Genomic DNA, 55,800 nt, shown 5'->3' with positions numbered 1-55,800 from the left:
GGCGTGCCGGCCTCGACCACGATCGCGCTGACGCCCTTCGGACCCTCGCCGCCCGTGCGGACCATGGCGACATAGACGTCGGAGGTGCCTGCGCCGGAGATGAACGCCTTGGCCCCGTTCAGCACATAATAGTCGCCGTCGCGCACGGCCGTGGTCCGCAGCGCCGCCGCATCCGACCCTGATCCCGGTTCGGTCAGGCAGTAGCTGGCGATCTTGTCCATCCCGACCAGCGACGGCACGAACCGGCCGCGCAGATCGTCCGACCCGAAGCGATCGATCATCCAGGTCGCCATGTTGTGGATCGAGATGAAGGCCGCTGTCGCTACATCGCCGCGCGACAGCTCCTCGAAGATCACCGCCGCCTCGACCCGCCCCAGGGCCATGCCGCCGTACTCCTCGCTGGTGTATATGCCGCAAAAGCCCATTTCGGCCGCCTGTTTCATCACCTCGACGGGGAAATGCTTGTCCTCATCCCAGCGCGCCGAATGGGGCGCCAGTTCTGCCTCGGCGAAGGCGCGGGCGGCGTCCTGAATGGCGCGCTGATCGTCATTGAGAGCGAAATCCATGACGGCCTCAGCGCATCGTTGGAATGACGAACGAGCTGTCCGAATGCTCCAGCGCCGAGTCCGGCCAGCGGGCCGTCACTGTCTTGGTCTTGGTCCAGAAGCGGACGCCCTCCATGCCGTGCTGGTTGATGTCGCCAAAGGCCGAACGCTTCCAGCCGCCAAAGGTATGATAGGCGACCGGAACCGGGATCGGCACATTGATCCCGACCATGCCGACGTTGACGCGGGCGGCGAAGTCGCGCGCCGCGCGGCCGTTCTGGGTGAAGATGGCGACGCCGTTGCCGTACTGATGGTTCGACGGCAGGGCCAGCGCCTCCTCGAACGTCTCGGCGCGCACGATCTGCAGGACGGGGCCGAAGATTTCCTCCTGATAGGACGACATCTCGGGCTTCACATGGTCGAACAGCGACGGGCCGATGAAGTAGCCCTTCTCGTGCCCTTGCAGGCTGAAGTCGCGGCCATCGACGACCAGTTCGGCGCCTTCCTGCACGCCCTTCTCGATCCAGCCCGCGACACGCTCGCGATGCTGAGCCGTGACGACGGGGCCATAGTGGGCGCCCGCATCGGTCGAGACGCCGACCCGCATCGAGGGGATCTCGGCGACCATCCGCTCGCGCAGTTCGTCGGCTGTCTTCTTGCCGACCGGCACCACGACCGGCAGCGCCATGCAGCGTTCGCCCGCCGAGCCATAGGCCGCGCCGGACAGATCCTTGATCACCTGATCCATGTCGGCGTCGGGCAGGACGATGCCGTGGTTCTTGGCGCCGCCCATGGCCTGGACGCGCTTATGGTTGGCGGCGCCCGTCTGATAGACATAGTGGGCGATGTCGGACGAACCGACGAAGCTGACAGCGTGAATCAGCGGATGGGTCAGGATGGCGTCGACCGCTGTCTTGTCGCCGTGCACCACGTTCAGCACGCCATTCGGCGCCCCCGCTTCCAGCATCAGTTCGGCCAGACGCACCGGCACCGACGGATCGCGCTCGGAAGGCTTCAGCACGAAAGTATTGCCCACCGCGATGGCCACGCCGAACATCCACATCGGGATCATGGCCGGGAAGTTGAACGGGGTGATGCCCGCCACCACGCCCAGCGGCTGGCGCATTGAATAGACGTCGATGCCGGGGCCGGCGCCTTGGGTGTATTCGCCTTTCAGCGCGTGCGGGATGCCGCAGGCGAACTCGATCACTTCCAGGCCGCGCTGGATGTCGCCCTTGGAGTCGGCGATGACCTTGCCGTGCTCGCTGGACAGTAGTTCGGCCAGTTCGTCCATCCGCGCCTCGACCAGGCGTTTAAAGTCGAACATCACGCGGGCGCGGCGCTGGGGATTGGTCGAGGCCCAACCGTCAAAGGCGTTCTGCGCCGCCTGGACCGCACGATCGACCTCGCCCGTCGTCGCCAGTTGCACGCGAGCCTGCACATCCCCGGTGTTGGGATTGAACACGTCGCTGAATCGTCCGAACGCGCCGTCGAAAGCCGCACCGTCGATGAAGTGGCGAATGTCGCGCATGGCCTGGGTGTCCCTGTTGGTTCATTTGTTGCGGCTATGGCTATCACCCCTGCGCGCGGCTCGATAATGCAAAGTTGCAGGCGACATTCTGCGTTTTTGCAAGATGACTAGACGGCCATGTACGACTGGGACGATCTTCGCATCTTCATCGCTGCGGCGCGCGCAGGCTCGCTGGGCGGCGCGGCGCAGCGGTTGGGCGTCGACGCCGCCACGGTCGGGCGTCGGGTCGCCCGGCTGGAAAGCGCGCTGAAATCCACCCTGGTTGTCCGCTCGACCACCGGGCTTCAGCTGACCGCCGCCGGCGCCCAGCTGCTCGATATCGGTCTGGAGGCCGAAAGCGCGATGGAGGCCGCCGGCCGCGTGACCCAGCCCGACGCGCCCGCCGGTGTGGTGCGCGTCAGCGCGTCCGAGGGGTTTGGCGTCACGCTGATGGCCCCCGCCCTGCCCGCGTTGCGTCTGGCCCATCCGGGTCTAAGGATCGAACTGGCGGCCACCTCCGGCTTCTTGTCGCCGACGCGCCGAGAGGTCGACATGGCGATCACCTTGGCGGCGCCGCACGCCGCACGCCTGATCGTCGAGCCGCTGACGCCGTATCAGCTGGCCCTCTACGCCGCGCCCGATCACCTTCACCGCAACGGCGTTCCGAAGACCGTCGAAGACCTCAGCCGCTTCGACATCGTCGGCTATATCGACGATCTGATCTATGCACCGGAGTTGCGCTATCTTGACGAGGTCCAGCCGGGTCTCGCGCCCCACGTCGCCTCGTCTTCGATCCGGGCGCAGCGGGAGATCATCGCCGCCGGGGGCGGCGTCGGCGTCCTGCCGTGCTTCCTGGCCGAGGGTCTGGTGCGCGTGCTGCCGTCGATCCTGATCGAGCGTCGCTTCTGGCTGGCCACCCACCGCGACGTCCACGACACCGCGCGTCTGCGCACCGTGCGTTCGTGGCTGAAGACCCTGTGCCAGGAACAACAGTCCAGCTTGAGGCCATTCTGACTTCGGCAGAGAAATCGAAGTGTGGTGCGCCGCACACACCCACGCGTTTTTGAAAGTTCGGGGAACGGAGGTCTTGTTCAAATCTTAATAGAAGACGAACGAGGCCTGCCATGACACTGACCTTCAGCCTGACATTGATGACGGCCCTGCTGGGCGCCCCGACTGGACCGCTGCTCAAAGACGCGGCCCTTTACAATGCGCCTCAACGCGCCATCGAACTGGCCGTCGCGCCGAAGGCAGAGAGCACCGACCGTTTCAGCGTGCGGCTACGTTGCACCGCCTTGGCGTCGGGCCACGTCACCGACTGCGTCGTGCTGGAAGAAAGTCGTCCGGGCATGGGCTTTGGCGAAGCCGCCTTGGCCTTGATGAACGGCGCCGAAGTCACGCCGATCATGGATCGTGGCCGTGCTGTCGAAGCTCCCTTCGAACGCACCATCGACTTCACGCCGTAGGCCACAGCTCAGCCCGATTTGAAAAGTCCCCGGTTGCTCGCAGCCGGGGACTTTTCTTATTCGGCTATGTGTCGAGGACAATAGTGACTTCCCTCGCCCTTGCCGGGCGAGGGAAAAGCCGGCCTATCGCGCAGGCGCGATGCGCCACACCGTGTTCGACAGGTCGTCGGCGACGAACAGCACACGCTTGTTGCCATCGAACGCAACGCCGACGGGACGCCCACGCGCCTTGCCGTCCTTCAGGAAGCCTGTGGCGAAGTCGACGGGCTGACCCGCCGGACGGCCGGCGTTGAAGGGCACCCAGACGACCTTATAGCCGGACGGGTCCTGACGGTTCCAACTGCCGTGCATGCCGATGAAGGCGCCGTTGGCGAACGACCCGCCAAAGCCGCCATTGCGGGCGAAGTCCAACCCCAGGGCGGCGACGTGCGATCCCAAGGCGTAGTCCGGCCGGATGGCCTTGGCGACCATCTCGGGGTTCTGCGGCATCACGCGCGGATCCCGGTTCTGGCCCCAATAGCTGTAGGGCCAGCCGTAGAAGGCCCCGTCACGTACCTGGGTCAGATAGTCCGGGACCAGTTGCGGCCCCAGTTCGTCGCGCTCATTGACGACCGACCACAACAGATTGGTGGTCGGCTCGATGGCCAGGGCCGTTGGATTGCGAATGCCGGTCGCGATGGTGCGCCGCGCGCCGGTCGCCCGGTCGATTTCCCACACCGTAGCGCGCTCGTCTTCGACCGCCATGCCGCGCTCGCCGATATTGGAGTTCGAGCCAGTGCCGACATACAGCTTCGATCCGTCCGCGCTGGCGGTCAGGGACTTGGTCCAGTGGTGGTTAATGCGCGACGGCAGCTCCGTCACCCGCTCGGCGGGCGTGGCGATGCCGGTCTGGCCCGGCTGGAAGGCGAAGCGAACCAGCGCCCCCTGTTCGGCGACATAGAGATAGCCGTCGACATAGGCCAAGCCGTAAGGCGCATCGAGGTTATCTACCAGAACGGTCCGGAGTTCGGGCGTGCCGTCGTTGTTTGCGTCGCGCACCAGGGTGATGCGGTTGCCGCCTTTGATCTTGGTGTTGCCCTGCTTCTTGATGACGCCGGCGATCACATCCTTGGGCCGCATGGCGGGCGCATGGCCGCCGCGCCCCTCGGCGATCAGGACGTCGCCGTTAGGCAGGACCAGCATCTGACGCGGGATTTTGAGATCGGTGGCGAAGGCGCTGATCGTAAAGCCTTGCGGCACGGTCGGCGTCTCGCCGTTCCAGCCTGCCGGCGGGCTGATTTTCATCGGCGGCACCAGCGTCTCATTGACCTTCGGCAAGTCGGGCGTCGCACCGGTCTGATTCAGTTTCGGATCGCTGGCGTTACCGCACGATGCGACTGTCAAGGCCATGGCCAGGGTGGCGACGCTGGCGGCGAGCAGATTCTTGTTCATCGGACGCTCTCCCGCGCGGCATAGGCGGTCCAGCCGGCGACCAAGACCAGGATTGTGCAGAGGATGGACAGGATCAGACCGAAGGCTCCGACGGAGCTCCAAGCGTCCTGGCTGTGTTTAAAGGCGTTCAACAGCCCCAGCACCCAAGCCAGCGCAAGCGCGACCAGATGCACCGTCTTCCGACGTGAACGTCCGTGACGCAGACCGATGACGAAATCAAAGATTGAAAACAGGCCAGCGAGGCCGCCGAACACCAGCGCTCCGGTGATCAGCCAGGCCGAAAAGTTCGTCCACTGGACCTCGGCGGTCTTCAGATAGGCGATGTCGGTGAACAGGGCGAAGGTGAACAGCGCGATCGGGAACGCCAGCAATAGCCAATGCAACGGTCGAACGACCGCATCCTTCAGTCCATGGGTGCTCATGCCAGCCCTCTCCGTAAAGTCTGGCTTGGCTAACCGTCTGAACGGCAAATGGTTCACCGGCTTCACGTATCGGCGCCGCGTCATTTTCGCCCCAAGGGTCGATCAGACCGGTGCGAGAAGCACCAAGGTCTGAAACACGACGCCAATTCCGCCGAGCAGACCACCGGCGACCGCAAGCCGAAGACCAAAGGCGCGAGTCTCGTCCCTGGGCTTCATTCTCAGCCAGACGATGCAGCGCCAGCACAAGGCGGCGATCACCATCAGACAGATCAGGCTGAAGATCAGTCCCGCTCCGTTCCATGCGCCGGCATCACCGCGGGCCACGTCGCTGGCGCTGGACAGCAGATAAAGGCCCAGGAAATGGGCGGCCCAGATCAGGAGGCCGCCCAGCATCAGCAGCCAGAACCTCATGCGCCGACGCCCGGGAACAGGCGGATCAGAAGGGTCGTCGCCGCGCCCTGAACCGCCGTGAAGGCCACGAACAGGGCGACCACTTCGAACGTCGCCGGGGAGCGCGGCGACACCAGGCCGCAAAGCCAGCGCAGCAGGACGAACGGTCCCATCAACAACGAAATGCCGACGAAGGTCCCCTGCCAGGCCAACAGCGCATAGACGGTCGCGCCCTGGCTAGAGGCGTCGGGGCGCAGGCCCGAGTTCCACCAAGCCGAGGCCTCGGCCGCAAAGGCGCCGCCTGCCGCCAAGGCGGCGACCAGCATCAGGACGGCGGCGATGCCGGCGCTACGCGGCCGGTCCAGCTTCAGCGCGCCTTGCGACGCCCAGGCGCCGAGTCCGGCGGCCGCCAGCAGGCCCAGGGTCAAGGGCAGGGAGCCGATCTCGGGCGGCGCCTGCCACAGGTCCGGCCGCCGGCTCCACAGGAAGACGTAAGAGAAGCAGGCCATGATCGCGACCATGCCCGACACGATCAGGGTGATGACCATCGCCCACCAGCCGTGACTGCTGGGGCCGGACACATAGGTCGGCAGGCGCACGCCGCCGCCGACGTCAACCGTCGCGGGACCGCTGGGCCGATCCAGTCCCCAGCACCATTTGAGGATGCAGTAGACGGCCAGCACGCCGCTGACCAAGGAGGCGACATAGGCCTGGATCGTCAGGATCAAAAAGAAGCCGGCGGTGAAGATTGCGCCCCAGACATACCAACTGGACGGCCGGGGCATCCGCTGGAGATATTGAGGCTCGGCGTTGATCGGGCTGGTGATCATGGTCTCGCGCTCGCCGCGCGGGGCGCCGGGCAGGAAGTAGCGGCCGGCCTCGACATCGCGCGCCAGGTTCGGCTGGTCCCACACCGGATACAGGCTCTTGATCACCGGGACGGACCGCAGCGAGTATCGACCGGCGGGCAGCCACTCCAGCCCCGGCCCGCCAAAGACATTGCCCGCGTCCTTCTCTCCGAAGGGCCGGAAGTTGCGGATCATGTCGATCATCCACAGCACCACCGCCAGGCCGAACATGAAGGAGCCGACGGTCGAGATCATATTGGGCAGGTCCCAGCCCCGATCCGGCAGATAGGTATAGACCCGGCGCGGCATGCCCATCAGCCCGGTCAGATGCATGGGCATGAAGGTGACGTTGTGGCCGACGAACATCAGCCAAAAGATCCACTTACCCCACCGTTCGTTGAGCGGCCGGCTGCTGGACATCGGCGTCCAGTAGTAGATGGCGGCGAACAGCGGGAAGACCATCCCGCCGATCAGGACGTAATGCAGGTGCGCGACGATGAAATAGCTGTCGTGGGCCTGCCAGTCGAACGGCACCATGGCGACCATCACGCCGGTCAGCCCGCCCATGACGAAGATCACCAGCCCCCCGACCGCAAACAGGCCCGGCGTGTTGAACCGCATCTTGCCCGCCGCCAGTGTGGCGATCCAGGCGAAGACCTGCACCCCTGCCGGTACGCTGACGGCCATGGAGGCGGCGCTGAAATAGTTGATCGAGATCTGCGGCATGCCCGTGGTGAACATGTGGTGCGCCCAGACGCCGAAGCTGATGAAGCCGGTCGCCAGCATGGCCAGGACCACCAGCCGATAGCCGACAAGCTTGGTCTGGGCGACGGCCGGGATCAGGGTCGACATCGCCCCCGCCGCCGGCAGGAAGATGATGTAGACCTCGGGGTGGCCGAAGAACCAGAACAGGTGTTGCCACAGCATGGGGTCGCCGCCCTTAGCCGCATCGAAGAAGGGCCAGCCCAGCGCGCGTTCCAGCTCCAGCAGCAGGGTCGAAAGAATGATCGACGGAAAGGCGATGATGATCATGCAGGCGAAGATCAGCATGGCCCAGGCGAAGATCGGCAGCTTGTCCAACGTCATGCCCGGCGCGCGCGTCTTCAGCACCCCGACGATGATCTCGATGGCGCCGGCGATGGCCGAAATCTCGATGAAGCCGATGCCCAGGAGCCAGAAGTCGGCGTTGATGCCCGGCGAGTAAGTCGTCGACGTCAGCGGTGGATACATGAACCAGCCGCCATTCGGCGCCAGACCGAAGAACAGCGAGGCGAAGAAGCACAGCCCCCCGACCAGATAGGCCCAGAAGGCGTAGGCGCTCAGCCTCGGGAACGGCAGGTCGCGCGCCCCCAGCATCTGCGGCAGCAACAGTACGCCCAGCGCCTCGACCGCGGGCACCGCGAACAGGAACATCATCACCGTGCCGTGCATGGTGAATATCTGGTTGTAGGTCTCCTGCGCCAGGAAACCCGTCATCGGCAGGGCCAGTTGGGTCCGCATCAACAGCGCCAGCACGCCTGCCAGCACAAAGAACAGCATGGCCGCGCCGACGTAATAGACGCCGATGTAGTTGTTGTTGATCGCCGTGATCCACTCCCACGGCCGCCGCGGGCCGCACCAGACCTCGTCGAGCTGCTCCAGCTCGCCCTCGGGCCGGGCTTCGGTGGTGGGGAAGCGTTTGTAGAGTTCGGGATCGAACCCGGTTTCCGGACTCATTTCAGGCTTTCCAGATAGGCGGCGACGGCGCGCACGTCCTGGCCCGACAGGACGGCATAGGACGGCATCCGGTTGCCGGGCTTCAGGCTCTGGCTGTCCGAAATCCAGCCGGCCATCGTCCCCTGATTGTTAGGCAGGATGCCGGCTCCCAGCGTCTGGCGCGAGCCGACGTGGGTCAGGTCCGGTCCCGCCAGACCGTTCGCCTCGGTCCCGCGAATAGTGTGACAGGCGGCGCAGCCCGAGGCGGCGAAGACGTTGCGCCCCTGGTCGATCAAGGCGAGCGGCCCCTGGGCCGAGGGCACGACGGCGGCCGGCCGCGACTGACGCGCCAACCAGGCGACATAATCGTTCGGCGCATGGGCCACGACCACCAGCCCCATCAGGGCGTGAGGACCGCCGCAATATTCGGCGCATTGGCCGCCGTAGGTCCCAGGTGCGTCGGCTTGCAGGCGCATGAAGTTGCGGCGGCCGGGGATCATGTCGGTCTTTCCGCCCAGGCGCGGCACCCAGAAGCTGTGGATCACGTCAGCGCTTTCCAGCTCGAACACGACAGGCTGGCCGGCCGGGATGTGGACCTCGTTGGCGTCCTGCACGATCTCGCGCCCCTGACCATCCAGATAGGCGACGCGCCACCACCACATTTCGCCGGTGACGCGCACCCGCATTTCGCCGGGCTTGGGCGCATCGGCCACCCGCGCCGTGGTGGTCAGCCCATAGACCAGCAGCCCGGTCAGAACGACCACCGGGAAGACCAGTCCCGCAATCCAGATCAGGCGTTCGCCGCCGACCCGCCGCTTCCACTTGCGCGGCCCGAACAGGGCGATGCCGAGCGCCACCGCCACCACGACCATGACCACCGCCGCCATGACAAATAGCACCCAGGCGACGGTCTGGATCGGTCCAGCGAACGGTCCCGCCGGATCCAGCACGGGCGGCGGCCAGCCGGCGATTCCGGGAGGGGCGTCAGTCTTCATCGAGCGTGTACAGATAGGCCGCGACGTCGCGGGCTTGGTCTTGCGTCAGGGGCATGGGCGGCATGGCGGTTCCGGGGTCCATCGACGGCGCGTCGATCAGCCAGCGGATCAGGACATCGGGCTGGTTCGGCAAGCGTCCGGCGATCAGGGGGCGCGCGCCGAACCCCGCTAGGTTCGAGCCGGACCGGCCCTCGGGCCAGGCGACGCCGGGTATCCGGTGACAGGCCGCGCAACCGACTTCCTTGATCACCGCCAGTCCGGCGGCCGCATCGGCCTGAACCACCGGCCGGGGCAGGTCGGACTTGTCCACGCAGGCGCACAGGGCGAGCGCCAGCGCGCAGGCCGCCGCCCGTCGTCCCATCGCTTCGCCCGTCGTCCGAAAACCCATCCGCCCCCCAAAGCTTCGCCAGAGCAATCCTCTTGTCGGAAGGAGGTTCCCGACTGCGACATGGAGCCTCGGCGCATCGCCCCAAGGAACCTTCGCCATAAGCAGGTGTTGCAACGCCGTGCGCGCCTCCCTTTCCGTCCTTGTTCTGCTGACCGGCCTCGCCGCCTGCGACTCCACGCCTGGCCAGACGGATCGCACCTTCACGGCGAATGGTCAGGTTATCGCCATGAGCGGCGGCGCCGGCGGGGCGGCCAACGCCTGCTTCACCTGTCACGGCCTGGACGGCGGCGGGGACGGGGTCGCCGCCCCGCGCCTGGCGGGTTTGGACGCCGGCTATCTGCAGAAGCAGTTGGAAGACTATGCATCGGGCCTTCGTCCCGACGACGCCATGACCCGCATCGCCGAGGCCTTGGACCAGCAGGGCCGACGCGAGGTCGCCGCCTACTACGCCGCCCTGCCCGCGCCGCCGACGCAAACGCCCGCGTCGATGGCGCCTGCGCCCGCCATCTATCTGAACGGCGACCCTTCGCGCGGCATCGTCGCCTGCGCCTCATGTCACGGCGACCGGGGTCAAGGCTCGGGCCAAGGCGGCAACCCGCAGATCGCCGGTCAGCCCGCAGCCTATACGCTGGAACAGATCGACCGCTGGAAAGCAGGCAAACGCCGCAACGACCCGCGCGGCGTCATGGCCGCCGCCGTCAAATCGCTTTCGGACCCAGAAGCCCGCGCCATAGCGTCCTGGCTGTCGACGCAACCCGCTTCTCCAGCGCGCGCCAGCGCCGCTGCCACCGGGTCCGCTTCGGTCGAAGCAGCGGCACGACCGGCAGCATCGCGTGAAACACGTCGTCCCTATCGATCAGATGGTGCTTGAGCGCTGCGCCGGCGTGGATCGGGATCATCAGCAGCAGCGTGATGACCAGTCCCCAGTGCATCCATTCCGCCGCCGCCTCGATCGCCCATAGCTGGGTGTTCGACAGATCCTGCAGCGGCAGCAGCGGCCATTTGATGAAGCCCAACGTCTCCAGCTGACGCGTCCGATCCGTCGCCGAAACCATGGCCCAGCCCGACAGCGGCAGGCCGAACAGGCAGATGTAGAAGACATAGTGGGTCACATGGGCGGCCATGCTCTCCCAACCCGGCTTGTCCGCATCATTGATCAGGTCGGGCGCCAGCAGTCGCCATGACAGTCGGCCGATCACCAGGATCAGCATCAGCACGCCGATCGCAAAATGCAGGTGGTAGGCGGCCATCATGGCCCCGCCCACCGGCTGCCGCCCCATCCACCAGCCCCAGCCGAGCTGGAAGATCACCAGCCCCGCCATCACCCAATGAAAGCCGATGCCGACTGGCGAATAGCGGCCCTCGTCATGGTGACCCGCCGCCCATTCCAGCAGCTGCCTGAACAGTCTTTCGATCATGCCGGATGCGCCTCGGCGTCAGGGCCGATCATCCGCCCCAGCCGCCACAGGGCGGCGAACAGATACAGCGCCGCCGCCGGCGCCCACATGATCAGCCCGGCCGCCTGCTGATCCTCCAGCGGCGTCAGGCCCCAGGCCAGGGTCGAATAGGCATGGGGGGCGTAAACCGCCTGCCCCGCAAAGGTCAGCACCGCCCCAAGCAGCCCCATCGCCAGCATGGCCGCCAACAGGGCGATGACCGCCGCCGGCGCAGACGCCGACCGCGCCGCGCACCAGAACCAAACGGCGCTCGCCAGCAGACTGATCTGCATCACCCAATAGACCGCATCGCTCGACAGGGCGGCGCCATAAGCATCAGGCGCATGCCAAGCCCAGAACACCACCGCCTGCACCGCCGTCGCCAGAATCAGCGACCCATATCGTCTCATAGGCAGGGCCGCCGCCAGCAAGGGCGCGGCAACGCCGACCAACAGCACATGATGCACCGTCCGCGACGAGAACAGCGCCGAGCTAAGGGCGCACAGCGGGGAGACAAATCCAACGGCCAATACCGCGACGGCCGCCAGACCATAGCCGCGCCGCTGCCCTTCCAGCCGCCAAAGGACTACCCCCGTCGCTGCAGCCAGAACAACAAGCAGCATCGGATCCAGGTTCCAGCGCCACTCGCCCAAATCCGGCGCAGGTCCGCAGTAGGGCCGCCACATCCCAACTGACATCGTCGTCGGATCTTGCACCGCTAGTCCCCCCTTCTCAAGCTCAGCCTCCACAGCGGATGACAGTGCGTGCGGTTCCGAGCTTAAAGGTCTGGTGTGCCCAACGGCGATACGGTTCCCTATCCGTGCTCTTCATCCACAGGCTGGTGCGTGAAGCCCATTGCCCCGCTCAGCGATTTAGCGTCACGGCTGATTTCGACGTCGCTTTCGGCATAGGCGATCAGCAGGCGCGACAGGTCTTCAAGCGCGCTTTCGTGGATGCGTTCATAGCCGTGGCTGGCGTCAATGCCAAAGGTGACCAGGGCGGTCCGGATGTCGGCGCCGGCTTCCAAGGCCGAGGCCGAGTCCGAGCGATAGTATCGGAAGACGTCCTTCTGGTGCGGGATGTCGTGGTCGCGGGCCAGTTGAACCAGTTTGCGTGACAGGTGCCAGTCGAAGGGGCCTGTCTGGTCGGCCATGGCGATGGTGACGCCGAACTCCGAAGAGTTCTGACCAGGTGCGGTCGTGCCATTGTCGACCGTCACCATGGCGGCAACATCCGGAATCAGCACCGACGAGGCTCCCAGCCCGACCTCCTCGGCGATCGTGAACAGCCACCAGGTATCGACCGTCGGTTTGCGATCTTCGCGGATCATGCATTCCAGCGCAGCCAAAAGGGTGGCGACGCCCGCCTTGTCGTCCAGATGGCGCGAGACGACGAAGCCGGTATCGATGAACTCGGGCTGCGGGTCGATGGCGACGATGTCGCCGACATCCACGCCCAAGGCCAAGGTGTCTTCACGACCGTGGGTCACGGCGTCGATGCGCAGCTCGACCTGGGCCCAGTTTACCGGCTGGGTGTCCACCTCTTCGTTGAAGGTATGGCCGGACGCCTTCAACGGCAGGATGGTGCCACGATAGGCGCCGCCTTCGGAGAAGATCGTGGCCCGCGCGCCCTCGGCGAATCGCGACGACCAGTGACCGATCGCGACCAGTTCCAGCCGGCCGTTCGCCTTTACGTGTTTGACCTGGGCGCCCAGGGTGTCGACGTGGGCGACGATGGCGCGCGCCGGTTTTGGCGTACGGCCCGGCAGGCGGGCGCGAAGGGCGCCGCGGCGGGTCATTTCATAGTCGAGGCCCAGTCTCTGGAGTTCTCGGCACAAGAGCCAGACGGCCTCGTCCGTATAGCCGGTCGGGCTGGGCGTGTTCAGCAGGTCGGCCAGGCGGGCCTTCAGGTAGTCGAGGTCTATCGCGGGGCGGGCCAAGGGGCCTCCTTCAGGCTTCGGGTCGCGAAAATGTCCGCGCAGCGGCCGGTGCGGACAGTGGAAAGAGCAGATCCACGAAACGCTCGGCAGTCGGTTGGGGTTCGTGGTTGGCCAGGCCGGGTCGCTCATTGGCTTCGATGAAGGCGTAGTCGGGTTCGCGCGGCGACTTCACCATCAGGTCGATGCCGGTGACCGGAATGTCGATGGCGCGCGCGGCGGCGACGGCGGCGCGGATCAGGGCGGGATGCACCTCTTCCGTCACATCATGGATGGTGCCGCCCAGATGCAGGTTAGCCGCCTTGCGCACCAAGATCTCGGCCCCTTCCGCCGCCACGTCGTCGAGACGATAGCCGGCCTCGGCCAGGGTGCGTTCGGTCTCGGCGTCGATCGGGATGGTGGATTCCCCACCGGTGGCGGCGGCACGACGACGGCTTTGGTGTTCGACGAGGGCGCGCAAGGTCGAGCGGCCGTCGCCGAAGACGCGCGGCGGACGACGCAGGGCGCAGGCGACGACCTTGTAGTCGATCACCACCAGCCGAAGGTCCTCGCCCTGAACCTGTTCCTCGACCAGAACCTCGGAACAGATGCGGCGTGCCCGAACCAGAGCCGTCTGGACCTCGCTCATCGTCGTCAGGCCGACCGCGACGCCTTGCCCCTGTTCGCCGCGCGCCGGTTTGACGACCAGGGCGCCGAACTTGCTCAGCGCTGCATCGATGGCCGACGGGCTTTCGGGATCGATCCTCTCGGGAACGCGAACGCCGGCCGCCTCGACGATGCGTCGCGTCATCCGCTTGTCGTCGCAGATGCTGAGCGCGACGGCCGAGGTCAACTCCGACAGACTTTCGCGACACCGGACCGAGCGGCCGCCCCAGTTCAGGCGAAACAGCCCGCCCTCACCGTCGATGATCTCGGTATGGATGCCGCGCCGACGCGCCTCGTCGACGATGATCCGGGCATAGGGGTTCAGGTCGTGGTCGTCGGTCGGGCCGACGAACAAAGCCTCGTTTATCGGGTTCTTACGTTTGACCCCGAAGAAGGAGACGCGACGCAAACCCAGCTTTTCGTACAGGGCGATGGCCTGGTCGTTGTCGTGCATGACCGACAGGTCCATGTGCGCCAGACCTTGGGTTTTGAAGTGTTCGGCCAGGCGCCGAACCAGGGCCTCGCCGACGCCCGGCTGGGTCGCCTGGGGATCGACCGCCAAGCACCATAGCGAAGAGCCACATTCCGGATCCTGAAAGGCGCGGGCGTGGTTGACGCCCGTCACGGTGCCGATCACAGCCCCCATCACGGTGTCCTCGGCGACGAAATAGGTCAGGGTCCGGTCGTCCCGATGCGACCAGAAGAAGTCAGGCGGAACCGGCACCATCTTGCGCTTGGCGTAGATGTCGTTGACCGCCTGGGCGTCCATCTCCGACGTCAGGCGACGCACGGTGAAGCCTCGGGGCTGGCGTCGGCTGGTGCGATAGGTCGCCAGTTCCAGCCGATAGGTGTGCGACGGATCCAGGAACAATTCCTGCGGCGCCGAGGCGAGCAGGACGTGCGGATTGCGAACATAGAAGGCGATGTCGCGCCGGTCCGGCCCTTCGGCGCGCAGGGCCTCGACCAACGGCTCGGCCGTCTCGAAGGTCTGGGCGAACAGCAGTCGGCCCCAGCCGCAATCCAGCACGGCATCGGGGGTCGGTCCGTCCCCGGACTGCACCGGGGGCTTCAGGCCCTCGTGCCGCAGACGTTTCAACCGATGCGCCTTTGATCGCTCGGAGCGGATATCAGACGCCATGCTGCTGCATCCACATTTCCAGCACTGCGACCTGCCAGAGTTCGGAGCCGCGAAGGGGTGTGATGTGCTCGGTGGGATTGGCGAACAGGGTGTCCAGATAGCCCCGGTCGAACAGGCCGCGATCGCGCGCCGCCTGATTGGTCAGGGCCTCGCGCACCATCTCCAGATACGGACCCTGGATGTATTTCAGCGCGGGCACGGGGAAATAGCCCTTCTTGCGATCAATGACCTCGGAGGGGATCACCAGACGCGCCGCTTCTTTCAGCACGCCCTTGCCGCCTTGCGCCAGCTTGTGCTCGGGCGGGATGCGGCCCGCCAGTTCGACCAGTTCGTGATCCAGGAAGGGCACGCGCGCCTCCAGACCCCAGGCCATGGTCATGTTGTCGACCCGCTTCACCGGGTCGTCGACCAGCATCACCTGGCTGTCCAGACGCAGGGCTTGGTCGACCGGCGTCGCTGCGCGGCCTTGCGCGAAATGAGCCTCGACCAGGGCGCGGCTGACGTCGGTGTCGGCCATATAGGCGCCGTTCAGCTGGGTCTTCAGCGTGGTATGGCTGCGGTCGAAGAAGGCCTTGGCGTAGGTTTCGACCGGATCGGTCGCGCCCAGCATCGGCGGATACCAGTGATAACCGGCGAACACCTCGTCGGCGCCCTGGCCGGACTGCACCACCTTGATATGTTTCGAGACTTCCTGGCTCAGCAGGTAGAAGCCGACATTGTCGTAAGAGACCATCGGTTCCGACATGGCGCCGATAGTGCCCGGCAGGGCCTCCATCAGCCGCTGGTGAGGCACGAAGATCTGGTGATGCTTGGTGCCGTAATGTTTGGCGATCAGGTCGGAATAGACGAACTCGTCGCCCTTCTCGCCATTGGCCTCTTCGAAACCGACGGAGAAGGTCATCAGGTCCTTCTGACCCAGTTCGGCCAGCAGACCGACGATCAGGCTGGAGTCCACTCCACCCGACAGCAGCACGCCTACCGGCACGTCGGCGACCATGCGGCGCTTCACGGCTTCGCGCAGACTGTCCAGGACCCGATCGCGCCAATCTTCGGCCGTCAGGGCCGCGTCCTCAGCATGGCGGGTCATGTCGGGCTGCCAGTAGAGGCGGTCCTTGGCCTTCCCATCCGCCTCGATCACGCGGATGGTAGCCGGCGGGAACTTCTTGACGCCCTTCAGGATCGTGTGCGGCGGCGGCACGACCGCATGGAAGGTCATGTAGTGGTGCAGGCCGACGGGATCGATGGTCTTGTCCACGTCGCCCGCCGCCAGCAGGGCCGGCAAGGTCGAGGCGAATCGCAGACGCTTGCCCTGTTCGGTCAGATACAGCGGCTTGATGCCGAAACGATCCCGGGCGATCACGGTGCGGCCGGTGTCGCGCTCATGCAGCACAAAGGCGAACATGCCCTTGAATCGCTCGACGCAGGCTTCGCCCCACGCCTTCCAGGCCTTGATGATGACCTCGGTGTCGCCGTGCGAGAAGAAGCGGAACCCCATCCCCTGCAGCTCTTCGCGCAGTTCGGGATAGTTGTAGATGCAGCCGTTGAACGCCAGGGTCACGCCCAGGTCAGGGTCCACCATCGGCTGCTGAGCTTTCTCACTCAGGTCGATGATCTTCAAACGGCGGTGACCCAGCCCCACCGAGCCGCGCATAACAATGCCGGAGCCATCCGGTCCACGGGGCGAGAGCGCATCGGTCATGCGTTGAACGGCGCCGGCATCGGCCGGTCGTCCGTCGAAATTGATCTCGCCGCTAAGACCGCACATGGGTCCTCCTTGAATTGTGGAAGCAGCGGGTACAAATGGTTAGGACACGAAAGAGTTCAACCCGAATGGCGGATATTTCCCCTGAGCCAGGCCCTGAAGCGGCAGTTGACGCCACCGCATCTCTTGTCCGGTCAGTCCGTCGCGTCGCCCAGGCGATCGATGTTCGGTCTCGAGAAATTTCACGTCTGACCGGGCTGACGCTGCCGCAGCTCCTCGTGCTGCAATCCATCCGCGCATTGGGTGAAGTCAGCACCAGCGCGATATCGCGGGACGTTTCCATGTCGGCGCCGACCGTCGTCGCCGTGCTGGACAAGCTCGAAGCCAAGGGCATGGCCGCCCGCTATCGCTCCACCGTGGATCGCCGCGTCGTCCATGTGCGTTTGACCGACGCGGGGCGGCAGGCATTGCAGACGTCCCCGGGCCTGCTCGGCGACGGCTTTCTCGCCGCCTTGGCTGAACTTCCACACAGCGAACGACTGGCGATGGCTGAAGCTGTCGAACGCCTTGCAGTTTTGATGCAGCCTCGCTCGCGCTTTACGGAGATCCCGCGAGAGCTCCCTGACATCGGCATGCCGTCACCTGCCTTTCCGCCAACTCGGAGAGATTAGCTCAGGGCCGGCATTGACCAAAGCGAGCGCTTACTTACTCGGCCGGTCTTCCACCTGTGTAGGCGCGATATGGCCGCTCTGGAGGCTGCGACCGCTTAAATCGACCTCGCTTTTCACAAATGCGACTTGCAGCGGCGTAACCCTTCAGGTGCCGCACCCCGTTAACCCAGTGGCACGGCACCGATCCTAATGCTGAGCGAGTGGGTTTCGCTCGGTTTTAGGCCAACCAGACCATCACCCTCGCCGAGCGGAGCGTGGCGAGCGTCAGGGCGATGAGTGACGGGTTCGACGCAATAGAAGTCAGCGTTGACAGGCATGTAGACCTGGCTCCAGCGCGCGGCCGCGTCGGCGGTCAAGGTAACGCGGCGACCGCCGCCGTTCAGGAACGCCTCTCCGCTCCAGCCAGAGTAGGCGTGATCTACGAAGGGGGCGTCGGCGAGATCTACGCCGTTCGACCAGTCCACAACCTCGGCGGCCGGGGCCAGTCGTTCCGGAATTTGACGGGCGTCGGTGATCCAGACCCTGTCGGCAGGAAGAGTGAGCCGGCTGTCTGGATGTCGGCGGAAATAGGGGTGCAGCCCTAGGCCTGCCGGCATGGTGTACTCGCCCGTGTTCGTGACGGACAAGCCGATCTGCAGTCCTTCGCTGGACAGGGATACGCTTTGCCGCGCGAACCAGGGCCACGGCCAACCCTCGAGCTCGCCAGGCCAGTCTAACGTCATTGCGACTGAATCGGCGGATTGGCTTTCGACCGTCCAAGACCGCAGCCATCCTTCGCCATGGATCGCATGGGGCGCGAACCGATCAAGCACTGGCAGCTGAACCGAGCGCCCTTCGAAGACGAAGCGACCGTCGGCGATCCGATTGGCGTAGGGAACCAGCGGGAAACAGGCCGTCTCTAAAATGTCGGTGGTCCCGTCTGGTGTGGGGCGGAACACCGGCTGACCGCGCCAGTCTAGGCTCAGAACAGACCCACCCAGCTCTGGTTCCACGGTCGCGCGCCAGTCGCCGGCCCTCAAAGCGATCACAGCTTGATCCGGTTCTGCGGCAGACCCGGCGTCTCGACGCGCACACGATAAAGCCCCCCCAGCGTCGGTTGCTCAGCCCGCTTGTCGGCGTTCCCCAGCCATGCCGTGGTCATATAGAGATCGCGCAGGTCCGAGCCGCCGAAGGCCGCCTTGGTCACCGTCTGGACCGGCACGTCGATCTTGCCGATCCGCGTGCCATCCGGGGCGAAGCGGGCGACGCCCCAACCGTTGAACAGGCCGACATGCAGCACGCCGGCCGCATCCATGCTGGGACCGTCGGCGTAGCCGTCCTCGGTCACGGCGAAGACGCGCTTGTTCGACAGCAGGCCGTCCGCATGGTCGAAGGCCAAGACCGTCTTTTTCAGCGTATCGTGGTGATATAGGGTGCGGCCATCCGGACTAAGGCAGGGTCCGTTGGTGACGCCATAGTTGTCATCGTGCCGAGTCAGCTCTCCCCGAAACCAGCGATAGAGCGCGCCGGTCTCGACCTGTTCGCTGTCGTCCATCGAACCGAACCACAGCGAGCCGTCAGGCGCGACAAAGCCGTCGTTCAGACGGTTCTGAGGCCGGTCCTCCTCGACTGGATGGAAGCGCGAGAAGTCGCCCTCCTCCGGGTCGAAGCGATACAGACCGCCCCGCACGCCGCAGATCAGTGAGCCGTCCTCGGCAGGCAGGGCGAAACCGGTCTGATCGGGCGTTTCCCATGACCGTTTCTCGCCAATCGCGGGAGTGTAGCGGTGCAGCTTTCGTCCCTTGATATCGACGAACCACACCGCGCTGCGCGCGGCGTCCCAGACAGGGCCTTCGCCCAGTTCCGCCTGCACATCCCAGATCAGTTGAATTTCGCTCACGAATCAGCTCGCCGAATAGGTTGTTTTGGATGAGAGTATAGGACTCCGCCACTAAGCTTATGGCGACCCACGAGGCCTTCATCGCCGCCAATCCAAAGCCGCCGCCGCTCAGCTAGGCCGGCGGCGGCGGGTTGTTCAGTGATTGTCGCGAGGCAGGCCGATCGTATCGACGATGCGATGGTATTTGACGGCGGGCTCCAGCACGGCGCCGGTTTCCAGTTGGCCGACCACGTCGCGCTGCATCTCCTGCCACGGGGTCTGGGAGGCCGGGTATTTGTAGCCGCCCGCCGCCTCGAACGCCTGGCGACGCTCGGACAGTTCCTCGTCGGAGATGAGGATGTCGGCCCGGCCGGTGTTCAGGTCGATGCGGACCCGGTCGCCGGTCCTCAGGAGGGCGATGTTTCCGCCCGCCGCCGCTTCTGGCGAGGCGTTCAGGATCGAGGGCGAGCCGGAGGTGCCGGACTGACGCCCGTCGCCGATGCAGGCCAGGGCGCTGACGCCCTTCTTGATCAGGTAGGACGGCGGCCGCATGTTCACGACCTCGGCCGCGCCCGGATAGCCGATGGGGCCGGCGCCGCGCATGAACAGCAGGGTCTGTTCGGTGATGCCCAGGCTCTCGTCGTCGATACGGTGGTGATAATCCTCGGGCCCGTCGAACACGACGGCCGGACCCTCGAAGGCGTTCAGATCGTCGGGGTTGGACAGATAGCGTTCGCGGAACTCGTCCGAGATCACGCTCAGCTTCATGATGGCCGAGTTGAACAGATTGCCGGTGAAGACGACGAAGCCGGCGTCGGTCTTCATCGGGGCGTCGAAGCTCTTGATGACGTCGGGCAGGACGATCTCGGCGCCCTTGCAGTTCTCGCCGATGGACTTGCCAGTGACGGTCAGGGCGTCCTCGTTGATCAGCCCCTGTTTCATCAGTTCGGACACGACGGCGGGCACGCCGCCGGCATGGAAATAGTCCTCGCCCAGATATTCGCCAGCGGGCTGGAGGTTGACCAGTAGCGGCACATGGAGGCCCTCCGTCTGCCAGTCCTGCAACGGCACATCGACATGGGCGTGGCGGGCCAGCGCCGTCAGGTGGATCGGGGCGTTCGTCGAACCGCCGATGGCCGAGTTGACAATGATGGCGTTGTGGAAGGCTTCCTTGGTCAAGATGTCCGACGGCTTCAGGTCCTCACGCACCATCTCCACGATGCGCAGGCCGGTCTGATAGGCGACCTGGGCGCGTTCGCGATAGGGTGCGGGAATGGCGGCCGAGCCGGGCAGCGACATGCCCAGCGCCTCGGCCAGAGAGTTCATCGTCGTCGCCGTCCCCATCGTATTGCAATAGCCCACCGACGGGGCGGACGACGCCACCAGTTCGATGAAGCCGTCATAGTCGATCTCTCCAGCCGCCATCATTTGGCGAGCCTTCCAGATGATGGTGCCCGAACCGGTGCGTTCGCCCTTGTGCCAGCCGTTCAACATCGGGCCGACCGACAGGGCGATCGCGGGGATGTCCACGGTGGCGGCGGCCATCAGGCAGGCGGGCGTGGTCTTGTCGCAACCGATGGTCAGGACGACGCCATCCAGCGGATAGCCGTAGAGGCTTTCGACCAGACCCAGATAGGCCAGGTTGCGGTCCAGACCGGCTGTCGGGCGCTTGCCGGTTTCCTGGATCGGATGGACGGGGAACTCCATGGCGATGCCGCCCGCCTCTCGGATGCCTTCGCGGACGCGCTCGGCCAGGACCAGGTGGTGGCGATTGCAGGGCGACAGGTCCGAGCCGGTCTGGGCGATGCCGATGATCGGCTTGTTCGACTGAAGCTCTTTGCGCGTCAGGCCGTAGTTCAGATAGCGCTCGAGATAGAGGGCCGTCATGTCCGGGTTTTCCGGATTATCGAACCAGGCGCGGCTGCGGAGCGGCTTTGCGATCTTGGAAATGTCGGTCATTTCAGGTCCAGCCGCCATCGACGACATAGTGTTGATTGGTGATCGCCCCGGCCTCGTCCGAACACATGAAGACGACGACGCGGGCGATGTCGTCCGGCACGAGCCGGCGCTTGAGGCACTGGTTGGCGTAGATGTCTTTTTCGGTCTCCGGCGTGACCCAGAGCTCCAGCTGGCGCTCGGTCATGATCCAGCCGGGGGCGACGGCGTTCACCCGCACGCCGAACTCGCCGAAATCGCGGGCCAGCGAACGGGTCAGTCCGAGCACCGCCGACTTGCAGGCCGTATAGGCGGCCATGCCCCCCTGGCCGATGACCCAAGAGGTCGAGCCCAGATTGACGATCGCACCCTTGCCCGTCGCTTTCATGTCCGGCAGCACGGCTTGGGCGGCGAAAAACTGGTGCTTCAGGTTCACCGCTATCCGGCCATCCCAATACTCTTCGGTCACCTCCAACGTGGCGTGGCGTTCGTCATGGGCGGCGTTGTTGACCAGAATGTCGATGGGGCCAAAGGCGTTGCGCACTGTGGCGATTGCGGCCTTCACTGCCGAAACGTCTGTCAGGTCACAGGCGACGAACAGCGCGTCTTGCCCCAGCTCCGATTGCAACTTGGTCCCACGTTCGGCGTCGATATCCAGAAAGCCAACTTTGGCGTTTTGGGCATGAAAGGCGCGGACGATGCTCTCGCCGATGCCGCCGGCGCCGCCGGTGACGATGGCAATCTTGCCCTTCAGATCGGAATAGATGGCGGCCATAGACGACGCTTTCTCGATGGACGACCGTCCGGGCGGCCATCAGGTCTTTTCACAAATGAAAGTCATTGCCGTCAACAAAAATCAGGCTTGGGAGACGGCGCTCATTTGATCCGAAATCGCCGCCGCGGTTTGAACCAGCAACGCCGCAGCCTCCTCCTTGCTTCTCGAGGACGCCGTCTGCTCGATAAAGGGGGTGATCAGGGTGGCGATAATGCCGTCGGACCCCATGATCGGCGCCACCAGGTCCGTAACCCCCTTCACGAAATCGCTGGCGCGCTCGACGTGATCGCCTTGCGTCATCGCCACCGCGCGGTGGGCGAAATCATCGACTTCTGAGGCTCCAAACTGCGCGGCGAGGACGGCGTGCAGTTGCATCCGCGCTCGCTCGTTGGCGCGCGAATAGAACATCAGACCGGATGTGGCGTGCAGGATGCTGCGCCGATAGCCGATCCGGACCGAATAGCCGAGGTCGCCGGGGCTCTCGATGCGGGCGATGACCACGATCTGGTCGCCGGACGGCACGACAAGGTGACAAGATTGCAGCGTGTTCGACGCGAGGTCTCGCATCGCCGGCATCGCCACATCGACCAGTGACTTTATCGGAGCCTGGGTCATGCCCAAGGTGAACAGCCGATTGGTCAGACGATAGCCTTCGGAGGACTGTTCGATATAGCCGCGAAACTCCAATACCTGGATCATGCGAAACAGTTCGCTGACCGAGCGCCCGAGGGTCACAGACATCTGAGACGGCGTCATCGCCTCGCCTTGGGACGATAGCAGTTCCAGCACGTCCAGACCCTTTTCCAGAGCCGGAGCGCGGTACTTGCGGTCGTCGGCGGCGTCTTGGTCGGTCATGAAGGTCCTCTGATGAACGCCCCAAATAAGGGTGGCGCGCAGCACGGTGAAGCAATCGATGGCAATCACGTTACATTACTGCGGGTGAAATCTCTACGCACATATAAAAACACATTGCGACAGTCTGACGCCTCGACTAGGGTTTGGTCCAAGCTCGGCTAAGGAGCTGCGTTGGGGGAAGTGCACCATGTCGCTCGCAGGCATCGATCTGGCGATTCTGGCGATCTACGCCATCTTCATCTTCGGCTTGGCCCAGTGGGTGTCACGCAGCAAGGCGGGCGAGCAGAAGACATCCACAGACTATTTCATGGCGTCCAAGAGCCTGCCTTGGTGGGCGATTGGCGCCTCTTTGATCGCGGCCAATATCTCGGCCGAACAGATCATCGGGATGAGCGGCTCGGGCTATGTGATCGGCCTGGGCATCGCGTCGTATGAATGGATGGCGGCGCTAACCCTTCTGATCGTGGGCAAGTTCTTCCTGCCGATCTTCCTGCGCAACGAGATCGTGACGATGCCGCAGTTCCTGCAGCAGCGGTACGGGCCGACGATCCGCAATGTGATGGCCGTCTTCTGGCTGCTGCTCTACGTCTTCGTGAACGTGACCTCGATCCTGTGGCTGGGCGCCATCGCGGTGCACACCGTCACCGGCTTCAACCAGGACTACGCCATCGTCGCCATCGGTGTCTTCGCCCTGGCCTATCAGCTGTGGGGCGGGTTGAAGGCCGTGGCCCTGACAGACATCGTCCAAGTGGCCCTGCTGGTCTGCGGCGGCCTGATCATAGGCTTCATCGCCCTGTCGACGATCGGCGGCGCGGGCGGCGCGGCGGCGGGCTTCCATAACCTTATCACCCAGTTCCCGGACAAGTTCGACATGATCCTGTCCAAGGACAACCCCCACTATCAGGAGCTACCGGGCATCGCCGTCCTGCTGGGCGGCCTATGGGTCATGAACATCAGCTACTGGGGCTTCAACCAGTACATCATTCAGCGCGCCTTGGCGGCCAAGTCGCTGCCGGAAGCGCAGAAGGGCATCGCCTTCGCCGCCTATCTGAAACTGCTGATGCCGGTGATCGTGGTGCTGCCGGGCATGGCGGCGCTGATCCTGGCTCCCAATCTGTCGGCGCCGGACCAGGCCTATCCGACGATGATGAACCTGCTGCCAGTCGGTCTGAAGGGCCTGGTCTTCGCCGCCCTGATCGCCGCCATCATCGCCTCGCTAGCCTCCAAGGTGAACTCGATCTCGACCATCTTCACCCTGGATCTCTACGCCAAGATCAAGAAGGACACGCCCGAACATCAGTTGGTCACGGTCGGCCGCATCGCCGCCGTCGCCGCCGTGGTCATCGGCATCCTGACCGCCCGTCCTCTGCTGGGCGGCTTCGATCAGGCGTTCCAGTTCATCCAGGAATTCACCGGCTTCTTCACTCCCGGCATCGTGGTCATCTTCATGCTGGGCCTGTTCTGGAAGCGGGCCTCCGAAGCCGGCGCCCTGACCGCCGCCATCGGCTCCGTCGTCCTGTCGGCCATCTTCTGGTGGTTGCAGGAGACGGGTCAGTTCATCTTCCCCTTCATGAACCGGGTCGGCGTCGTCTTCGTCGTCTCGCTGATCGCAGCGGTGATCGTGTCCCTGCTGGTCCCGGCCAAGCCCGACGCCATGAAGATCAAGCTGGACAAGATCAGCTACAAGACCTCGCTGGGCTTCAACCTGGCGGCGGTCGGCGTGATCGCCTTCCTGATCCTGGTCTATACGATCTGGTGGTGAGGTGAGTTCAGCGACCGAACTGATCGGGGTCGATTGGGGCACCAGCAATCTCCGCGTCATGCGGATCGCCCAGGGTGGCGCGGTGCTGGACAGCCGTTCCGACCCGCGCGGCGCCGGCGGCCTTGCGCCGAACGAGTTCCACGGCGTGCTGACCGAGGTCGCGGGCGACTGGCTGGACGACCGCCTGCCCGTCCTGATCAGCGGCATGGCCGGGGCGCGGGGCCGGTGGCGTGAAATGGCCTATCTGCCCTGCCCCGCCGGCGTCGCCGACCTGGCGAGAGGCGTGGCCAGTCCCGAAGACGCGCCCCACGTCTCCATCGTGCCCGGGGTCGCCGTGTCCGAGGACGGCCGCCTTCAGGACGTGATCCGCGGCGAGGAGACCCAGGTCTTCGGTTTGTATGCGCCCGATGACGCCGTCGTCGTCGGCCCCGGCACCCACAGCAAATGGATCCGCACCGCTGGCGGCCGGGTCACGGATTTCCGCACCTTCATGACCGGCGAACTGTTCGCCGCCATCCGCAAGGGCACAATCCTTGGCGCCGGCATGAGTGATCCCGGCGTGGACGACGACGCCTTCGCCGCTGGTGTCCAGCGATCCCTGCGCGATCCCGCCGTCACCGCCGCCCTGTTCTCTGTGCGGGTCGAGGGTCTGGCCGGACGCCTTTCGCCGGCGTCCTCGGCGGACTATCTGTCGGGCCTGCTGATCGGGGCCGAGGTCGCGGCCCAGGCCGATGCGAGCCACCGCCCCGTCATCCTGATCGGTGCCGAGGCCCTGAGCCGCCGCTATGCCGCCGCCCTGGCGCAGGGCGGCTTTAACGACGTCCGCATCGCGGACGGCGCCGCCGCCACGGCCAAAGGCCTGTGGCGTATTCACGAGGCCGCATCCCGATGATCCCAGTTTCAATCGAAAGCCTGGACGCCCTGCCGCTGATCGCCATCCTGCGCGGCCTGAAGCCGGACGAGGCGGTCGAGGTCGGCGAGGCCATCGTCGCCGCCGGTTTCCGATGCCTGGAAGTGCCGCTGAACTCGCCCGAACCGCTGGCAAGCATCCGCCGTCTGCGTCAGGCGCTGGACAGCCGCGCCCTGGTCGGCGCCGGCACGGTGCTGAGCGTCGCGGCTACGCGAGAGGTGGCGGAGGCCGGCGGTCAGCTGATCATCTCGCCCAACACCAACGTCGATGTGATCGCCGAGACCAAGACCTTGGGCCTACTGTCTCTGCCCGGCTTCTTCACCCCGTCCGAAGCCTTCGCCGCCCTGGATGCCGGCGCCGACGCGCTGAAACTCTTCCCCGCAGAGGTCGCCGGCCCCAAAGGCCTTAAAGCCATCCGCGCCGTCCTGCCCGCCGCCACCCGGATCTACCCCGTCGGCGGCGTCGATCCCGACAGCATGGCCGCCTGGCGCTCAGCCGGCGCCTCCGGCTTCGGCGTCGGCTCGGCCGTTTTCAAGCCAGGGCAGACGCCGGAACAGGTCGGGCGTCAAGCCGCCGATTTCGCGGCCCGGTGGTACGGTTCCTAGACGGGGCCCGTAGCCGTCGCCGCCGGCCTGACGAAACTCGTTCCCCAAAGTGAGTTTAGACTAGTCGTCGCGTTTGGCTTCACCCAACATAAATGCCTTGATGAGCAATAGTCTCGGAGAAGGCAGTCCTCGTCAGCGGCAGTTTCCGCCGCGACCGATCTTGGCGTCGAATCTATCAACTTCCGAACGACGCGGTTTTGACCGAACATCTCCATGCCTACGATGCCGCGTGCCTCAGTGATGGCGGTGGTTGGCAAGCCGAGCATGCTGACATTCACCCTGTCAAAAAAGGCCGCCCTGAACTGATCGACGCCGTAGAGCGCCGCCTGTTGTTGGCCTGCGACGCCTGCGACACCCATCTCGCCAATCGCAGGAACCCTAGCTCAAGAACAAGAGTCGGGGTGACAAGGCTGGTCTAGGAGGCCGGGTCGACCACCATCCAGCGGCCGGCCTGTCATTCGGCTTGGCTTGGACGACTCCAAGGGCAACCAAAGGCTGATCGCTGACGAAATCACAGACTGATTACCGCAGCACCAGGGGTCTATCTCAGTCTGATGACCCACGGCGATATGCACCGGCTCTGTGCGCAGTCCGAATTACAGCTTACAGCTTCCCGGTCAGTCGGCACTGAGTTCGTCGTTTCAAAACGCCTCCATCGACTGCGGCCAGCACGGGTCGATTCAACCCACTGGATGCTGCAGCATCTCTGTAGGAGGTATTCTTCAAAGCAACTCTCTTTCGGTTTGGCATCTCAGCCACCTCTTACGATGCCGGTCCCCGGCTCTCGATCTTAACGGCCTAAATCGTGAGCCAAGAGACGTTCCGTGTCGTCGGTTGTCTCGGAAGTAAGACTTTGAATTTCACATAGCATTTCCGGCCCCTCCAGTTCGTCACTTTCAGCTGTTGTCGAATGGGCCAGATGTGCTTCGTCTTGTCAGGCGCATTTGGGCCGATCGGCCGGCCTGCGTTTCACGGGCCCTGGCGTTGGATAAATCGGTCAGACTGGCTCGTGGCGATCTCCATTGAGATCGCCTTCCTTTGTACTGCCCTTCTAAGCCCACAGCAGTTCTTCGGCGCCATCAGCGGACATACCATTTGCTTTAAGACGATATGCATGTCGCCCCCCTTGGCTGCCGGTAGGCTGGATCAATTGACAAGCCGATACCCAATACTGGGTTCGGTCACGAGCAGGACGGGCTGGGCCGGGTCGGCCTCGAGCTTGTGCCGGAGCTGGCCGACGACGACGCGCAGATATTGAACGTCATCGGCATGGCCGGCGCCCCAGATGGTCTTGAGCAGGTCGGCGTGACCCAGGACCTTGCCGGCGTTACGGGCGAGGTAGGCCAGGACATCGTATTCCTTGGGGCGCAGCTTCACCCGCTCACCGGCGCGGGTGACGATGCGGCGGTCCAGGTCGATGACGACATCGCCGGCCGTAACCACCCCGCCCGCGACCGGCGTCAGCGCGCCCTGACGCAGACCCGCGCGGATGCGCGCCAGCAGTTCGCCGACGCCGAACGGCTTTTCGACATAGTCGTTGGCGCCCAGGTCCAGGGCCGTGATCTTCTCGGCCTCGCGGTCGCGGGCGGACAGGACGATGATCGGCCCCTGATAGAAGTCGCGCGCCCGCGTCAGAACGTCCTTGCCGTCCATGTCGGGCAGGCCGAGGTCCAGAACCACGGCGTCGGGGCTCCACAGGGCGATGGCGCGCAGGCCCTCCTGTCCGCTGTCGGCGCGGCGGGGTTCATAGCCGGCGGCGTCCAGAGCGGGCGCCAGGAAGCGGTGGATCTGCGGCTCGTCGTCGATGACCAGAACCTGGGGGCGAACGGCGGACATCACAGCAGATCCGGGTGGGTGGCGATGGACTTGGGCAGGCTGATCAGGATGCGGGTGCCGCGTTTGCCGTCGGCGTCGTCCTGGATCGGGCTGGCGGCGGCGATGCGGCCGCGCATGGCCTCGACGAAGCCCTTGGCGATGGCGAGCCCTAGGCCCGCCCCTTTGGCGCGGTCGGTGGACTCCTCCATGCGGCGGAACTTGTCGAACACCCGTTCCAGCTCGGCGGTCGGGATGCCGCGTCCCTCGTCCTCGATGGAGATGACGACCGCGCCGCGATCCTCATAGGCCGCCAGTTCGATGGTCGTGCCGTCGGGACTGTAGGCGATGGCGTTTTCCAGGATGTTGACCACGGCCTGTTCCAGCAGGCCCGGATCGGCTTCGACCATGCTGAGCTGGGCCGGAAAATCGCGCGTGACCTTGCGCCGACCCAGACGGCGCGACACCCGGTCGGCGGCGGCGTTCAGGATATCGCGCACATCGGTCCAGTCTGTGCGCACGTTCAGGCCGCCGCCCTCCAGCCGGGTCATGTCCAGGAGATCGCCGACATAGCGCGACAGGCGTTCGGCCTCTTCGCGGATGCTGAGCAGCAGGTCGTCGCGGACCTCGGGCTTCAGGGTCGCGCCATAGTCGATCAGGGTCGTCGCCGAGCCCAGGACGGTGGAGAGGGGCGTGCGCAGATCGTGGCTGACCGAATTCATCAAGGCCGCACGGAAACGGTCGGCGCGGCGCAGGGTCTCGGTCTCCAGCGCCTGACTGGCCAGATCGGCGCGCTCAAGCGCCACGGCGCCCTGGTCCAGCAACGCCATGGCCAGACGTTCCTCGTCCGAGCCCGCCGCCACGGCCGATGCGTCGATGCCCGCCACGCCGGCCCGGCCGCGTACGCCCTGCAAGGGCTGAAACCGCCAGTGGGTCTGTGGCAAGGTGCCGGTGCCGTGGCCGGTGACCTCACCATGGGTCCAGGCCCAGCGCGCGGCGGCCATGGCGTCGGGGGCCAGGGTCACGCCGTCGGGTCTGGCCGCCGTTAGCACAATGTCCTCGCCGTCGGGAAGCAGGACGACGGCGCCCGCGCCGGCGGCTGCTGACGCCTGTTCGGCCAGGCTGCGGGCCGTGGTCGCACGATCCTGGCCCGCCGACAGGGTCTGGCTGGCGGCCAGCAGGGCCGAGACGGCGGCGGCGCGCCGCTGGGCGGCTCTGGCCTGTTCGCGCACTCGCCCCGCCAGGGCGCCTGTGCCGAGGGCAACGCCCCAGAAGAGCAGCAGCGTCAGGAAGTCGGTCGGTGAACCGATCAGGAAGCTGTAGCGCGGCTGAAGAAACAGGAAGTTGTAGGTCAGAAAGGCCAGGGTCGCCGCCGCCAGCGCAGGCCGCAGCCCGTTCAGCACCCCCGCCGCCACCACCGCCGCCAGATAGATGACGCCCAGATCGACCCGCTCGAACCGGGTGTCCAGCAACAGGGCCGCCCCTGTCGCCGCCAGGACGAACCCCGCCCCGGCCGGATAGCCGCGCCAGTCCAGCGCCGCCCGGACGCCCGACTTGGCCGCCGATTCGGGCGCGGCCAGATCGCCCTCGGTCACGACGTGGACGGCGACGCCCTGCGCCTTGCGCAGCAGTTCGGTCGCCAAGGCCCGGCCGGTCCATTCGGCGAACCGCCCGCCGCGCGTCTTGCCGATGACGATCTGGGTGACGTTGTTGCGATGGGCGTGGTCCAGAACGGCGCGCACGACGTCGTCGCCGCTGATCGTCACGGGCCGTCCGCCCAGTTGTTCGGCCAGTTTGAAAGCCTCGGACAATCGTCCCGCCGACCGGGCGTCGGCGCGTGATCCGCTGGGCCGCTCGACATGGGCGACCGACCAGGGGGCGTCCATCATCATGTCCGACATCCGCCGACCGGTCCGCACCAGGGAGGCGGTCATGGCGTCGCCGCCGACCAGGACCAGAATCCGCTCGTTCGCCGCCCACGGCCCCGACACGCCCCGTTCGCGCAGGTGGGTCAGGAGCTGGTCGTCCACCGTCTGGGCCGCGCGCCGCAGGGCCAGTTCGCGCAGCGCCGTCAGGTTTTCGATCTTGAAGAAGTTCTCAGACGCCACCCGCGCCGTTTCGGGCACATAGACCTTGCCCTCGGCCAGACGCGCCCGCAGGTCTTCGGGCGTGACGTCGATGACCTCGATGTCGTCGGCGCCGGTCAGGGCGCTGTCGGGCACCGCCTCGCGCTGGCGCACGCCGGTGATGCGCAAAATGACGTCGGACAGGCTTTCCAGGTGCTGGATGTTCAGCGTGGTCCAGACGTCGATGCCGGCGTCGCGCAGTTCCTCCACATCCTGCCAGCGCTTGGGATGGCGCGAACCGGGCGCGTTGGAGTGGGCGTATTCGTCGACCAGCAGCAGTTCGGGCCGTCGCGCCAGGGCGCCGTCCAGGTCGAACTCCATCAGGGCGCGGTCGCGGTGTTCGATCGGCGCGCGCGGCATGACGTCCAGCCCGCGCAGCAGGCTCATCGTCTCCTTGCGGCCGTGGGTCTCGACCACGCCGACGACGACGTCCAGCCCCTCGGCCTTTCGACGGCGTGCAGCGCGCAGCATTTCATAGGTCTTGCCCACGCCGGGCGACATGCCCAGAAACACCTTCAGCCGCCCGCGCTTGCGGCGCGGAACGGCTGAAGTCGCGGGCGTTTCGGACGCCGTTTCGGGCAATCAGCCCTCCGCCCCGAAGCGGGCGTCCAGCGCGCGGTTGGTCAACAGGACATTGACGTGCGGCTGGCCGATGAAGCCCAGGAAGGCCCCCTCGATGTGCGCGTCAATGATGCTCTGGACCTGTTGCACGGGAACGCCTCTGGCGCGGGCGATCCGCGCGGCCTGAAGCCGAGCGTAGGCCGGGGACACGTCCGGGTCGAGGCCCGAACCCGATGTCGTGACCGCATCGGCGGGGATGACGCCGGGGCCATCCTCGGCGCGGATCGTCTGGGCGCTTTCGGCGACGCGAGCGATCAGGTCCGGGTTCAGCGGCCCCATATTGGAGCCGGACGAGGCGGCGGCGTCATAGCCGTCGCCCGCCGCCGACGGGCGCGGATGCAGATAGGTGGCGCCGACGAAAGGCTGGCCGATCAGGGACGAGCCGACGACCCGCCCGCCGGCGTCGCGCACCAGGCTGCCGTTGGCCTGGTCCGGAAAGGCCACCTGGGCGATGCCGGTGACGGCCAGCGGATAGGCCAGGCCCAGCAGCAGGGTGAACAGGGCCGTCATGACGAGGGCCGGGCGAAGTTGGTTGACCATGGTCGTCGCCTCAGAAGGTCGCCTTCAGCGTGGCTACGGCGCGCGCGCCGTAGATGTCGCCGAAGTCGTGTTGATCGGTGTCGTGATAACGCAGGTCCAGCGCCAGAGTGTCGGTCAGTTGATAGGCCGCGCCCAGGTTCCAGGTCGTGTAGTCCAGGTCCGACGAGACCCACTGACGGCCGACGGCGCCCGAGACGGTCCATTTGTCGGCAGGGCTGACCGCGCCGTTAACCTCGGCATAGGTCGCCTCGTCCTCGGCCGCGCCGAAGAAGTCGGGCGAATAATAGACGGCGGCGCCCAGGGTGGCCGAACCCACGGCGCGCGAAGCGGCGGCTTTCAGCTCGACATAGTCATAGTCGGCGCCGTCGGGCTGACCGGCGTACAGATAGCCGATCACGCCGAAGTCCAGCGCATAGCCCGCGACCTCGGGCCGATAGCCGGCGTACAGATCGACCTCGGCGTCCGTGTCGTCGCCGAAATCGACGTTGGAGGCCCAGCCGCCGGCGTAGAAGCCGTTCCTGGTCAGATCGACGCCGGCCGAAAGGGCGGGGTTTTCCTGGGTCTGGCTGACACCGCGGAAGACGTAGTCGGAGGTGACGGCGACGTTAGCCGACACGTCCTGGGCCTTGGCTTCGCTGCACAGGCCCAGACCGGCGAGACCGACGATACAGGCGGCGGCGAACCAGGCGTCGTTGCGGCCCGAGGCCTTGGAGAAGGATTTACGCATTGGATTTCTCTATTCGAACAGGATGAATGGCCATGGGGTTGGAGCGCGTGCGCGGATCGGTCTGCTGCAGCGTCGCCACACCCCACATCACGGCGATGACCAGCACCGCCACGACGAGTTGCAGGATGCGAGAGACCTCCCGACGCATCACGCCAGACCCAGGCCGGAGATGAGCAGGTCGATCAGCTTGATGCCGAGGAACGGGGCGATCAGGCCGCCCAGGCCGTAAATCAGCAGGTTGCGACCCAGAAGCGCGCCGGCGCCGATGGCCCGGTATTTGACGCCCTTCAGCGCCAGCGGGATCAGGGCGACGATGACCAGGGCGTTGAAGATCACCGCCGAAAGGATGGCGCTCTCAGGGCTGTGCAGACGCATGACGTTCAGCGCGCCGAGCGATGGCAGGGCCACCACGAACATCGCCGGGATGATGGCGAAATATTTGGCCACGTCGTTGGCGACCGAGAAGGTCGTCAGGGCGCCGCGCGTGATCAACAGTTGCTTGCCGACCTCGACGATCTCGATGACCTTGGTCGGGTCGCTGTCCAGATCGACCATGTTGCCGGCCTCGCGCGCGGCCTGGGCGCCGGTCTGCATGGCGACGCCGACATCGGCCTGGGCCAGGGCCGGGGCGTCGTTGGCCCCGTCGCCGCACATGGCGACCAGACGGCCCTTGGCCTGTTCGGCCTTGATCAGGCGCATCTTGTCCTCGGGCGTGGCCTCGGCGAGGTAGTCGTCCACCCCGGCTTCCGAAGCGATGGCCGCGGCCGTCACCGGATTGTCGCCGGTGATCATGACGGTGCGCAGGCCCATGCGGCGCAGGTCGGCGAAGCGCGCCTTCACGCCCGGCTTGACCACGTCCTTCAGGTGGATGACGCCAACCAGGACGCCGTTCTGGGTGATGGCCAGGGGGGTGCCGCCCGAACGGGCGATCCGGTCCACGGCCTGGCGGAACTCGGCCGGGGCCGAACCGTCGGTCAGATTCAGATCCTTCAGCACGGCATCGACCGCGCCCTTCCTCCAGCTGTCCTTGCCGACATCCAGGCCCGACTGACGGGTGACGGCGGTGAAGGGAATGGCGACGGCGCCGGCCGGCTGATCGACCGAGACGCCGGCGTTGCGGCCCAGCTCGACGATGGAGCGGCCCTCGGGCGTCTCGTCGGCGAGCGACGCCATGACGGCGGCGGCCAAAGCGGCCTCGGGGCGCACGCCCGGAACCGGGATGACCTCGGTCGCCATACGGTTGCCGAAGGTGATGGTGCCGGTCTTGTCGAGCAGCAGGGTGTCGACGTCGCCTGCCGCCTCCACCGCACGGCCCGAGGTGGCCAGCACGTTCACCTTCAGCAACCGGTCCATGCCGGCGATGCCGACGGCGGACAGCAGCCCCCCGATCGTGGTCGGGATCAGGGTGATGAACAGGGCGCCCAGCACCATCGGATCCAGATCGACGCCGGAATAGGCGCCCAGGCCCACCAGGGTCACGACCGCGATCAGGAAGATCAGAGTCAGGCCGGCCAGCAGCACGGCCAGGGCCAGCTCGTTGGGCGTCTTGCGGCGGTCCGCGCCCTCGACCATGGCGATCATGCGATCGAGGAAGGTCGAGCCGGGCTTGGCGGTGATGCGCACCTTGATCCAGTCCGAGACGACGGTCGTGCCGCCGGTCACCGCCGAACGGTCGCCGCCGCTTTCGCGGATCACCGGGGCGCTCTCGCCGGTGATGGCGGCCTCGTTGACTGAGGCGACGCCCTCGACGATTTCGCCGTCCGAGGCGATCACATCGCCGGCCTCGACCAGGATGATCGACCCGACTTCAAGCTCCGAGGCGTTGGTCGGGACCACGCTGCCTGTCTTCGGATCGACGATCAGCTTGGCCTTGGTCGTGACGCGGGTCGCGCGCAGGCTGTCGGCCGCCGCCTTGCCCCGCCCTTCAGCGATGCTTTCGGCGACATTGGCGAACAGGACCGTGGCCCATAGCCACAGCGCCAGTTGCACCGCAAAGCCCGCCGACTGACCGCCGGCGATGGCCGCGGCCGCCGAAAGCGTGGACAGAAGCGCCACGATCCAGGTGGTGAAGATGACCGGATTGTTGATCAGCTTTACGGGGTTAAGCTTGACGAAGGCGTCGCCCACGGCGCGTCCGATCATCTGTCCCGAGAGGCCGCCCGCAAGAGGCGACGCACGGCCGCCCTCGCGGGGATCCAGAGTTACTTGTGTCATGTCAGGATGTCCGAAGGATCAGGCGCCGGCGACCGCCGCGAGCACCTGGAAGTGCTCGACGATCGGTCCCAGGGCGAGGGCGGGCAGGAACTGCAGGCCGCCGAGGATGAGAATCACGCCGATCAGCAGGCCGATGAACAGGCCATTGTCGGTCGGCAGCGTGCCGGGGCTGGGCGCCAGCTTGGGCTTGACCACCAGACTGCCGGCGATGGCCAGAACGGCGACGGCTGGAATGAACCGCCCGAACAGCATGCCCAGACCCAGGGTCGTGTTCCACCAGGGGGCGTTGGCGGTCAGACCCGCAAAGGCCGAGCCGTTGTTCGCCGCCGCCGAGGTGTAGGCGTAGAGGATCTCCGACAGGCCGTGCGGCCCCTTGTTCAGCAGGCCCGCCAGCGCCGTCGGGAAGACGGCCGACACGGCGGTGAAGCCCAGGATGGCCAGCGGCAGGATCAGCACCGCGATCATGGCGAACTGGATTTCGCGCGCCTCGATCTTCTTGCCCAGATATTCGGGTGTGCGACCGACCATCAGGCCGGCGACGAAGACCGACAGCAGGGCCATCACGACCATGATGGCGATGCCCGAACCGACGCCGCCAGGCAGGATCTCGCCCAACTGCATCAGGAACATCTGCAACCCACCGCCCAAGGGCATGAAGCTGGCGTGCATCGAGTTGACCGAGCCGTTCGAGGCGCCGGTCGTGACCACCGACCAGACGGTCGAGGCGGGCGCGCCGAAGCGGACCTCCTTGCCCTCCATATTGACCGAGGCGTCCACCTGGGCCGCGACCAGGGCCGGGGCCGGCTGGGTCTCGATCACATACATGGCCGCGCTGGCGGAGCTCAGCAGGATCAGGGCGGCCGCCGCCAGGGCGCGGACGTCGCGTCCCGCCATGGCCGTGCGGCCGAAGGCGAAGAAGGCCGCCCAGCCCATGACGTTGATCGCCACGGCGGTCAGCAGATTGGTGATGGCGTTCGGGTTCTCGAACGGATGGGCGCCGTTGACGTTGAAGACGCCGCCGCCGTTGATGCCCAGCTGTTTGATCGCCACCTGGCTGGCCGCCGGGAACAGCGGCAAGGTCTGGGATCCGCCCTCGACGCCGCTCGCCGTCACATGGGCCGCCAGGCTCTGAACGATGCCGAGACCCGACAGGGCCACGGCCAGAATCAGGGCGACGGGCAGCAGGACATAAAGGGTCGTGCGTGTCAGGTCGGCCCAGAAGTTGCCGACGCCCTCGCCGCGATTGGCGACGAAGGCCCGCGCCAAGGCCGCCGCGATCGTCGCACCCGTCGCCGCCGAAACGAAGTTTTGCACCGTCAGGCCGACCATCTGGGTGAAGGTCGACAGGGTCGCTTCGCCGCCATAGCTCTGCCAGTTGGTGTTGGTCACGAAGCTGACGGCGGTGTTGAAGGCCAGATGCGGCGACACGCCCGCGAACCCTTGCGGGTTCAGCGGCAGCACGCCCTGCAGACGCAGGATCGCATACAGCAGGACAAAGCCCGCCAGGTTGAAGGCCAAAAGGGCGCCGGCGTATCCCAGCCAGCCCTGGCTGCGTTTCGGATCGACGCCGGCGGCGCCGTAGAAGACGGCCTCGACCGGCTTCAGCACCGGATCCAGCCAGGTCCGCTCGCCATTCCAGACGCGCGACATATAAACGCCGATGGGCCAGCCGAGCATTACGGCCAGCCCAAGGGTCAGGGCGATCTCGCCCCATCCTTGAATGTTCATGAAATCCGTCCCGGTTCCTCAGAACCGCTCGGGCCGCAGCAGCGCCGCGACCATGTATACGGCGACGATCAGCGCCCCCGCCCCCCAGAGCATGGCGATCATCGTCACACCCGTTTCAACGCTGTGGCCAGCAAGGCGAAGACGGCGAACGCCCCCGCACCCACCGCCAGAAAAATCACATCGGCCATGCCGGCCTCCTCGCTCAAGTTCGAGCGGGAACAGACCACCGGGCGGCATAATGGCGCGATGCGAGTCCGCGCCGCCGACCTAAAGGAAACATAAAGCCCCGGATGGAATGCGGATCAAAGCCTGACATGGAACGACCATCGCTCCTGCTGAACCGCCGTCATCGGCAACGACAAAATGAAAAAAAGACCCTCCGATTGACGTCGAAGGGTCTCGTCCGAATTCACAATACTAACAGCGTCTTGGAGGCACTGCCAAAAGGCCTCGAATGCTCTGATCTATTCCCACTCGATCCTTCAATAGACCAGAAGGCGCTGATTTATCAGCGCCTTTTCTCTCATCCGCGCACCATACCGCGCGAGCTACCGTCACTTGGACAGCGCTTTTGAATTCATTGGTGAAATTCGACGTAATAAAATTCTAGTGATGTCGCCATCTATCGGCAGGCAACTCTGCTTCAAGACCAACCAGCACCGCTATGACAAGCGAATAGGTAGTTGGACTATACCGTATCATCAAACCGACAACAGACGCCACTGAAGCCGGTTGATACCGTCAGTCTCGCTTGGTCGAGTTGTTCAAAGACTCCGACGCCTGCTCCGGAATTGTCACCTCAACACGAAGACCGCCTCCTGGTGAGCGCAAGAACTGCACCTGTCCCCCATGGGCCTTCACAGTGGCGAGGACGATAGAGAGGCCCAGACCGCTCCCTCCGGAAGGGGCATTCGACGCGCGGAAAAAACGCCGTCCCAAACGATGTAGATCCGAGAAGGCCACGCCCGCTCCGTCGTCCTCGACGATCAAGTGGCCGGAAGTCGGGTCGTAACTGATCAGGATTGAAGACTTTGCGTGCGCCTGTGCGTTGGCGAGCAGATTGGCGGCCGCTGCCCCGAAGCGATCCGGATCCACATTCAGCAGGGCGTCACCTTCGACGATCGACACCCGGGAATCGCCTTCCGCTCCCGCAAACAGCGATCGGAGCGTCACCCAGCGGCGATCTTCGTCGCTAACCGGCATCTCGTCCTCGCGCGCCAGGGCGAGAAGCCCCGTGACGAGGCGGGCGGTGCGATCGACAGAGGTCTGAATCTGCTCCAACGCGCGGCTTCGAACGGCAGGGTCCGAAGACGACGCCGCAATCTGCGCCTGGACACGCAGGCCCGCCAGAGGGGTACGCAACTCGTGCGCGGCGGCGGCCGTGAACTCGGCCTCGCGACGCCGCGCTGCGCCAAGGCGAGACATCAGATCGTTCAGCGCCAGGGCGAAGGGACGGAGTTCGCGGGCGTCCGGCGATACGTCCAACGCCGTCAGGTCTTCCGCATCCCGTACCGCAAGGCTGCGGGTCATTTGTCGAATAGGGGCCAGCCCCCGCCCAACCGACCACCAGATCAGCACGCCCAGCGCCAGCAGACCGAGGACCGCCGGACCGATCAAGGCGGTGACGACATTGCCGACCAGGTGTTCGCGAACGGCCAGATTGTCCCCAACCATCACCCGAAAACCGGCGTCACGATCATGCACCGTATAGACGCGCCAGCGCTCGCCCCGGATCGTGCGCTCAGAAAATCCGTCGCCCCCTTCCGACAATCGCTCCGCAGGCGCGCTTTGGGACCGACCAATCAGATCGCCTTCCAGTGACCAGATCTGGCAGGAGAGCTGACGGTCATAGACATCGGCGGCCCCGGTGTCCGGAGCCTGGATCGCCGGGCGCACGCTGCCGGCCTGCATCAAGGACGAAACCATGCGGGCCGACTCCATCAGGCGCCGGTCCAGCACCCGTTGCACTTCGGCCCGGGTCTGGATTTCGACCCAGACGACCGCGCCGCCCCAGACCAGGGCGGTCACGAGCGCGAGAGTGACGAACAGACGCAGGCGGATCGAGCTCATTGCAGGGTGTATCCCACGCCGCGCACGGTGCGGATGAAGCCGGCGCCCAACTTGGCCCGAAGATAGTGGATGTGCACTTCCACGGCGTTGGAGCCGATCTCCTCCTGCCAGCCGTACAGGCGTTCTTCCAACTGACTGCGCGAGAGGACCTGTGCGGGCCGTTCCATCAGGGCCTCCAGGATAGCAAACTCACGTCTCGAAAGGGGCAGGTCGCCCTCTTCCCGCCAGGCCAGACGCGACTTGGGATCGATGGTCACCCCGCCGTGGCGCAAGGCGGGGGTCGAACGTCCGAGCAGGCGACGCCGCACCGCGCGCAATCGCGCGGCCAGCTCGTCGAGATCGAACGGTTTGCCGACATAATCGTCCGCGCCGGCGTCCAGACCCACTATGCGGTCCCGACTGTCATCGCGCGCCGACAAGACCACCACGCCGACATCCATGTCGCGCTCGCGAACGAAGCGCAGCACCGAGAGTCCGTCGCCGTCGGGCAGGCCCAGATCCAGCACGACCGCATCAAACGCCGAGCTTTCCAGCGCCGCGAGGGCGTCCTCGACCCGCCCAACGACCTCGACCGTCCAGCCACAGGCGCTGAGCCCGACCTGGAGGCCGTCAGCGAGAACGGGATCGTCTTCTATGGCGAGCAATCTCATGCGGTGTGACGTGCAAGCTCCGGCTTAAGCCTGACTTAAGCTCGCTTGCCGACGAGATGGCCATGAGGTTTTTCCGCCGACTACTGCCCACCGCTCTCGCCGTCCTGTCCTTCGCCCTGCCGGGTTCGGCCTTGGGTCAGGCTCCGCTTTCGCCTGACAAGGCCTTCGCCCTGACGGTGACGCGTGAGGCTGACGGCGATCTGGCCTTCGCCTGGGACATTGCGCCTGGCCATTATCTCTATCGTGACCACACCGTCGCCAGCACGCCGGGCGGGAAGGAGTCTCTGCCGCTGGAACTGGCCGCCGGCGAAACCAAGGACGACCCGGGCTTCGGCGTCGTCGACGTCTGGCACGACGCGGGTCGCGCGACCCTGTCGGCGCAGACGTTGACGCAGGCCGGCGAGCCGACGTCGGTCAACATCACCTATCAGGGCTGCCTCGAAGACTCGATCTGCTACCCGCCGATGACGCGCACCATCGACGTGCCGACCCGGCCGCAGTCCGACGTGGCCGCGCGGGAGGCCGATGCGCAGACCGCACAGGCCGCGGCCATGCTGGCGATCCAGGCGCCGGGCGCTGCACCCGCGCCCGAGAACGACGAGGGAGCGGCGGCGCCTTCGCCGGTCGCGTCATCGCCGGCGGTCACGCTGGACGCCAACCCGGGCTTCGTCGATCGCCTGGCGCTGCAGGGCGGGGCGACCTGGGTCCTGCTCGCCTTCTTCGGTTTCGGCGTGCTGCTGGCCTTCACGCCCTGCGTCTTTCCCATGTATCCGATCCTGGCCGGCGTCATCGGACGCGGCGTGGACGGGCGCGGTACGCGCCGAGGCCTGATGCTCTCGGTCGCCTATGTGCTGGGCCTTTCCATCGCCTTCGCCCTCCTGGGCGTCGCGGCCGCCTGGTCCGGACAGAACCTGCAGATGGCGCTCCAGTCGGTTTGGGCCGTCGGCGCTCTGGCTGTCGTCTTCGTCGTTCTCGCCGCCTCCATGTTCGGCGGCTTCGAGTTGCAACTGCCCTCGGCCTGGACCAGCCGCCTGTCCCGCGACGGCGGCGACGGCCGGCGGTCCCTGCCCTCAGCCGCAGGTCTGGGCTTCGTCTCCGCCCTTATCGTGGGCCCGTGCGTCACCGCGCCCCTGGCGGGCGCCCTGCTCTACATCGCCCAGACCGGCGACGTTGGGCTGGGCGCGGCGGCCCTGTTCTTCCTGGGCCTGGGCAAGGGGGTGCCCTTGATCGTGTTCGGCACGGTCGGCGCGCGCTTCCTGCCCAAGGCCGGGCCGTGGATGGACCGGGTGAAGATGCTGTTCGGCTTCATCTTCCTGGGCATGGCCTGGTGGCTGGCCAGCCGCATCCTGCCGCCGACGGCGACGCTCGCTCTCGGCGCGGCGCTGGCGCTCGGTCTGGCGGCGGCTCTCGGCCTGTTCCAGCCGCTCAGCCCGAACCTGAGAAACGGCGTCGCCCGTGTCGCCGGCCTGGCGGCCGCGACCTGGGGCCTGTTGCTGCTGGTCGGCCTCAGCCTCGGGGCGGACGACCCTTGGCGTCCGCTTGAGCCCCTGGCGCGTCCCGCTGGACTAGCAGCCGCCGCGCCGGTCGAAACCGCGGCGGTCGTGCTGGATCAGACGGCGCTGGACCGCGCCGTCGCCGATGCCGGCGCGCGCAAACGTCCCGCCCTGGTCTATTTCACCGCTGACTGGTGCGTCAGCTGCAAGGTGATCGAGCGGACGGTGTTCGAGGACCCCGCCGTCATCGCCAGCCTTTCGAACACCGACCTCATCAAGGTCGACGTCACGCGCAGCACGCCCGAGGCGCGCGCGCTTCTTGAGCGGCACGGGGTGGTCGGACCGCCGACGATGATCTTCCTTTCGCCCTCGGCGACCGAAGCGCCGGGCAGCCGACTGATCGGAGAGATGTCGGCCCAAGACGTCGCATCCGCCCTGCAGAGCGCCGGAGCCGCCGCATGAACGCCATCACCCTGGGCCCGCTCGTCCTGTCGGGAGAGCGGTTCGCCATCATCGCCGGCGTGTTCGTCTTCATGATCGGCGCCGGACTGCTGGCCAGCCGGGTCAGCCCGCGCTTCAATCTGTGGAGCACGGTTCTGGTCTTCGGCGGTCTGGCCACCGCCCGTCTCGGTCACGTGGCGACGCACTGGGAGTATTTCGGGGCCGACCCGTGGCGAGCGCTCGCGATCTGGCAGGGCGGGTTCAGCTGGATCTGGGTCGCGCCGGTCATGATCCTGGCCACGATCCTGCTGCTGCGCACGACGCGCGAACGCGCCTGGGCCATTGCGCCTGTGCTGGCCAGCGCCCTGGTTTGGACTACCGCCCATCAGTTGGCCTCGGCGACGCAGCCCATGGCGCCGCCCGCCCTGACGCTGGCCGCGATGGACGCCCCGCCCATCAACCTCTCCGCTCCGGGCGACCGGCCCACGGTGATCAATCTCTGGGCCACCTGGTGCCCGCCCTGCCGGCGCGAGATGCCGGCTTTGGCCCAGGCCGAAAAAGCCCATCCGAATGTGCGCTTCCTCTTCGTCAACCAGGGCGAGGGCGAAGCCGGCGTTCGGGCCTTTCTGCAGAGCCAGGGGCTGGCCCTCGACCATGTGCTGTTCGACGAGGCCATGGCGGTGCCCCGCCACTACGGCACGGCCGGCATTCCGGTGACCCTGTTCCTCCACGCCGACGGCCGTCTGGCCAAGGCCCACATGGGGGAAATCGCCCCCGAACAGATCGCGACCGAAATCGCGCGTCTGCACTGACCCCTCGCCTCACGGAGCTTCCATGAACCGCACCTTCGCCCCTGCCCTCGCCGCCGTCCTGGCGCTCGCCGCCTGCGGCCCCGCCGACGCCGACAACGGCGCGGCGCCCGCCAGCCCTTCCGCCGCCTCCGGACAAGACATGCCGCCCATCGCCCAGGTCGGCTTCAACGATCTGCTGCGCGACCCGGCAGCGCCCTTCATCGGCGCCGAAAACGCCGATGTGACCATCATCGGCTTCGTCGATTACAACTGCCCCTACTGCAAGAAGATGCAGCCGGAGATCGACGGCCTGCTGAAGGCGGACCCCAAGGTGCGCGTCCTGTACAAGGACTGGCCGATCTTCGGCGACGTCTCGGAGACCGCCGCCCGGACCGCCCTCGCCGCCAGTTACCAAGGCAAGTACGAGGCCGTCCATAACGCCTTCATGCTGTCGCCGTCGCGCATCGGCGACCAGGCGGACATCACGCGTCTGGTCCAGTCGGCCGGCGTGGACATGGCGCGCCTGAATCAGGACCTGGCCGATCACCGCGCAGACATCGACGCGGTGCTCGACCGAAACGGCCGAGAAGCGGCGGCCCTGGCCCTGCAGGGCACGCCCGCCTTTATCATCAACGGCAATCTGATCCCCGGCGGCATGCCCCAGGCGCAACTCGAAGCGGTGATCGGTCGTATCCGCTCCGGACAACCGCTGCGCTGAGACCGGCCATGACCACCTTGACCCTGCTCCAGCTGAACGACCTGCACGGCTATCTCGAGCCGCATCCCGAACTGGTGCGCACCGAAGGCGGCTGGCGGTTCGAACGGCTGGGCGGGGTCGCCCGCATCGCCCGTCTCTTCGAAGAGGCGCGCGCCGAAGGTCCGTGCCTGACCCTGGATAACGGCGACACCTTCCATGGCACGCGGGTCGCCGTCGCGAGCCGGGGCGAGGCGCTGGTTCCGATCATGAACGCCCTGAAGATCGACGCCATGACGGCGCACTGGGAGTTCGCCTATGGCCCGGCGGGGTTCAAGGCTTTGGCGGCGCGACTGGAGTATCCCGTCCTGGCCGCCAATGTCTTTCGCAAAGATGACGGCGCGCCGGTGTTCGACGGGCGATGGGTGTTCGAGCGCGGCGGTCTGAGGATCGGCGTGATCGGCCTGGCCTGCCCTATCGTCGACAAAACCATGCCCCCCGCCTTCTCTGAAGGCGTGCGGTTTGAAATGGGTGTGGCCGAAGCCCGGGAGCAACTGCACCAGCTCCGCGAGGAGAAGGTCGATCTGGTCGTCCTGCTGTCCCACCTGGGCTTTCCGCAGGATCTCAAGCTGGCCGCCGAGACGCCGGGCGTCGACGTGATCCTGAGCGGCCACACCCATAACCGCCTGCACGAGCCGGCCCGCGTCGGCGACACCCTGATCATTCAGTCCGGCTGCCACGGCGCCTATATCGGCCGGCTGGACCTGGAGATCGCAGACGGCCGCGTGTCCCTGCGCCGCCATCGGCTCATAGCCGTGGACGCTGGCCCCCAAGACGATCAAGTCGCCGGCTTGGTGGAGACGGCCCTGGCTCCCGAGCGGGAACGTCTGGCGCGCGTCATCGCCCGCACGGCCATCCCCCTTCACCGCTACGCCATGGCCAGCGCGCCGATGGACGACGTCCTGCTGGCGGCTGCGGCGCAGGCGGCGGGCGTGGACATCGCCTTCTCGAACGGCTGGCGATACGGCGCGCCCGTCGCACCGGGCCCGGTCACTCTGGGCGACCTCTACAATATGGCGCCGATGAACCCGCCCATCTCGCGCACGACGCTGACCGGAGCCGAGTTGAAGGCGATGCTGGAAGAGAATCTTGAGCGCACCTTCGCCGCCGACCCCTACGCGCAGATGGGCGGCTACATCAAACGCTGCCGGGGCCTCACGGCCTTTGTGAAGCTGGAGAATCCCAAGGGGCAGCGCCTTGATCGCCTGCTGGTCGGGGACCGCCCTGTCGAGCCGGAGGCGGACTATCCGGTGGCCTTCGTCACCGCCCAGGGGGTGCCCGAACGTTACGGGCGAGACCGCCGGACGCTCGACATCGACACTGTGGGCGCGCTTGAATCCTGGTTCGCCGACCATACGCCCGGCGAGACCGATCTGCCTGCGAGCGTCCTCATCATATGAAGGAACACCTTATGGACTCCGTCGCCGCCCGCGACTTCTGGAACAGCCGCTATGACCGCCAGGACTATCTGTTCGGCGAGACGCCCAACGCCTTTCTGGCCGCTCAGATCGCGCGGCTCCAGCCCGGCATGACCGCTCTGGCGGTCGCCGATGGCGAGGGGCGAAACGGCGTGTGGCTCGCCGAACAGGGTCTGGCCGTCACCACCACGGATATCGCCCCACGCGCGATCGAGAAGGCCCTCGCCCTGGCCGAGCGACGCGGGGTCACACTGGACGCTCAGGTGGCGGACCTCGAGACCTGGGCCTGGCCGCAGGACGCCTTCGACGTCGTGGTCGCCGTCTTCATTCAGTTCGCCCCGCCTCCCCTGCGCGACCGAATTTTCGAGCGTATGAAGGCGGCCGTGAAGCCTGGCGGCCTGATCCTGCTGCAGGGCTATCGGCCGGAACAGATCGCCTATGGAACGGGCGGCCCGGGGCAGGTCGAGAACCTCTACACCGAGGCGCTGCTCCGCGACGCCTTCGCCGACTTCGACATCCTGCATCTGAATAGCCACGACAGCGACGTCTCCGAAGGCGCCGGCCATAGCGGCCGGTCCGCCCTGATCGATCTCGTCGCCCGCCGTCCCTGACCCCCAGCGCCCGCACACCGGAACCCGCCATGAAAACCCTCCTCCTCGCCCTGTCCCTGGCCGCCTCCCTGGCGGCCTCCCCAAGCTTCGCCCAGGCTGTCTCTGGCTTCGGCGGCTTCAAGCCCCTGCCCGAGGCCGGCGAACAGGCGGATCCGTCGCGCGTCTATCGGGTCATCTTCGACGTCTCCCAGGGCGGTCCGGACGACAGGCCGCTGAAGGGGCTGGATCGCGTTGCGCGGCTGGCGAATATGCTGGCGGCGGGCGGCGTGGACGCCGACCAGCGTCAGATCGTCGTCGTGTTACACGGCGCAGCCACCCCTGCGGTCCTGTCCGACGCCGCCTGGGCCGCGCGAGGCAAGGGCGACGCCAATCCCAACAGCGCCCTGATCCGCAGCCTCATCGCCGCCGGCGTCCAGGTTCGGCTGTGCGGCCAGGCCATGGCGGGGAACGGCATCGCGCAAGCCGACCTCGAACCGGGCGTGAGCGTCGATCTCGCCGCCCTGATGACGGTCATCCACCACCAGCAGGCTGGATATGCCCTGGTTGTGAACTGACGGCTCGGCATAGACGGAACCTTCCCTGGCCATAAGAACTATTATTTTGTGTAAGTGTGTATGTAAGTGTTCAATGGGGCGTCTGAAGGAGACATCGACATGACCGGACTGCCCCGCCTCAACGAACCCGCCCCCGACTTTCACGCCCGCACCACGCACGGGGATCGCAGCCTGGCCGATTACCGCGGCAGATGGCTGATCCTCTTCTCCCATCCGTCGGACTTCACCCCGGTCTGCACGACCGAGTTCATCGGCTTCGCCAAGCACGCGGATGAGTTCGCCGCCATGAACTGCGAGCTCCTGGGGCTCTCCATCGACAGCATCTTCTCGCACCTGGCCTGGACCCGGAACATCAAGGAGAAGTTCGGCGTCCAAATCCCCTTCCCCATCATCGAGGATCTGAAGATGGAGGTGGCCCAGGCCTACGGGATGATCCACCCCGGGGCGGCCGACACCTCGGCTGTTCGCGCCACCTTCCTGATCGATCCGGAAGGCAAGCTGCGCGCCATGGTCTACTATCCCATGAGCAATGGCCGCAGCATCGAAGAGTTCGTTCGGCTGCTCACCGCGCTCCAGGCGTCCGACGCCAACGGGGTCGCGACGCCTGAGAACTGGCGCCCTGGCCAACCGGCTATCGTCCCTCCGCCCAAGACCGCCGAGGCGGCCGAGGCTCGCGCTTCCGAGGGTTACGTCTACACCGACTGGTATTTCTCGACGCGCGACCTCCCCGACGCCCCGAAAGCCGCCTGATCGGACGCTGGCCGGACCGCGCAAGCGGTCCGGCCCTTTTCTTCGCAAACCAAACGGAGCCATCATGCAGATCATCGACCACGGCGGAGCGCGCATCGCGGCGCTCCACGACAAGAAGACCGGCAGTTGGCAATATGTCGTCTCCGACCCGGTCAGCCGCAAATGCGCGATCATCGATCCGGTCTGGGATTTCGACGAGAAGGCGGCGGCGACCTCGACCCGCAACGCCGACGCCATCCTGGACTACGTCAAGGCGGAAGGCCTGACGGTCGAATGGCTGCTGGACACCCATCCACACGCCGATCACTTTTCGGCCGCGCCCTATCTCAACGAGAAGCTGGAGGCTCCAACCGCCATCGGCGAGAAGGTCATCGGCGTCCAGAGGTTGTGGAAGGACATTTACGGCCTGGACGACGAATTCCCGACCGACGGTCGCCAGTGGGACCGTCTCTTCCAGGCCGGTGATACGTTTGCTGTCGGCGACCTGACGGGGCGGGTCATCTTCTCCCCAGGCCACACCCTGGCGTCCATTACCTATGTGATCGGCGGCAACGCCTTCGTCCACGACACCCTGATGATGCCCTATGCCGGCACCTCGCGCGCCGACTTTCCGGGCGGCGACTCCAAGGCCCTCTACCGAAGCATCCAGGACATCCTGGCCCTGCCCGAGGAGACCGGCGTCTTCGTCGGCCACGACTACGGTCCCGATGGCCGCGAGCCCGCCTGCTTCAGCACCGTGAGAGAGCAGAAGGCGGACAACATCCATGTCGGCGGCGGACGCGGAGAGGCGGATTTCGTGCGGCTTCGCGACGGCCGGGATGCCACCCTTCCCCTGCCGAACCTGATGCTCTACGCGCTTCAGGTGAACATCCGCGGCGGGGTGCTGCCGCCACCCGCCGAGGACGGCCGCATCTATTTCAAGATCCCCGCCAATCACTTCGCCCCGCCCCAGGAGAACTCTTGATGCGTCCTTCCACCCTGGCCCTGGCCGCCCTTTTGAGCACGACGGCCCTGGCCGCCCACGCCCAGACGCCCGCCGATCCTCTTCATGTCTACGGTCCGGGCGGCCCCGCCCCCGCCATGCGCGAAGCGGCGAAGGCCTATGAAGCGCGCACCGGTCGCGCCGTGGCCGTCGTCGCCGGACCCACGCCCCAATGGCTGGACCAGGCCAAGGCGGACGGCGACCTGATCTTCTCCGGCTCCGAGACGATGATGACCGACTTCGTCAGCGCTCTGGAGGGCCGCATCCGCGCCGAGGCGGTCGAGCCGCTCTATCTGCGCACCGCCTCCATTCTCGTTCGCCCGGGAAATCCGAACGGCATCGGCGGCCTGGAAGATCTCTTCCAGCCGGGTCGCCGAGTCCTGGTCGTCAACGGCGCGGGCCAGAACGGCCTGTGGGAGGACATGGCCGGTCGCACCGGCGACATCGCCAAGGTGCGCGCGCTGCGTCGCAACATCGTCGTCTACGCCCGCAACAGCGCCGAGGCCCGACAAGCCTGGATCGACGACCCGACGCTGGACGCCTGGATCATCTGGGGCATCTGGCAGGTCGCCAATCCGGACCTCGCTGATGTGGTCGAGGTCGAAGAGCCCTATCGCATCTACCGCGACGCCGGCGCCGTTGTGACCGAGACCGGCCGCCAGGACGCCGACGCCCAGCCGTTCCTCGAATTTTTGAAGTCCGACGAGGGGGCCGCCATCTTCGCGCGTTGGGGCTGGCGGACCGGCCAACCTTAAGCCTGCCTTAAGGTGAACCCCGCGGTGTCGGCGGCATGGCCAACCGTCGCTCCTTTACCTTGAACCGCCGACACCTTCTCGCGGCGGCCGCAGCGCCGCTCTGGCTCTCGACGACCGCGCGAGCCGTATCGGCGCCCGCCGCGTTGAACATCACCGCCCTGACCGCAGCCTTCTACGCCGCCCGCGGCGGACGCCCTGCCTGGGCGGGGCCAGCGCGCCGGCAAGCCATGGACGCCTTGGCCCTGGCGGACCGCCACGGTCTATCCGCGCCCGACGGTCTGGCCCTAAGTGAAGCCGAACTGACCCAGGCCGTCCTGACCCTGGCCGAGGCGCTCGCCCATGGCCGGGTCGACCCGGCATCGGTGGAGACGCTTTGGGAGATGGGTCGCAACCAGGTCGATACGCCGCCGCTGCTGGCGACGGCGGTCGACGACGGAACGTTGGCCGAGACGATGGCGGGCCTCGCGCCCCAGGACCGCGGCTATCAGGGCTTGTGCGACGGCTTCCTTCGCTATCGCGCCATCGCCGACCGCGGCGGTTGGCCGCCCTTTGCCCTGGGCGCGACGATCGAACCGTTTGCGTCCGACCCCCGCCTTCCCGCCCTCCTGCCGCGCCTTCGGGTGGAAGGCGATCTCACCGACGCCGCCGCCGCGATGGTCGGCCCGTCTGGCGGTGACTACGGGTCGGTGCTGCAAGAGGCCGTTCGGGTGTTCCAGGTGCGCCACGGTCTGGAGGCGGACGCCCGCATCGGCCCGGCGACCCAGCGGGCGCTGTCGATTTCGGCCGAGGCCCGTGCTCGCCAGATCGCGCTCAATCTGGAACGCCGCCGTTGGCTAAAGAGAGACGTCGCCCCGGAGCGGATCGAGGTGAACACCGCCGCCTCCATCATGGTCTACTGGAAGGATGGTCGGCCCGTGCATTCGATGCGGGTCGTGACGGGTGACGCCGACAATGCGACGCCCAGCCTCGAACGGCCCTTCGCCTCGGTCGTCGCTAATCCGCCCTGGACGGTGCCGACCTCCATCGCCCAGCGCGAGATCCTGCCGCGTGGCGCCGGCTACATGCGGGCGAACAACATGACGATCCAGAACGGCATGGTGGTTCAGCGCGCGGGTCCGAATGCCGCCCTGGGCCAGGTCAAGTTCGAGCTTCAGGACAGCTACGCCATCTTCCTGCACGACACCCCGTCTCGGGGCGCGTTCGACCAGAGCTTCCGCCATCTCAGTCACGGCTGCGTGCGGGTGCAGGACGCCGTCGGCTTCGCCCGCCTTCTCCTGGCGCCCGACCCCGAGAGGCTCGCCCGCTTCGACGCCGCGCTGGACAGCGGCCAGACCGTCCGTGTGGCGACCGGTCGGCCGATCGACGTGCGCCTACTGTACTGGACCGCGTTCCTGGACGGCCAGGGCCGCGTCGCCTTTCGCGATGACATCTATCGTCGCGACACCCGTCTGGCGGAGGCGTTGGGCATCGCCCTGCACCTGCCGCGGCCCGACGACCGGCGCGCCGATGCGGACGACGTCGGCCCCTGACGGCTATTCGGTCGTGCGGCCGTCGAAGTGCTCGTGGTCGGCGGAGGCCTCTTCCACCGTCGCGTGAACCGTCCCGTCGAGATGCTCCGGCGGGCCATAGAGGGTGTAGAGCCGAAGCGGCTCGGACCCCGTGCTGACCACATTGTGCCGGGCGCCCTGAGGGACGATGACCCCGTCGTCCGCCTTCACGGCGTGACGAACGCCATCGATCCAGATTTCGCCCTCGCCCGCCTCGATGCGGAAGAACTGGTCGCGGTCGTCGTGGACCTCTTCGCCGATCTCCTGACCGGCCGGAATGGCCATGAGGACGAGCTGCAGATTGTGGCCGGTGTAGAGAACACGGCGAAAGTCTGTGTTCTCTTCCGTCAGACGTTCGATATTGTCGATGAAGCCCTTCACGAGAGTCTCCTGTGCGGGTTGGCCGTCAGCGACGTGCGACGGCGGTGATGCGCGCGAACTGAGCCGTGTCGCCGCGCGCCGGCGTCGATGGGCGGGGCGCCGGGGCGGCGACGCGGGCGCCGACCGCCTTCGCATCGCCGCAGAAGATTTCGTACAGCATGCCCATCACCGCCTGGGCCCGCTCGTCGGCGATCGAATAGAAGATCGAGCGCGACTGACGACGCGTCTTGACCAGACCGTACTGGCGCAGCTCAGCCAGCTGCTGGGACAGAGCCGGCTGTTTGATGCCCAGGTCCGCCTCGAGCTGCCCCACCGAACGTTCCTCCTCGGCGATATGGCACAGGATCAGCAGCCGGTTGGCGTTGGCCAGCTGGCGCAACAGCTCTGCGGCCTCCGGCGCCTTTTCCTTCAACCGCTCCATGGCGGCCGCTTGATCGTCGGTCATGCGCGGCGCTCGCGATAGTACCAGGGCGCATCGCCTTCACCGTCGGCGATGGCGGCGTCCAGGGTGGTGGCGGCCGGCTCCAGCAGAGCGTCGCCGGGCGTCCAGCCCGCCGGCGTGGAGGCCGCCTCGCGGTCCGAGGTCTGCAGGGCGGTGACGAGACGTAGCAGTTCATCAACCGAGCGGCCGATGTTCATCGGGTACCAGCTGATGGCGCGCACCACGCCTTCGGGATCGATCACGAAGGTGGCGCGCACCGTCGCGCTGTCGCTCGAGCCGGCGTCCACCATGCCGAAGGCGTGGCCGATGGCCATGGAGGGATCCTCGATGATCGGGAACGGCACCTTCACGCCGAAGCGGCGATAAATGTCCTTCAGCCAGGCCAGGTGCGAATACAGACTGTCGACCGACAGGGCCATCAAATCGCAATCGATCGCCGCGAAGGCGTCCGACTGCCGGGCCAGGGCCACGAACTCGCTGGTGCAGACCGGCGTGAAGTCCGCCGGATGCGAGAACAGCACCAGCCAGCGGCCGCGATAGTCGCTCAGGCGCTTTTCGCCCTGCGTCGTGCGCGCGCTGAAGTCCGGCGCCGTGTCGTTGATGCGCAGGGCGCGCATTGCGGGGGGATAGGCGGCTGGCCCGGTGTCGATCGTTTCCATAGCCGCAAGCTAAGCGCTTCCCACCGTTTCCGCTACATTAAAATACATACTTGCACGAACCATGAATAGGTATATGTGTTGAGTCACCGAAACGGAGACACGCCATGTCCTCGCCCATCCCCGATCCCGCCCGCGACCACGCCGCCGACATCGTGCGCGCCGCGCTGGGCAATCCTCGCCAACGCCCTGTCGTCAGGTCATTCTTCGACGAGGCCACCTTCACCGTCAGCCATGTCGTGCGCGATCCCGGCTCCGACGTCTGCGCCATCATCGACAGTGTGCTGGACTACGATCCAGCGTCCGGCCGCACCGCGCACGACTCGGCCGACGCCCTCATTGATTACGTGAAATCCGAAGGTCTCACGGTCCAGTGGCTGTTGGAGACCCACGCCCACGCCGATCACCTGTCGGCGGCCCCCTATCTCCAGGAAAAGCTCGGAGGGCAGCTAGCCATCGGCCATGAGATCCTCACCGTCCAGGCGGTGTTCGGCAAGATCTTCAACGAAGGGACCGACTTCCGCCGCGACGGCAGCCAGTTCGACCATCTGTTCAACGACGGCGACGGGTTCGAGATCGGCGGGCTGAAGGCCACGGTGCTGCATGTGCCCGGCCATACCCCTGCCTGTCTGGCCTATGTCATCGGCGACGCTGTCTTTCCCGGCGACACCATGTTCATGCCCGACTACGGCACGGCGCGCTGCGACTTCCCCGGCGGCGACGCCGGGACCCTGTACCGCTCGATCCATCGCCTGACCTCCCTGCCGGACGAGGCGCGGGTCTTCCTGTGCCACGACTACAAGGCGCCGCCGGGCCGGACCGAGTTCGCCTGGGAGACCACCATCGGCGCCCAGCGCACTGGCAACATCCATATTCGCGACGGCGTCAGCGAGGACGAGTTCGTCGCCATGCGCACCCAGCGCGACGCGACCCTGCCGATGCCCAGGCTGATCCTGCCGTCAGTCCAGGTGAACATGAACGGCGGCCGCCCGCCCGAGCCCGAGGACAATGGGGTGCGCTACCTCAAGGTCCCGCTGAACGCGCTGTGAGGCGAGCCCCCCATGCCTGAACCCATTTCCTTCGTCTGGCCGCTGGCCGGCGGCCTGCTGGTCGGCCTGTCCGCCGGCCTTTATCTGCTGCTGAATGGGCGCGTGGCCGGGATCTCCGGCCTGACCGCCGCGGCGACCGGCCTGTCGAAAGGCGCGCCGCGCACCCTGGACCTGCTTTTCATCGCCGGCCTGCTGGGCGGCGCGGCCCTGGCCTCAGCGCTGATCCGCAGGCCCGAGGTGCAGATCACCTCGGACATCTGGCTGCTGGTGCTCGGCGGCCTGATCGTCGGTTTCGGCACCCGCTGGGGCTCGGGCTGCACCAGCGGCCACGGCGTCTGCGGCCTGGCCCGCCTGTCGCCCCGCTCCATCGTCGCCACCGGCGTCTTCATGGCCGTCGCGGCCCTGACCGTCTTCGTCACCCGCCACCTGTTGGGAGGCCTGGCATGAACCGGCTGATCGTCGCCGTCCTGTGCGGCCTGCTGTTCGGCGCCGGCATGGTGGTGTCCGACATGATCAACCCGGCCCGCGTCCTGGCCTTCCTGGATGTGACGGGCGCCTGGGACCCCTCGCTGGCCTTCGTCATGGGCGGGGCGCTGATCCCCTCCGCCATCGCCTATCTGATCCGCCGGCGCATGGAGACGCCGGTCGCGGCCGAGACCTTCCATGTGCCTGAGAGCCGCACCATCGACACCCCTCTGGTCGGCGGGGCCGTCCTGTTCGGCCTGGGGTGGGGGCTGGTCGGTCTGTGCCCCGGCCCGGCGCTGGCGGCCCTGACGACCGGCGCCTGGCAGGCCTTCGTCTTCGTCGGCGCCCTCGTGGCCGGCATGGCGCTGTTCCGCCTGACGCTCGACCGAAACGCCTGAACCAGAAAAGACCCTAGGGAGACAAAGCCATGGATATCCGCCCCCTGGACGAGGCCCTATCCGCCTCGCCCCAGATCGCCCCGGAAGACCTGCCCGCCATCGCGGCCCAGGGTTTCCGGTCGGTGATCTCCAGCCGACCCGACGGCGAGGAGCCCGGCCAGCCCAGCGCCGAGGCTCTGCGCCAGGCCGCCAAGGCCGCCGGCCTCGCCTTCGCCCACGTTCCCGTGGTCGGCGGCGCCATCTCCGACCAGGACGTGGCGGACTTCCGCGAGGCTCTGGCTGACCTGCCCCAGCCCGTGTTCGGTTTCTGCCGCACCGGCACGCGCACGACCACCCTGTGGGCGCTCACGAACGCCGGCTCGGAGAGCCCCGATCATCTGATCGCCCGCGCCAAGAGCGCCGGCTACGACCTCGGCGCCCTGCGTCCCCGTCTTGAAGGAGCCGCGTCATGAGCGCCCAATACGCCCTCCTGGATTCCTGCGATGTCCTGATCGTCGGCGGCGGATCCGCCGGCATCGCCACGGCCGCCAGCCTCCTGCGCCGCCGCCCAGGCCTCGATGTTCGCATCGTGGAGCCGTCCGAACATCACTACTATCAGCCCGGCTGGACCATGGTCGGCGCCGGCGTCTTCACGCCCGAGCGGACCCAGCGCCGCACCGAGGACCTGATCCCCCAAGGCGCCCAGTGGGTGCGTGGCGCGGTCGCGGCCTTCGACCCCATCCATGATCGCGTCGAACTGACCGACGGCCGCTGGATCGGCTATCGGATGCTGGTCGCGGCGCCGGGGCTGAAGCTGGACTGGGCGGCCATCCCTGGCCTGGCCGAAACCCTGGGACGCAACAACGTCACCTCCAACTACGGCTACGAGACTGCGCCCTACACCTGGAAGCTGGTGCAGGCGATGCGCAGCGGCCGGGCGATCTTCACCCAGCCGCCCATGCCGATCAAATGCGCCGGCGCCCCGCAAAAGGCCATGTATCTGTCAGCCGACCACTGGCGCGACAACGGCCGCAACGACATCGAGATCGAATTCCACAACGCCGGCCCGGTGTTGTTCGGGGTCAAGGACTACGTCCCGGCGCTGATGGAATATGTCCGCAAATACCGCATCGACCTGAACTTCGGGTCGAAACTCGTCGCGGTGGACGGCCCGGCGCGGATCGCGACCTTCGCCGTGACGGGTGCGGACGGCGAAGTGCGCCAGGCGCGGCGCGAGTTCGACTTCCTGCACGTCTGCCCGCCGCAGACCGCGCCGGACTTCATTCGCGAAAGCCCGCTGGCCGCCGAAAGCGGCTGGATCGAGGTGGACGACGCCACCTTGCGCCACAAGCGGTTCGAAAACGTCTTCGGCCTGGGCGACGCCTGCTCGGCGCCCAACGCCAAGACCGCTGCGGCCGCCCGCAAACAGGCGCCCGTCGTGGCCGAGAACATCCTGTCGCTGCTGGACGGCCAGCCGATGCGGGCGGTCTATGACGGCTATGGCTCATGCCCGCTCACGGTCGAGCGCGGCAAGATCGTCCTGGCCGAGTTCGGCTATGGCGGCAAACTTCTGCCAAGCTTCCCGAAATGGATGCTCGACGGCACGAAGCCGACCCGTCTGGCTTGGCACCTGAAGGCTCAGGCCCTGCCCGAGATTTATTGGCTGGGCATGCTGAAGGGCCGCGAATGGCTGGCCAGTCCCGAGCACGTCGAGCCCGCGATCCAACCTCGTCCCGCCGTCGCCTGAGCCGGATCATGGACCTGTCCCCGCTGCAGTACGGCCTCGGCGCCGGCGCCGGCTCGCTGGTCGGCTTCACCCTCGGCCTGGTCGGCGGTGGCGGGTCCATCCTGGCCGTGCCGCTGATCGTCTATCTTGTGGGGGTCAAGGATCCGCATCTGGCGATCGGCACCAGCGCCTTCGCCGTCGCGGCCAACGCCTTCGCCAATCTGCTCAACCACGCGCGCCACGGCACGGTGAAATGGAAGATCGCCGGCCTGTTCGCCTTGGCCGGCGTCTTCGGCGCCTTTCTCGGCTCCAGCCTGGGCAAGGCGGTTGACGGTCAGAAGCTGCTGGCTCTGTTCGCCGCGCTGATGCTGGTGGTCGGGGTGCTGATGCTGAGAGGCCGCTCGGCCTCGGGGGACCCCGACGTGGTGCTAACGCCGGGCAATGCGCCGAAGCTCGTGGGAGCCGGCGCCCTGACAGGGATCATGTCCGGCTTCTTCGGCATCGGCGGCGGCTTCCTGATCGTCCCTGGCCTGATGGTCTCGACCCGCATGCCCATCTACTATGCGGTCGGCTCGTCGCTGGTCGGCGTGACGGCCTTCGGCCTGACGACGGCCTTCAACTACGCCCTGGACGGCTGGGTCGACTGGCCACTGGCGGCCGTCTTCATCGGCGGCGGGGTGTTGGGCGGTCTGGTCGGCGCACGGCTGGCCAAGGCCCTGTCAGGACAAAAAGGCCTATTGAACACAGTGTTCGCCGGGCTGATCTTCGTCGTCGCCTTCTATATGCTTTACCGCAGCGCCGGCGCGCTCGGCCTGATCGGGTGAGACCACACCATGGAACTTGACGCCCTGATCCTGGCGCGGATGCAGTTCGCCTTCACCGTCGCCTTCCATATCGTCTTCCCCGCCTTCTCCATTGGCCTCGCCAGCTATCTGGCCGTGCTGGAGGCCCTGTGGCTGAAGACGGGGCGAGACCTCTATCTGAACCTGTTCAAATACTGGCTGAAGATCTTCGCCGTGGCCTTCGGCATGGGCGTCGTTTCGGGTTTGGTCATGTCCTACCAGTTCGGCACCAACTGGTCGGTCTTCTCCGACAAGGCCGGACCGGTCATCGGCCCCTTGATGGCCTATGAGGTGCTCAGCGCCTTCTTCCTGGAGGCGGGTTTCCTGGGCGTCATGCTGTTCGGCCTGAACCGCGTCGGCAAGAAGCTGCACTTCCTGGCCACCCTGATGGTCGCGATCGGCACCTTCGCCTCGGCCTTCTGGATCCTGTCGGTCAACAGCTGGATGCAGACCCCGCAAGGCTACGCCATCAACGAGGTCGGCCAGTTCGTACCGGCCGACTGGTTCAAGATCGTCTTCAATCCCTCCTTCCCCTATCGCCTCGCCCACATGCTGCTGGCGGCCTATCTGACCACCGGCCTGGTGGTCGGCGCGGTCGGGGCCTGGCACCTGATGAAGGAGCGGACGAACAAGGGGGCGCGCAAGATGTTCGCCATGGCCATGGGCATGATCCTGGTCGCCGCCCCGGTCCAGATCTTCATCGGCGACATGCACGGGTTGAACACCCTGGAGCATCAGCCCGCCAAGGTCATGGCGATGGAAGGCCATTTCGAAAGCCACCCGGACGGGGCGCCGCTGATCCTGTTCGGCATTCCTGACCGCGAGGCGGCCACCGTCCACGGCGCGGTCGAGATCCCCAAGCTGTCGTCCCTGATCCTGAAGCACGATCCGAACGCGCCCCTGGCCGGTCTGGACACCATCGCCCGCGCCGACTGGCCGCCGGTCGAGATCGTCTTCTGGTCCTTCCGCGTCATGGTCGGCCTGGGCATGGCCATGCTGCTGCTGGGGCTCTGGGGGCTTTATGCTCGCCTGCGCAAACGCCTCTACGATGCGCCCTGGCTGCACCGCTTCGCCCTGATCATGGGGCCGATGGGCTTCGTCGCCGTGCTGGCGGGCTGGATCACCACCGAGGTCGGCCGTCAGCCCTGGACCGTCTATGGGCTGCTCCGCACCGCCGACAGCGCGGCGCCCCTGGCGGCGCCCGCCGTCGCAACCTCCCTGGCCGCCTTCGCTGTGGTCTATTTCACCGTCTTTGGCGCCGGGGTCTTCTACATCCTGCGTCTGATGAGCCATGCGCCGCACCGGGACGAGCCGGGCGTGGCGGAAACCCCGATCCGCACGGCGGGCATCACCCCCGCCC

General features: G+C 66.5%; 54 protein-coding genes and 1 pseudogene (1 of these 55 only partly in view). 24 read left to right on the top strand and 31 right to left on the bottom strand.

All coding sequences use genetic code 11. The features are described from left to right. Both GGC30_RS06290 and GGC30_RS06285 read right to left on the bottom strand, forming a co-directional pair. Positions 1-566 carry the beginning of an isobutyryl-CoA dehydrogenase gene (locus GGC30_RS06290; protein WP_153923156.1) on the bottom strand. 571 nt of this gene lie to the left of the window's left edge, so 566 of the gene's 1,137 nt are visible here — the first part of the coding sequence; its start codon is at positions 564-566; its stop codon lies off the left edge, out of view. A gap of 7 nt (positions 567-573) precedes the next feature. Beyond that, positions 574-2,076, bottom strand: coding sequence for a CoA-acylating methylmalonate-semialdehyde dehydrogenase (locus GGC30_RS06285; RefSeq protein ID WP_153923155.1), 1,503 nt, complete (start codon positions 2,074-2,076; stop codon positions 574-576). Positions 2,077-2,193: 117 nt separating this feature from the next. On the opposite strand from GGC30_RS06285, the gene GGC30_RS06280 reads away from it, so the two are divergent. Together GGC30_RS06280 and GGC30_RS06275 are read left to right on the top strand one after the other, a co-directional pair. Next, positions 2,194-3,069, top strand: coding sequence for a LysR family transcriptional regulator (locus GGC30_RS06280; protein ID WP_153923154.1), 876 nt, complete (start codon positions 2,194-2,196; stop codon positions 3,067-3,069). Between the two features lie 110 nt (positions 3,070-3,179). Next, positions 3,180-3,521, top strand: a complete 342-nt coding sequence (locus GGC30_RS06275) for a TonB family protein (protein WP_153923153.1) — start codon at positions 3,180-3,182, stop codon at positions 3,519-3,521. A gap of 123 nt (positions 3,522-3,644) precedes the next feature. Here the strand turns inward: GGC30_RS06275 and GGC30_RS06270 are convergent, their stop codons facing one another. The 6 genes from GGC30_RS06270 to GGC30_RS06245 all read right to left on the bottom strand — a co-directional run bounded on the left by GGC30_RS06270 (position 3,645) and on the right by GGC30_RS06245 (position 9,690). Then, positions 3,645-4,952 carry a sorbosone dehydrogenase family protein gene (locus GGC30_RS06270; RefSeq protein WP_153923152.1) on the bottom strand — a complete coding sequence of 436 codons (1,308 nt, stop codon included), beginning with the start codon at positions 4,950-4,952 and terminating at the stop codon, positions 3,645-3,647. Continuing rightward, entirely contained in the window at positions 4,949-5,374 is a 426-nt protein-coding gene (locus GGC30_RS06265) for a DUF2231 domain-containing protein (protein ID WP_153923151.1), read from the bottom strand. The genes GGC30_RS06270 and GGC30_RS06265 overlap by 4 nt, the downstream gene beginning before the upstream one ends. Positions 5,375-5,476: 102 nt before the next feature. After that, on the bottom strand, positions 5,477-5,785 hold the full coding sequence (locus GGC30_RS06260; protein ID WP_153923150.1) for a hypothetical protein: 309 nt from the start codon (positions 5,783-5,785) through the stop codon (positions 5,477-5,479). Next, the gene (locus tag GGC30_RS06255; protein ID WP_153923149.1) at positions 5,782-8,328 is read right to left on the bottom strand and encodes a cbb3-type cytochrome c oxidase subunit I; all 2,547 of its coding nucleotides are present in this window, start codon (positions 8,326-8,328) and stop codon (positions 5,782-5,784) included. The genes GGC30_RS06260 and GGC30_RS06255 overlap by 4 nt, the downstream gene beginning before the upstream one ends. Then, positions 8,325-9,302, bottom strand: coding sequence for a cytochrome c oxidase subunit II (gene coxB / locus GGC30_RS06250; RefSeq protein WP_153923148.1), 978 nt, complete (start codon positions 9,300-9,302; stop codon positions 8,325-8,327). The genes GGC30_RS06255 and coxB overlap by 4 nt, the downstream gene beginning before the upstream one ends. Next, positions 9,292-9,690: a cytochrome c family protein gene (locus GGC30_RS06245; protein WP_082465125.1), complete on the bottom strand. Its 399-nt coding sequence runs from the start codon at positions 9,688-9,690 to the stop codon at positions 9,292-9,294. Before GGC30_RS06245 ends, coxB begins: the two co-directional genes overlap by 11 nt. Positions 9,691-9,916: 226 nt before the next feature. Here GGC30_RS06245 and GGC30_RS16495 point away from each other — a divergent pair. Then, positions 9,917-10,381: pseudogene (locus tag GGC30_RS16495) on the top strand (cytochrome c); the annotation flags it as partial. A gap of 7 nt (positions 10,382-10,388) precedes the next feature. Here the strand turns inward: GGC30_RS16495 and GGC30_RS16490 are convergent. From GGC30_RS16490 to GGC30_RS06215, 5 genes are all read right to left on the bottom strand, one after another. Beyond that, complete coding sequence (locus tag GGC30_RS16490; protein WP_153923147.1) at positions 10,389-11,108, bottom strand: cytochrome b; 720 nt, start codon at positions 11,106-11,108, stop codon at positions 10,389-10,391. Next, entirely contained in the window at positions 11,105-11,824 is a 720-nt protein-coding gene (locus tag GGC30_RS06230) for a cytochrome c oxidase assembly protein (RefSeq protein WP_194943537.1), read from the bottom strand. Before GGC30_RS06230 ends, GGC30_RS16490 begins: the two co-directional genes overlap by 4 nt. Before the next feature lie 116 nt (positions 11,825-11,940). After that, positions 11,941-13,065, bottom strand: coding sequence for an osmoprotectant NAGGN system M42 family peptidase (locus GGC30_RS06225; RefSeq protein WP_153923146.1), 1,125 nt, complete (start codon positions 13,063-13,065; stop codon positions 11,941-11,943). Positions 13,066-13,075: 10 nt separating this feature from the next. Then, on the bottom strand, positions 13,076-14,845 hold the full coding sequence (gene ngg / locus GGC30_RS06220; RefSeq protein ID WP_153923145.1) for an N-acetylglutaminylglutamine synthetase: 1,770 nt from the start codon (positions 14,843-14,845) through the stop codon (positions 13,076-13,078). After that, entirely contained in the window at positions 14,835-16,610 is a 1,776-nt protein-coding gene (locus GGC30_RS06215; protein ID WP_153923144.1) for an N-acetylglutaminylglutamine amidotransferase, read from the bottom strand. Before GGC30_RS06215 ends, ngg begins: the two co-directional genes overlap by 11 nt. Before the next feature lie 65 nt (positions 16,611-16,675). Here GGC30_RS06215 and GGC30_RS06210 point away from each other — a divergent pair, with 65 nt between their 5' ends. Beyond that, entirely contained in the window at positions 16,676-17,218 is a 543-nt protein-coding gene (locus tag GGC30_RS06210) for a MarR family winged helix-turn-helix transcriptional regulator (RefSeq protein WP_153923143.1), read from the top strand. Between the two features lie 161 nt (positions 17,219-17,379). Here the strand turns inward: GGC30_RS06210 and GGC30_RS06205 are convergent, their stop codons facing one another. The 5 genes from GGC30_RS06205 to GGC30_RS06185 form a co-directional block, all read right to left on the bottom strand. Then, positions 17,380-18,246, bottom strand: coding sequence for an aldose 1-epimerase (locus tag GGC30_RS06205; RefSeq protein WP_370451903.1), 867 nt, complete (start codon positions 18,244-18,246; stop codon positions 17,380-17,382). Further along, a complete protein-coding gene (locus GGC30_RS06200; RefSeq protein WP_370451902.1) occupies positions 18,243-19,097 on the bottom strand; it encodes an SMP-30/gluconolactonase/LRE family protein in 855 nt (284 codons plus the stop codon). Before GGC30_RS06200 ends, GGC30_RS06205 begins: the two co-directional genes overlap by 4 nt. Positions 19,098-19,232: 135 nt before the next feature. Next, positions 19,233-21,035, bottom strand: a complete 1,803-nt coding sequence (locus GGC30_RS06195) for an IlvD/Edd family dehydratase (RefSeq protein WP_153923142.1) — start codon at positions 21,033-21,035, stop codon at positions 19,233-19,235. Between the two features lies 1 nt (position 21,036). After that, positions 21,037-21,786: an SDR family NAD(P)-dependent oxidoreductase gene (locus tag GGC30_RS06190; RefSeq protein WP_153923141.1), complete on the bottom strand. Its 750-nt coding sequence runs from the start codon at positions 21,784-21,786 to the stop codon at positions 21,037-21,039. Between the two features lie 81 nt (positions 21,787-21,867). After that, on the bottom strand, positions 21,868-22,641 hold the full coding sequence (locus tag GGC30_RS06185; protein WP_153923140.1) for an IclR family transcriptional regulator: 774 nt from the start codon (positions 22,639-22,641) through the stop codon (positions 21,868-21,870). A 187-nt stretch (positions 22,642-22,828) separates the two neighbouring features. Here GGC30_RS06185 and GGC30_RS06180 point away from each other — a divergent pair, with 187 nt between their 5' ends. The 3 genes from GGC30_RS06180 to GGC30_RS06170 are packed head-to-tail and all read left to right on the top strand — an operon-like array spanning position 22,829 to position 25,918. Then, a complete protein-coding gene (locus GGC30_RS06180) occupies positions 22,829-24,403 on the top strand; it encodes a sodium/sugar symporter (protein WP_153923139.1) in 1,575 nt (524 codons plus the stop codon). A gap of 1 nt (position 24,404) precedes the next feature. After that, positions 24,405-25,295 (top strand): 2-dehydro-3-deoxygalactonokinase, encoded by an 891-nt coding sequence (locus GGC30_RS06175; RefSeq protein ID WP_370451901.1) that lies wholly within the window; start codon positions 24,405-24,407, stop codon positions 25,293-25,295. Beyond that, a complete protein-coding gene (locus tag GGC30_RS06170) occupies positions 25,292-25,918 on the top strand; it encodes a 2-dehydro-3-deoxy-6-phosphogalactonate aldolase (protein WP_153923138.1) in 627 nt (208 codons plus the stop codon). The genes GGC30_RS06175 and GGC30_RS06170 overlap by 4 nt, the downstream gene beginning before the upstream one ends. 1,146 nt (positions 25,919-27,064) lie before the next feature. Here GGC30_RS06170 and GGC30_RS06165 read toward each other — a convergent pair. The 10 genes from GGC30_RS06165 to GGC30_RS06120 form a co-directional block, all read right to left on the bottom strand. Continuing rightward, positions 27,065-27,754: a response regulator gene (locus GGC30_RS06165; protein ID WP_153923137.1), complete on the bottom strand. Its 690-nt coding sequence runs from the start codon at positions 27,752-27,754 to the stop codon at positions 27,065-27,067. Beyond that, on the bottom strand, positions 27,754-30,438 hold the full coding sequence (locus GGC30_RS06160) for a sensor histidine kinase KdpD (protein WP_153923136.1): 2,685 nt from the start codon (positions 30,436-30,438) through the stop codon (positions 27,754-27,756). Before GGC30_RS06160 ends, GGC30_RS06165 begins: the two co-directional genes overlap by 1 nt. Continuing rightward, a complete protein-coding gene (kdpC, locus tag GGC30_RS06155) occupies positions 30,439-31,017 on the bottom strand; it encodes a K(+)-transporting ATPase subunit C (protein ID WP_153923135.1) in 579 nt (192 codons plus the stop codon). A gap of 10 nt (positions 31,018-31,027) precedes the next feature. Beyond that, positions 31,028-31,744, bottom strand: coding sequence for a TorF family putative porin (locus tag GGC30_RS06150; RefSeq protein WP_153923134.1), 717 nt, complete (start codon positions 31,742-31,744; stop codon positions 31,028-31,030). Then, positions 31,737-31,892 (bottom strand): hypothetical protein, encoded by a 156-nt coding sequence (locus GGC30_RS06145; protein ID WP_153923133.1) that lies wholly within the window; start codon positions 31,890-31,892, stop codon positions 31,737-31,739. Before GGC30_RS06145 ends, GGC30_RS06150 begins: the two co-directional genes overlap by 8 nt. Next, positions 31,892-33,958: a potassium-transporting ATPase subunit KdpB gene (gene kdpB / locus GGC30_RS06140; RefSeq protein WP_153923132.1), complete on the bottom strand. Its 2,067-nt coding sequence runs from the start codon at positions 33,956-33,958 to the stop codon at positions 31,892-31,894. Before kdpB ends, GGC30_RS06145 begins: the two co-directional genes overlap by 1 nt. Before the next feature lie 18 nt (positions 33,959-33,976). Next, positions 33,977-35,686, bottom strand: coding sequence for a potassium-transporting ATPase subunit KdpA (gene kdpA / locus GGC30_RS06135; RefSeq protein WP_153923131.1), 1,710 nt, complete (start codon positions 35,684-35,686; stop codon positions 33,977-33,979). An 18-nt stretch (positions 35,687-35,704) separates the two neighbouring features. Further along, the gene (locus GGC30_RS06130) at positions 35,705-35,788 is read right to left on the bottom strand and encodes a potassium-transporting ATPase subunit F (RefSeq protein ID WP_153923191.1); all 84 of its coding nucleotides are present in this window, start codon (positions 35,786-35,788) and stop codon (positions 35,705-35,707) included. Positions 35,789-36,427: 639 nt separating this feature from the next. Then, positions 36,428-37,756, bottom strand: a complete 1,329-nt coding sequence (locus GGC30_RS06125; RefSeq protein ID WP_008261954.1) for an ATP-binding protein — start codon at positions 37,754-37,756, stop codon at positions 36,428-36,430. After that, complete coding sequence (locus tag GGC30_RS06120) at positions 37,753-38,406, bottom strand: response regulator transcription factor (RefSeq protein ID WP_008264155.1); 654 nt, start codon at positions 38,404-38,406, stop codon at positions 37,753-37,755. Before GGC30_RS06120 ends, GGC30_RS06125 begins: the two co-directional genes overlap by 4 nt. 62 nt (positions 38,407-38,468) lie before the next feature. On the opposite strand from GGC30_RS06120, the gene dsbD reads away from it, so the two are divergent. The 10 genes from dsbD to GGC30_RS06070 all read left to right on the top strand — a co-directional run bounded on the left by dsbD (position 38,469) and on the right by GGC30_RS06070 (position 48,484). Continuing rightward, positions 38,469-40,361 (top strand): protein-disulfide reductase DsbD, encoded by a 1,893-nt coding sequence (gene dsbD / locus GGC30_RS06115; protein WP_040349977.1) that lies wholly within the window; start codon positions 38,469-38,471, stop codon positions 40,359-40,361. Then, the gene (locus tag GGC30_RS06110; protein ID WP_008260699.1) at positions 40,358-41,152 is read left to right on the top strand and encodes a TlpA disulfide reductase family protein; all 795 of its coding nucleotides are present in this window, start codon (positions 40,358-40,360) and stop codon (positions 41,150-41,152) included. Before dsbD ends, GGC30_RS06110 begins: the two co-directional genes overlap by 4 nt. A gap of 22 nt (positions 41,153-41,174) precedes the next feature. Then, positions 41,175-41,849 carry a DsbA family protein gene (locus GGC30_RS06105; protein WP_008258895.1) on the top strand — a complete coding sequence of 225 codons (675 nt, stop codon included), beginning with the start codon at positions 41,175-41,177 and terminating at the stop codon, positions 41,847-41,849. Between the two features lie 8 nt (positions 41,850-41,857). Further along, the gene (locus tag GGC30_RS06100; protein WP_008261719.1) at positions 41,858-43,285 is read left to right on the top strand and encodes a bifunctional UDP-sugar hydrolase/5'-nucleotidase; all 1,428 of its coding nucleotides are present in this window, start codon (positions 41,858-41,860) and stop codon (positions 43,283-43,285) included. Between the two features lie 11 nt (positions 43,286-43,296). Further along, the gene (locus GGC30_RS06095; RefSeq protein ID WP_040349367.1) at positions 43,297-43,914 is read left to right on the top strand and encodes a cyclopropane-fatty-acyl-phospholipid synthase family protein; all 618 of its coding nucleotides are present in this window, start codon (positions 43,297-43,299) and stop codon (positions 43,912-43,914) included. A 29-nt stretch (positions 43,915-43,943) separates the two neighbouring features. Further along, entirely contained in the window at positions 43,944-44,468 is a 525-nt protein-coding gene (locus tag GGC30_RS06090) for a DsrE family protein (protein ID WP_008262231.1), read from the top strand. Positions 44,469-44,567: 99 nt separating this feature from the next. Continuing rightward, entirely contained in the window at positions 44,568-45,218 is a 651-nt protein-coding gene (locus tag GGC30_RS06085) for a peroxiredoxin (protein ID WP_040349365.1), read from the top strand. Positions 45,219-45,282: 64 nt separating this feature from the next. Then, positions 45,283-46,182, top strand: a complete 900-nt coding sequence (locus tag GGC30_RS06080; RefSeq protein ID WP_008261237.1) for an MBL fold metallo-hydrolase — start codon at positions 45,283-45,285, stop codon at positions 46,180-46,182. Next, positions 46,182-46,955 carry a substrate-binding domain-containing protein gene (locus GGC30_RS06075; RefSeq protein ID WP_008264236.1) on the top strand — a complete coding sequence of 258 codons (774 nt, stop codon included), beginning with the start codon at positions 46,182-46,184 and terminating at the stop codon, positions 46,953-46,955. The genes GGC30_RS06080 and GGC30_RS06075 overlap by 1 nt, the downstream gene beginning before the upstream one ends. Before the next feature lie 143 nt (positions 46,956-47,098). Then, positions 47,099-48,484 carry a murein L,D-transpeptidase gene (locus tag GGC30_RS06070; RefSeq protein WP_228763633.1) on the top strand — a complete coding sequence of 462 codons (1,386 nt, stop codon included), beginning with the start codon at positions 47,099-47,101 and terminating at the stop codon, positions 48,482-48,484. A 3-nt stretch (positions 48,485-48,487) separates the two neighbouring features. Here GGC30_RS06070 and GGC30_RS06065 read toward each other — a convergent pair whose 3' ends face one another. The 3 genes from GGC30_RS06065 to GGC30_RS06055 are packed head-to-tail and all read right to left on the bottom strand — an operon-like array spanning position 48,488 to position 49,984. Continuing rightward, positions 48,488-48,883: a cupin domain-containing protein gene (locus GGC30_RS06065; RefSeq protein ID WP_008263599.1), complete on the bottom strand. Its 396-nt coding sequence runs from the start codon at positions 48,881-48,883 to the stop codon at positions 48,488-48,490. 25 nt (positions 48,884-48,908) lie between these two features. Then, a complete protein-coding gene (locus tag GGC30_RS06060) occupies positions 48,909-49,328 on the bottom strand; it encodes a metalloregulator ArsR/SmtB family transcription factor (protein ID WP_008259045.1) in 420 nt (139 codons plus the stop codon). Next, entirely contained in the window at positions 49,325-49,984 is a 660-nt protein-coding gene (locus tag GGC30_RS06055) for a peroxiredoxin (RefSeq protein ID WP_040349361.1), read from the bottom strand. Before GGC30_RS06055 ends, GGC30_RS06060 begins: the two co-directional genes overlap by 4 nt. Before the next feature lie 104 nt (positions 49,985-50,088). On the opposite strand from GGC30_RS06055, the gene GGC30_RS06050 reads away from it, so the two are divergent. The 7 genes from GGC30_RS06050 to GGC30_RS06020 form a co-directional block, all read left to right on the top strand. Then, entirely contained in the window at positions 50,089-51,030 is a 942-nt protein-coding gene (locus GGC30_RS06050; RefSeq protein ID WP_008259764.1) for an MBL fold metallo-hydrolase, read from the top strand. A 12-nt stretch (positions 51,031-51,042) separates the two neighbouring features. Next, complete coding sequence (locus tag GGC30_RS06045) at positions 51,043-51,477, top strand: YeeE/YedE family protein (RefSeq protein WP_008259836.1); 435 nt, start codon at positions 51,043-51,045, stop codon at positions 51,475-51,477. Next, positions 51,474-51,893 (top strand): DUF6691 family protein, encoded by a 420-nt coding sequence (locus tag GGC30_RS06040; RefSeq protein WP_008259144.1) that lies wholly within the window; start codon positions 51,474-51,476, stop codon positions 51,891-51,893. The genes GGC30_RS06045 and GGC30_RS06040 overlap by 4 nt, the downstream gene beginning before the upstream one ends. A gap of 29 nt (positions 51,894-51,922) precedes the next feature. Beyond that, positions 51,923-52,345: a TIGR01244 family sulfur transferase gene (locus GGC30_RS06035; protein WP_008260019.1), complete on the top strand. Its 423-nt coding sequence runs from the start codon at positions 51,923-51,925 to the stop codon at positions 52,343-52,345. Beyond that, the gene (locus tag GGC30_RS06030) at positions 52,342-53,619 is read left to right on the top strand and encodes an FAD/NAD(P)-binding oxidoreductase (protein ID WP_008260866.1); all 1,278 of its coding nucleotides are present in this window, start codon (positions 52,342-52,344) and stop codon (positions 53,617-53,619) included. Before GGC30_RS06035 ends, GGC30_RS06030 begins: the two co-directional genes overlap by 4 nt. An 8-nt stretch (positions 53,620-53,627) precedes the next feature. Then, entirely contained in the window at positions 53,628-54,422 is a 795-nt protein-coding gene (locus tag GGC30_RS06025; RefSeq protein WP_008264059.1) for a sulfite exporter TauE/SafE family protein, read from the top strand. Positions 54,423-54,431: 9 nt separating this feature from the next. Next, positions 54,432-55,800: cytochrome ubiquinol oxidase subunit I (locus tag GGC30_RS06020; RefSeq protein ID WP_153923130.1), on the top strand; the 1,369-nt coding region annotated here is incomplete at its 3' end.

It is taken from the genome of Brevundimonas sp. SPF441 (assembly GCF_009661015.1).
Taxonomy (GTDB): Bacteria; Pseudomonadota; Alphaproteobacteria; order Caulobacterales; family Caulobacteraceae; genus Brevundimonas; species Brevundimonas vesicularis.
The sequence above is the reverse complement of the archived record's forward strand: the minus strand, read 5'-3'. Positions and strand labels throughout refer to the sequence as shown.

What these genes read in the sequence shown, in the direction of transcription:
- GGC30_RS06285 (WP_153923155.1), bottom strand. Translation starts at nt 2,076, where the DNA reads ATGCGCGACATTCGCCACTTCATCGACGGTGCGGCTTTCGACGGCGCG.
- GGC30_RS06280 (WP_153923154.1), top strand. Translation starts at nt 2,194, where the DNA reads ATGTACGACTGGGACGATCTTCGCATCTTCATCGCTGCGGCGCGCGCA.
- GGC30_RS06275 (WP_153923153.1), top strand. Translation starts at nt 3,180, where the DNA reads ATGACACTGACCTTCAGCCTGACATTGATGACGGCCCTGCTGGGCGCC.
- GGC30_RS06270 (WP_153923152.1), bottom strand. Translation starts at nt 4,952, where the DNA reads ATGAACAAGAATCTGCTCGCCGCCAGCGTCGCCACCCTGGCCATGGCC.
- GGC30_RS06265 (WP_153923151.1), bottom strand. Translation starts at nt 5,374, where the DNA reads ATGAGCACCCATGGACTGAAGGATGCGGTCGTTCGACCGTTGCATTGG.
- GGC30_RS06260 (WP_153923150.1), bottom strand. Translation starts at nt 5,785, where the DNA reads ATGAGGTTCTGGCTGCTGATGCTGGGCGGCCTCCTGATCTGGGCCGCC.
- GGC30_RS06255 (WP_153923149.1), bottom strand. Translation starts at nt 8,328, where the DNA reads ATGAGTCCGGAAACCGGGTTCGATCCCGAACTCTACAAACGCTTCCCC.
- coxB (WP_153923148.1), bottom strand. Translation starts at nt 9,302, where the DNA reads ATGAAGACTGACGCCCCTCCCGGAATCGCCGGCTGGCCGCCGCCCGTG.
- GGC30_RS06245 (WP_082465125.1), bottom strand. Translation starts at nt 9,690, where the DNA reads ATGGGTTTTCGGACGACGGGCGAAGCGATGGGACGACGGGCGGCGGCC.
- GGC30_RS16490 (WP_153923147.1), bottom strand. Translation starts at nt 11,108, where the DNA reads ATGATCGAAAGACTGTTCAGGCAGCTGCTGGAATGGGCGGCGGGTCAC.
- GGC30_RS06230 (WP_194943537.1), bottom strand. Translation starts at nt 11,824, where the DNA reads ATGTCAGTTGGGATGTGGCGGCCCTACTGCGGACCTGCGCCGGATTTG.
- ngg (WP_153923145.1), bottom strand. Translation starts at nt 14,845, where the DNA reads ATGGCGTCTGATATCCGCTCCGAGCGATCAAAGGCGCATCGGTTGAAA.
- GGC30_RS06215 (WP_153923144.1), bottom strand. Translation starts at nt 16,610, where the DNA reads ATGTGCGGTCTTAGCGGCGAGATCAATTTCGACGGACGACCGGCCGAT.
- GGC30_RS06210 (WP_153923143.1), top strand. Translation starts at nt 16,676, where the DNA reads ATGGCGGATATTTCCCCTGAGCCAGGCCCTGAAGCGGCAGTTGACGCC.
- GGC30_RS06195 (WP_153923142.1), bottom strand. Translation starts at nt 21,035, where the DNA reads ATGACCGACATTTCCAAGATCGCAAAGCCGCTCCGCAGCCGCGCCTGG.
- GGC30_RS06190 (WP_153923141.1), bottom strand. Translation starts at nt 21,786, where the DNA reads ATGGCCGCCATCTATTCCGATCTGAAGGGCAAGATTGCCATCGTCACC.
- GGC30_RS06185 (WP_153923140.1), bottom strand. Translation starts at nt 22,641, where the DNA reads ATGACCGACCAAGACGCCGCCGACGACCGCAAGTACCGCGCTCCGGCT.
- GGC30_RS06180 (WP_153923139.1), top strand. Translation starts at nt 22,829, where the DNA reads ATGTCGCTCGCAGGCATCGATCTGGCGATTCTGGCGATCTACGCCATC.
- GGC30_RS06170 (WP_153923138.1), top strand. Translation starts at nt 25,292, where the DNA reads ATGATCCCAGTTTCAATCGAAAGCCTGGACGCCCTGCCGCTGATCGCC.
- GGC30_RS06165 (WP_153923137.1), bottom strand. Translation starts at nt 27,754, where the DNA reads ATGTCCGCCGTTCGCCCCCAGGTTCTGGTCATCGACGACGAGCCGCAG.
- kdpC (WP_153923135.1), bottom strand. Translation starts at nt 31,017, where the DNA reads ATGGTCAACCAACTTCGCCCGGCCCTCGTCATGACGGCCCTGTTCACC.
- GGC30_RS06150 (WP_153923134.1), bottom strand. Translation starts at nt 31,744, where the DNA reads ATGCGTAAATCCTTCTCCAAGGCCTCGGGCCGCAACGACGCCTGGTTC.
- GGC30_RS06145 (WP_153923133.1), bottom strand. Translation starts at nt 31,892, where the DNA reads ATGCGTCGGGAGGTCTCTCGCATCCTGCAACTCGTCGTGGCGGTGCTG.
- kdpB (WP_153923132.1), bottom strand. Translation starts at nt 33,958, where the DNA reads ATGACACAAGTAACTCTGGATCCCCGCGAGGGCGGCCGTGCGTCGCCT.
- kdpA (WP_153923131.1), bottom strand. Translation starts at nt 35,686, where the DNA reads ATGAACATTCAAGGATGGGGCGAGATCGCCCTGACCCTTGGGCTGGCC.
- GGC30_RS06130 (WP_153923191.1), bottom strand. Translation starts at nt 35,788, where the DNA reads ATGATCGCCATGCTCTGGGGGGCGGGGGCGCTGATCGTCGCCGTATAC.
- GGC30_RS06125 (WP_008261954.1), bottom strand. Translation starts at nt 37,756, where the DNA reads ATGAGCTCGATCCGCCTGCGTCTGTTCGTCACTCTCGCGCTCGTGACC.
- GGC30_RS06120 (WP_008264155.1), bottom strand. Translation starts at nt 38,406, where the DNA reads ATGAGATTGCTCGCCATAGAAGACGATCCCGTTCTCGCTGACGGCCTC.
- dsbD (WP_040349977.1), top strand. Translation starts at nt 38,469, where the DNA reads ATGAGGTTTTTCCGCCGACTACTGCCCACCGCTCTCGCCGTCCTGTCC.
- GGC30_RS06110 (WP_008260699.1), top strand. Translation starts at nt 40,358, where the DNA reads ATGAACGCCATCACCCTGGGCCCGCTCGTCCTGTCGGGAGAGCGGTTC.
- GGC30_RS06105 (WP_008258895.1), top strand. Translation starts at nt 41,175, where the DNA reads ATGAACCGCACCTTCGCCCCTGCCCTCGCCGCCGTCCTGGCGCTCGCC.
- GGC30_RS06100 (WP_008261719.1), top strand. Translation starts at nt 41,858, where the DNA reads ATGACCACCTTGACCCTGCTCCAGCTGAACGACCTGCACGGCTATCTC.
- GGC30_RS06095 (WP_040349367.1), top strand. Translation starts at nt 43,297, where the DNA reads ATGGACTCCGTCGCCGCCCGCGACTTCTGGAACAGCCGCTATGACCGC.
- GGC30_RS06090 (WP_008262231.1), top strand. Translation starts at nt 43,944, where the DNA reads ATGAAAACCCTCCTCCTCGCCCTGTCCCTGGCCGCCTCCCTGGCGGCC.
- GGC30_RS06085 (WP_040349365.1), top strand. Translation starts at nt 44,568, where the DNA reads ATGACCGGACTGCCCCGCCTCAACGAACCCGCCCCCGACTTTCACGCC.
- GGC30_RS06080 (WP_008261237.1), top strand. Translation starts at nt 45,283, where the DNA reads ATGCAGATCATCGACCACGGCGGAGCGCGCATCGCGGCGCTCCACGAC.
- GGC30_RS06075 (WP_008264236.1), top strand. Translation starts at nt 46,182, where the DNA reads ATGCGTCCTTCCACCCTGGCCCTGGCCGCCCTTTTGAGCACGACGGCC.
- GGC30_RS06060 (WP_008259045.1), bottom strand. Translation starts at nt 49,328, where the DNA reads ATGACCGACGATCAAGCGGCCGCCATGGAGCGGTTGAAGGAAAAGGCG.
- GGC30_RS06055 (WP_040349361.1), bottom strand. Translation starts at nt 49,984, where the DNA reads ATGGAAACGATCGACACCGGGCCAGCCGCCTATCCCCCCGCAATGCGC.
- GGC30_RS06050 (WP_008259764.1), top strand. Translation starts at nt 50,089, where the DNA reads ATGTCCTCGCCCATCCCCGATCCCGCCCGCGACCACGCCGCCGACATC.
- GGC30_RS06045 (WP_008259836.1), top strand. Translation starts at nt 51,043, where the DNA reads ATGCCTGAACCCATTTCCTTCGTCTGGCCGCTGGCCGGCGGCCTGCTG.
- GGC30_RS06040 (WP_008259144.1), top strand. Translation starts at nt 51,474, where the DNA reads ATGAACCGGCTGATCGTCGCCGTCCTGTGCGGCCTGCTGTTCGGCGCC.
- GGC30_RS06035 (WP_008260019.1), top strand. Translation starts at nt 51,923, where the DNA reads ATGGATATCCGCCCCCTGGACGAGGCCCTATCCGCCTCGCCCCAGATC.
- GGC30_RS06030 (WP_008260866.1), top strand. Translation starts at nt 52,342, where the DNA reads ATGAGCGCCCAATACGCCCTCCTGGATTCCTGCGATGTCCTGATCGTC.
- GGC30_RS06025 (WP_008264059.1), top strand. Translation starts at nt 53,628, where the DNA reads ATGGACCTGTCCCCGCTGCAGTACGGCCTCGGCGCCGGCGCCGGCTCG.